Here is a 57,671-nt window from a genome sequence, read left to right as displayed (position 1 = left end):
TCAAAGAACCAAGTAACCTAATAAATTAGGTGTACGATAGTCGAATCGTATAAGTATCTCGAAGAAGGTACTGACATCCTATAACAATGTATTCACGCCGGCTGAAGCCGCCCTTAGTCCGCCCGAAGCATTTCGAGAAGCTAGATCTCAGGCGGACAACCCTGCACCGACTACGCGCGTCGCACCCCGCACCTGGCGATGTCTTAAGTCGGTGAGGGTTCGTGAATACGGTAACGTTATCTGAAAGAACTGCAAACAAATGATATGGAAGAAGAGATTACATGGACGTTAGTAAGTTATTTTCAGAATCACCCATTTTTGAAACGGATAGACTTTATCTAAGAAGATTGAGTTTAGAGGATGCTGGTGATTATTTTAATTTTGCTTCTAACCCACAGGTTACAATTTATACGATATGGGAAACACATCAGTCCATCAATGATTCTACTCATTTCATTAAATACATTTTGAAGAAATATGAATCAAGAGAAGCTTATCATTGGGGAATAGTCGATAAGACATCAAATAGGATAATCGGGAGAACTGGATTTATTAGCTGGGATGTGGCTCATCAGAGAGCTGAAATTGGGTTTGCTCTCTCGTGCGATTTTTGGAATAAAGGAATTATTACTGAAGCGAACAATCAAATTATTCAGTATGGATTTATGAGTCTAAATTTGAATAGGATTGAAGGTAGATGTAATTTTGACAATATTGGATCTGGACGAGCAATGGAGAAGGTGGGAATGATTGAGGAAGGAATATTAAGAGATCAGCTAAAGATCAAGGGGAAGTTTGTAGATCAGAAGATGTATTCAATATTAAAGCGAGATTCTATAAGTTGATTCGAACAAGGCAGCCCCATCAGATATCACCGTATTCACGCTGTGTGGCTGACGACCCGTTCCCTCAACCCGAGCTTGATTCAGCTAACGGGCAGGATAGCGTGGCGTGCTAATTCGTGTTGACCATTTCCTATACCCCTAATATAATATTCCGCAAGTCACCAACACAGATCCAGACAAGAAAGGAGTGAGTAATTTGAAACCTACCCTTTCAGCAGACCTTGAAAGAATACTGAATAGACTTGAGAAATCTGATTTGATAACTCTCCTTACAGAACGGATTTCTAGCAGCGATCTAAATACACTTCTTTTGAAGGTATTTAATGAGAAGGTTAGAAAATCTTCTCCGAATGACCTACTTAAGAGATACACAGAAAATCGGTTTGTTCATCCAGCAAATGTAGAACCGCTTCAACTAAAACAATTGGAGATGGATATTCTGAAAGTAGCTGTTAACCAGGGTGTATCCCCACTCCAGTTGTCACCTGTTGCCCCATTAGGCTCTACCTCAGTAGTAGGTACAGTCGATCAAAATAAGGTCATTTCGGCACTTCGGGGGACGGAAGTTGTTTCAGATGCGACGAATCTTATCGCGTTACATATCGCTGATCTGATTAAATACCATAAATCCTCAAGAGAGGATTACATGCGATTTTGTACTACCCATAGACATGTACGAGCACAGTATTTTGGTGATTCTCCAGGAATGCTCGCTCATTTTCACTTATTCTGTATGGTGACCTCTGGAGTTGACCAAGGATCTTACGATTTCGAGAAAAAATCATTGTGGGAGCACATAGAAATTTACCGAACGATTTTCAAATCACTCTTCAATTCCAAAATCGAGGTTATTTTTAGTGAGCGAGGTGGATATAAAGATAGCGCGGGTTTAGTATCAAGAATCACTGATTATGGTGAAAGTTTTGAATTAAATGATGTGGTCATTAGTACAGGTTCTCCTCAAAAGGAAAATCAATACTATAAGGGTCTGCAATTCACTATAAAGACAGTTATCGAGGATAAAGAGTATTACATTGGTGATGGAGGCTTTGTAGACTGGACACAAAAAATGCTCGGAACTAAGAAGGAGCGATTATTGATCAGCGCAATTGGATTGGATCGACTATTGGTTTGATATTCTACTTATTTTGCTCGATTGGCGTTTCGCTAATGGTCAGTTTTGTTGAACAAGTTTAAATTTAACATTTTAAAGTGAGAGCATTTCTTTGTAATGAGAAATGCTCTTTGTTTTTTGATTTTAAAAATGAGATATTCCATTATCAATAAAAATATAATTAATAGCAATACTAATTTATTGTAAAACAATAAATCGTGTGTTAAAGTCATTTTATAATTAAATTAGTGGGGTGCTCTTTATGAAACGGGGAACAACATTCTTTTTGAAGATGGCTGTTATTCTTATTGGAATCCCAATTCTTGCTTTGTGCGTTTTTTTAGTGCCTAAAATCGGGAGTTTTGCTGGAGAATTATATCCAGATATCGCTTATATGAAATCTCTCGTTTTAATCGATATGTACGCGGCAGCCATACCTTTTTACTTAGCTCTGTATCAAGCATTTAAACTTTTAAGCTATATTGATAAGAACCAAGCATTCTCGGAATTATCCATTATGGCTTTAAAGAATATAAAATACTGTGCCATCACAATCAGTACCTTGTACCTGCTAGGTATGCCACTCTACTATCTCATGGCGCAGAAGATTGACCCTCCAAGTTTCATACCAATGGGATTGGTCATTATTTTCGCCTCTATGGTGATCGCCGTTTTTGCTGCTGTTCTCCAAAGTCTTTTACAAGAAGCTATTAATATTAAATCAGAAAATGCTTTAACGATCTGAGGTGATTATTATGGCGATTATCATTAATGTTGATGTGATGTTGGCAAAAAGGAAAATGAGTGTAACAGAACTGTCGGAGCGGGTTGGAATTACTATGGCGAATCTTTCCATTCTGAAAAACGGGAAAGCAAAAGCGGTTCGTTTTTCAACATTAGAAGCGATATGTAAGGCTTTGAATTGTCAGCCGGGTGATATTCTGGAGTATAAAAGCGACGAAGACACTAAATAATAACAGACAACAAATTTATTAAACTAACGGGGCACTAGAGCTTAATAAAAAAAATACAACGCGGTTGCCGGCATGGATCGGCAGCCGCGTTGTGCTATCGGGTAGGTTAAAGCAATGAGTTACTTGCGATCTTCATGGTATAATAAAGCAAATTTAATCAACTAATTTCTTGGAGGGATCACATTATGACAATCAACAGGAAGGGGCAATTAACTGAGATTCAAATCGAGGGTCGTGATATTCTTTTGAGATATGCTCAGGAGTCCGACCTGAATAATTACCTTACTTTTTTACATGATCCTGAGATGAATCGGCTAACGGGCTCACAAATAGAAATCACCCGTGATGAAATTGCCGCATGGATTAAGAAAATCAGTGTCATAAATAACGATCGTGTTGATTTTATGATCTTATTAAAAAGTACAAACGAGCTGTTAGGCGAGGTCGTGTTAAACGAAATCGATTCAATCAACCGGAGTGCAAATATCCGTATCGGAATTCAAGGCAATAACCATCGCGGTAAAGGCTACGGTACGGAAGCTATGATTCAAATGCTCCGGTATGGATTTAACACACTAAAGCTGCATCGAATTCATTTAGGCGTTTATACTTTTAACCCACGAGCGATCCATGTCTACGAGAAGATCGGATTTAAACGAGAAGGGTTACAACGAGATGCATTATATATAGATGAAAAGTTTCATGATATGATCTCGATGGCTATTCTCCAAGATGAATTCCGATTATTACATGAGCCGTTACGCTAACAGGGAACGTTAGTAGGTGGGCATTGAATTTAACTGTAATAAGTTCAACTGTCGGTTGAGTATTTTCAAACATTCAATTGTTAGGTTATTGTTCCTTTTCTTTATCATTAATACAATTAGTGTTAAAGAAGGAGTGGTTATTAGGATGAAAGAAATCTTGGCTAGAAATATAAGCAGGTATCGCAAGGAAAGTGAGTTAACTCAGGAGGAGTTGGCTGGGAAGTTAGGTGTCTCTTTTCAAGCAATTTCAAAGTGGGAAAACATTCAGACCATGCCTGATATAACTCTTTTGCCAGAGATATCAAGAATTTTAAATGTGAGCATAGATAAGCTTCTTGGTTATAGCTCTCAAGAAAAATATACAACCATTTATGAAAAAGAGTATAAGCGTTCCGATTATTACTGGGGATTTGAGCCTAATTCAGTGTGTTACAAAGTGATTCAATTAATGCCTCCAAACAAGCAAATTAAGTTATTGGATATAGGTTGTGGTGAAGGTAAGGATGCTGTCTTTTTTGCGAGAAACGGGTATGATGTATCCGCCTTTGACGTATCTAGTGCAGGGGTTGAAAAAACACAAAACCTTGCCGAGAAAGTTGGTGTAAAGGTTAATGTTTTCCAAGCGGATGTGTTGGATTTTAGACTAAACTCATATTATGACATCATCTACTCGAGTGGTGTTCTTCACTATATTAAACCTGAATATCGTAGTGAGATATTCGACAATTATAAAGAGTTTACTAATAAGAATGGATTACATATTTTAAATGTGTTCGTTGATAAGCCTTTTATTGCACCTCCACCTGAAAATGAGCCGAATGCATATAGATGGCATTCTGGTGAGTTACTCTCGTATTATAATGATTGGTTTTTCCAAGACAGTTCAGAAGTGGTGTTTGATTGTAATTCGTCAAGCATCCCTCATCAACATGCAATGACTAAGATTATTGCCAAAAAAGTTTAATAACTTAACGGAGGATAATTCAATTTGTGAAATAAAACGTTATGTTAACTGCCTAATGACACAATTGTGACCCCATTACGAAATGTGATTCCATTGTAGGATTTTGACGCAAAATTGGGTACATTGTGGAGGAGACGATAACGAAGCGTACATACACGAGATACCATCCTTCCAAATAATAAGTGATACAATACCGAACGTATTATTTTGGGTAGCCAAAATATTAATCCCTTTACTTAAACGATGATCGAGGCGTATAATCCGTTAAGACATCGGAGTGGGGAAGAGGGAAATTGCTTATGAACAATGGGTTGGTCAATGCTATTATCGCGTATATCATGTGGGGGGTTCTCCCGCTTTATTGGAAGTTGTTTAACGATGTGCCGGCAGGTGAGATTCTGTCACATCGGGTTGTCTGGTCGTTCGTCTTCATGGGTATTCTCGTCGCCGTCCAGCGGCGCTGGGGGGACATGAAGCGGATTGTGTCTAGCCGCTCGCTCCTGCTGTCGCTCACCGCTAGCGGACTGCTGATTGCTGCAAATTGGCTCATCTTCATCTGGGCGGTCAACAACGACCATGTCGTCGAGACAAGTCTCGGCTATTATTTGAACCCGTTGCTGAACGTGCTGCTTGCGGTTGTCTTCCTTCGTGAGAAGCCGAACCGCGGCCAATGGCTCGCGATTGCCATCGCTGGCGCCGCGGTGCTCATCATCGCCATCGACTACGGACGCTTCCCATGGATCTCAATCTCACTGGCCGCGACGTTTGGCTTGTACGGCCTCGCGAAGAAGAAGATCGGACAAGACGCTTCTGTAGGCTTGCTGTCGGAGACGGCTGTAGTCCTGCCAGTTGCGCTCGGCTACTGGATCTATTTGGCCGCCGTGGGAAAGACGACGGCATGGACGCTACCTGCTTCCACGTTCGTCGAACTGCTTCTTTCCGGCGTGGTAACAGCGTTACCGCTGCTTTTCTTTGCGCGAGCGGCCGCCCGGATGTCGCTGTCCACGCTCGGCTTCGTACAATACATCGGGCCGACGATCATGCTGTTACTGAGCGTATTCGTGTTCAAAGAATCGGTCTCACCGGTTCTTCTCATCGGCTTCGCGCTTATCTGGGCAGCGCTTGTCGTATACGCTGCAGCATCGGTTCGCGGCACGAAACTCGCGAAGGCGCGCTGACGGCAAACACGTCCGCCCGGTACCGTCATATCAGCCATTTCCTTCCGATGGGGAGGAGATGGCTGTTTTCTGTTTGGGGTTAAGCTAACGGACAGGATAGTTGAAATGGAAGAGGAACTAGTACCTAATTAGTCGAATGTTATTTAGGTATGTTTTAGAGAGGAGGATTTAATATGCACTTTCACTGTTATAGAAAGCCGATAAGAATCCGCCAACTTCCTCAAAATTAAAATTTGAGGAGGGTAAATATGAAAGTTAATGATAATTATCTAAAAGAACAATTAAAACATGTTTATTGGCTAAATGGTGGTTGTTGCGCGGGCAAAACCACAATGACTAAGAAATTTATTAAGGAGTTAGGATTCCAAACCCTTGAAGATAATGTCTTAAAATATAGACCATTTACTAATCCTGTTCTATACCCTGCCCTTCAATATCCTCATCCTGGTTTGGACTGGGACAAATGGTTTAATAAACCCAATGATGAACATTGTGAATGGCTTTTTCAAATTGTTGAAGAATTGATGGAGTTTTTTGTTATCGATTTGTTGAAAATGCCTACCGATTCACCAATCATCATAGATTTAGGAGTAATGCCCGAACACATATTACCCTTTATTCCTAAAGAAAGAATGATATGTCTCTATACGTCTGAGGAAGAAATAGAAAAGCTATATTTCTTCAGGGAAGACCATAAGATGATTTTGGATGTTATTAACCTTACAGCTAATCCAGCGGAAACAATCAAAAATGGAAACAAAAACATGGTAAAGTTTTCTCGTGATGTTAGAAATGCCTGTGTTAAAAATGGTATTAAGACCATTGAAAGAACAACCAGTTTAAGTGTTGAAGAACAATTTAGACTAGTTCGTCAGCATTTTGGATTATAAGTAAATTCAACCAGTAGAGGTATCATGTGCAGGCTGCCAAATAGGCGGCCTGTTGTACTAACGGGCAGGATAGTTTAAAGCTGACGATTAACCGTATGGCCATACGAAGACAAAAAAAGCGCTGGCTCATGATATTATCATGGAACCGGCGCTTTTTTGATCGTTTCTACATATGCGTTGAAATGGAGCTGCTTTAACAACCGTTCCAAGAGACTACTTGTCCCATTTTGTACCGTGGGATTACGGCTGGTTGGTATTCAGGAAGCGCGTGTCAAATGCGACGAGCCGTTCGCTCTATACCATCAGCGGTTACTTTGTACAGTTGGTGCGGCAGGTCGTGTCCCATGCCATCAATTAACATTAGCTCGGCGCCCGGGATGACAAAAGCAGTGTCCTCGCCACACGCCGGGACGAACAGGGGATCGTCCATCCCATGAATGACAAGTGCGGGTACTTTTATGGTCGCCAGCCGCGGACGACGGTCACCGGAGACAGCGATCGCAGCAATTTGTCGTCCGACACTGCCTGGATCGTAGGCTCGCTGGACTTCTTCCAGAATGAGTGCCCGATAAGCGTCTTCTTCAAACGGATAGCCAGTGCCGGCGATGCGTTTGGCAAAAGAGAGGCTATGCGCCAAAAATCCTGTTTCATCCTCAAAGGGATTCGGCGCCGGTGTAGTCATCATCGCCATGACATCCGGGGAAGCTTGCGGAAGGGTGGGATTACCGGAACTAGACATAATGGAGGTGAGTGATAACACCCGTTCAGGGTACTCACTGGCTGCAATTTGGGCGATCATTCCGCCCATTGATCTGCCAACGAAATGTGCCCGGTCAATTGAAAGGGCGTCGAGCAGTCCGATAGTGTCGCTTGCCATGTCATCGATAGTGTAAGGGATGTCCGGTTGCTGTCCCGACATGAGAGCAGACGCTAATGCATCAAAATCCAGCGTCCGATAATGGCTAAAGTGTGTCGAGCAACCTACATCGCGATTGTCAAAGCGGATCACCCGAAAGCCCCGCGCCGCCAATATTTCACAAAACGGAACCGTCCATCGGATCATCTGGGTTCCAAGCCCGGCGATTAGGATAATAGCCTCGTCTTTTTCGTTACCGAAACTATCATAGGCTAACTCAACACCGTTGACTTTCAGAATGCTCATGATCATGTTCTCCTTGAATTAATTTGGTATCGGAAGTGCTGTTATAGGCAGAAGGCGTGAATCTTCGATCGCTGCAGACCGATGTTCGATAAGAAACTCTCCGCCATCGCCAAGAAACATGATTTCTCCTCCGCTTTCACGGAGATAGGGGAGGGTATGTCATATCCTTTCATTCATACGTTCTCTTCAGAGAATGCATTGACGGCTAATTTTTTGACATGGTTTCTGATATCAGGTGCCCAGTCATCGATGAAATGGTTAAAACGATCCAAATCACCAGCATACAATGCCCGCAGAGCTTCTTCGTATTGATGGAAGTCCCCGGCCATAGCCGTCATGAAGTTATATGTTGCTTCTTGTGACTCTCGGATTGTGCTCTGTTGTTCTCCAGCACGGCGAGCTTCATCAATAAGTTTTCGTAATGTTACCGAAGCCCCTCCAGGTTGACTCTTGAGCCATTCCCAATGCCGTGGCAATAACGTAACCTCTCCGGATACAACCCCCAGCTTGGGTCGTCCGACCCGCCGTGTAGTCTGGTGATTCACTTCTGTGCCGGATGAGTCATCAAACTGTTCTCCTAATCGTTTGAGCACCTCATCTGTCTTCCCACGAAAATCAATATCTATTGGTTTCCCCGTGGAATCGTCAAATATAAGCAGTTGTGTGAGGTCTCTGTCACTCAGAGCATCCTTCACAGTCGTAACAACATGCTGTAACGAACCACTGGCGACGACTTCCACACCCAAAAATGCCGTGCAGTAAAAGCGTGTTAGGGCATTACTCATGCTGACCTCCTTTCCTGCTCGCCCCAATTATACCCGGGTAAAATTAAAAAATCAATATTACCCGGGTAAAATATATTTTCCCGTTCGTTATGGAGGGAATAAATGCAAACGACACGGCCTAAGAGGAACCGCGCTGTTGAAGGCGGAACTACGACAAACAGTATATAACACTTGAAAACAGTAATATACTGTTATACACTGTTATTGCGCAGGAGGGATTTAAAAATTGAATATTATTATAAATAATTCATTAATGGTTCCTATTTACGAGCAAATTGTGGACCAAATTAAAACCTTGATTCGTAATGGCGACCTGAAACAAAATGACATTTTGCCGTCTGTTCGTTCTCTGTCAAAATCACTAAAAATCAGTGCTTTGACTGTCAAGAAAGCCTACGATAACTTGGAAGCCGAAGGATTTACTGTAACAGTTCATGGCAAAGGAACATATGTAGCGGAAACTAATACGGAACTTTTGTTGGAAGAACAAAAAAAAGAAATCGAAGCCGATTTGGAAATGGCTATTCAAAAAGGCAGAAGATTTGGAATAAGTGATGAAGATATTAAGAGCCTATTTGAATTGATTTTGGAGGGTTGATTTATGTTGAAAATTGAACATTTAAGAAAAAATTATGATTCTTTTTCATTAGACTGTTCACTTGAAATTATGCAAGGTTGTGTAACGGGTTTAATCGGTCAAAATGGTGCAGGAAAGAGTACAACTTTCAAGGCAATCTTGGGGTTGATTTCTATCGATGGCGGAACAATCAGTATATTAGGAAAAGATTCACAAGAGTTTGGTGCAAAAGATAAACAAAATTTAGGAGTTGTTTTATCTGATTCAGGTTTTAGCGGATATTTAACAATCAATGACATTATTCCAGTCTTAGATCATCTGTATGGGAATTTTGATAAGCCTTTCTTTGTAGAACAAGTACAAAGATTTCAATTGCCACGACACAAAAAAATCAAAGAGTTTTCAACGGGTATGAAAGCAAAATTGAAAGTCTTGGCAGCGATTTCTCATGATGCTAAATTGCTGATACTAGATGAGCCAACAGCAGGACTTGATGTAATTGCCAGAGATGAGTTGTTAGAAATGTTAAGAGAGTTCATGGAAAAAGATGAAGAACGTTCTATTTTAATCAGTTCTCACATTTCTAGCGATTTAGAAACTCTGTGCGATGACCTTTATATGATTCATAATGGAAAAATAATCATGCACGAAGATACAGATGTTTTATTAAGTGATTACGCTTTGATAAAAGTAGACCATAAACAATATGAAAACATGGACAAACAATATATTTTACGATACAAGAAAGAAAGTTATGGATATAGCTGTTTAACAAATCAGAAACCATACTATATGGAAAACTATCCACAGATAGCGATTGAAAAAGGAAATATTGATGAAGTAATTACAATGATGATCAGAGGTAAAGAATTATGATAGGATTATTGATAAAAGACTTCAAACTAATGCAAGCACAAAAAAATTTCTTTATTTGTATATTTGCAATAGCGATAGTTATGGCTATGTTTATTGAAGATTCATCTTTCATTGTTGGATTTATGACGTTTATCGGCTTGATGTTTACATTAAGTACGATTAGTTATGATGAATTTGATAACGGTAATGCTTTTATGTTCTCATTGCCAATCACTAGAAAAGACTACATTGTAGAGAAATATGGTTTTGGTCTTGTTGTTGGTGGAGGTTCATGGCTATTGGCAACGATGATTTCAGTAGTTGTAGAAGTGATGAAAAATTCAGATTTTTCATTAGATACTATAATGAGTGCCCTTACGATGTTGCCTGTAATGTTGATTATATTGGCTGTTTTACTTCCATTCCAGTTGAAATTTGGTGGAGAAAAAGCCAAAGTAGCTATCATAGGCGCTTTTGGGGTAGTGTTTATTATTGGTATCATCATAGTTAAGATTGCTAACTTACTAAACATTGATTTGATTTCATTTTTTAATAACCTGCCAGTAATAAGTGTGGGAATGTTGATTGTGTTAGCAGTAGGTATTCCAATTATCTTATTACTTCTTTCTGCTAAAATCAGCTTATCTGTTATGAATAAGAAAGAATTTTAACTAAGTCCCATTGAAAGTCGCTATTTTAGCGACTTTATTCTCGGAATTAGGCTACTACCGGGCGACTACAGCGCAGGTGGCGAAAAGGGCGAACATCTCCCAGCCTTATGTATTCCGGTTCTTCGCGACAAAGGAGCAGCTCCTGTTGGCAGCAATTGAGGTGTCCTGGACCCGGGTCATTGAATCGTTCCGTAAAATTGTGGAGACGGCACCTTCTGAAACGCTTGAGGAGGAGTTGATCCAAGAGTACGAAGGCATCCAGATGAAATACCAGAACGAGATGTTCTTGCAGTTACAAGCGCAGAGCATTCGGGAGGAAGCTATTCAAGAGACGATGCGTGACGGGTTTAAGCAAGTACGAGAGATGGTGCTTATGGCTTTTTACAATGCAGGCATTGTAAACCCCGAAGAACGTACCATGCTGTTCCTCGCACGTGGAATGCTGTGCAATGTCGCAGTGGCTATCCAAATGCCGGAATTGATGAAACAGTGAGCGAGAAATTTGTTATAGATATTTAATATTCAATAGTTAGTGATTGATCGATTAGTGTTATACGGATTATTCTGAAGCGCTGAAGTGGAAATGTCTTGGGAAAGTAGAAAGAAATCACTTCAGTTCTAATAAATATGCCTGTCTCAAAGTTACCTTATGAGACAGGCTGTTCTTACAAGTTTCTTACAATGATACAAAAAAATTCTGATTCCCCCTTGAACCTTACGTAACGTAATGATTTATACTGAACGTAACAGCAGGACAAACACAGGACAACGGCCAAAAGTCGAACAAGACCAATTCGAAAACGGAGGAGAAATAAACATGAGAAAACTCGTATTGTTCATGCATGTGTCGCTGGACGGGTATGCGTCGGATTCGAACGGAGGACTAGATTGGATTCCGTATAACGAGGAAATCGAGAAGTACGCCGAGGAGGTCGTAGCCGAAGTCGGCTCTCCCGTATACGGACGCACGACATATCGGATGATGGAGAGCCACTGGCCTACGGTGCTGGACAATCCGGATGCGTCGAAGCACGATATGGAGCATGCCAAATGGGTGCAGGATGTTAAGAAGATCGTCATTTCCAGCACGATGGACAAGGCGGAATGGAACAATACGATGCTGATCAAGGACAATATCGCAGAGGAAATCAAGGCGCTCAAGGAGCAGCCTGGCAAAAATCTCGTTATCTTCGGCAGCCCGGGGGCTGCGAAGACGCTGCTTGAGCTCGGCCTGATCGACGAATTTCTACTGACGATCTGTCCGGTCGTCCTGGGCGGTGGAAAATCGGTATTCGACGGCGGCGTCGAGAAAATCAAGCTCAAGCTGCTGTCCAGCCGAACGTTCAAGTCGGGCATTATCGCGACCCGCTATGAGTTGGAGAAATAGTCGTGCTGTACAAGGTGTTCCGCTCTAACGGGGAACAATTGCTTCAAATACAAGACGGTAGCCGCCAAGAAGCGTGGCTGCCGTCTTTATTTAGATATAGAGCAGGTTAGTTCCAATATGTGGTATAGTATTTATCGTTTGGCTTCCTGATCAGAAGTGCCCGGAGATTTCACTCATGACGCCTTGTCCGAAAATTAATCAGAATAATTACGAATAAAAAAGCACACATCCACGAAGCAGGGATGTGCGCTTTTTGAAGTCAAACATGAGTACTAAACATATCGAACCTGATACGAAGTGATTTCCTTTACAACTTCATCCATTTTTCTTTGAAAAAAAGCGAGAAAACACGAATCGTGATGATCTTGAGCATCATATAGACCGGAATGATAATAATCATAGCGATGATTCCCCCGATATTGCCAGCAGCGAGCACAAGGATTACGGTTGTTAAAGGGTGTATGTCCAGCTTTTTTCCGAATACGTAAGGAGCGATCAGATTATCTTGAACTTGCTGGGCAACGAGAATAATCACAAGCGACCATAAGGCCGTCGCCGGCGATTGTGTCAGCCCGACGATGAGAATCGGCACCGATGAAAGGATGGCTCCAATAAAGGGAATAAAGTTTGCTATAACCGATACGGCTGTCAGCAAGAATGCATAGGGCAGACCAATGATCAGGAAACCGATATACATCAAGACGCCCAATGAAATATTCACGATCACCCGTCCGACAATAAATCCGCTTAACATACGGTCAATGCTTGAGATAATCTCGCGGGAATCTTTCTGATAGCGGATCGGCGTTGCGCGTACAAGTAATTCTCCGAACCTTTCCCCTTCCTTGAGCATGAAGAATAGGAGGATCGGAAAAGTAAACAGGATGACCGCAAAATTAGATATGAAAGAAAATAGTCCTCCTACATAATTCGACAGGAATGAAAATCCTTTATTTAAATAGTCCGTGATCGTAGACGGTCCATGCTTATCAGCGGACGAAAACAAGGAAGAGAGGAACCCGTTCTTCTCCAGCTTATTGAGCTGTTCTCCGACTGCATTCAGAAGATTGGGGACATTATCAAGGAAGCTGGTCAATTGCCCATAAAGCAAAGGCCATTGGCTAAAAATGAACCAAACCAGTGCTGCGGAAAAAATCACATAAATAATCAAAATCGCAGGGGTCCGGTTGACCTTGAATTTTCCCATGAGTTGAACCAGCGGTCTAAGAAGATAGTAAAAAAATACGGAGAGTAGCAGCGGGATCGCTACAACCTGAACGAGCACGAGGACCGGACGAAATACAAAACCTACCTTGTACAATAGAAAGATGATCAAGAGCAGCAAAGCGATGAACATTCCAAAACGCAATGCTTTGTTTGTTGTGAACAAATTTATTTCCCTCCAATTTGAAAACTCCCCCCGGCATAATACGACGACGGAATCCAGCCTACTGTCTATTTCTACAGCAGTTATTTGATGATGCCTTCTGCTTTTTACGTCGCTTATAGGATAGTGTTTCATTTTTATTTACATCGCGAGATGATGTTCTTAAGCTTGTGGCAGAAGAGGCACTTGTTTATTGTTATACAACATATGGATCTGGTTTGAATGACAGACTCATTCTTTAAAATAGGGCGTAATCCCTCTTGAATATAGGTTCTCCACTAACTTAAAAAATTCTTCTGACGATAAATCCTTTTGACGCTGGAGCCAAAGACGAAATAAAGATAGGGAAGTTGTCAGGTAAAACTCAATGAAGTATGGCGTTAAGGAATCGTTTTGCGGAACGTTTAATTCTAATTGATTCAAAGTGATTTCTTTTTTTAAGCGTTTTAGAAAACGGGAACTTCCATAATCACCCAAAAGGGCATGAAGAACCAGGAGATGTTCTCTTTTGTCCAGACAATAAAGCGTATCTTGAACCATATTCATCGATAGCTCTCTATTCGCCATTTCTTTTTTCATGTTATTTAATAAGTCATTTTCAACAGAGTCTAACAATTCGTAAATGTCAGTAAAGTATTGATAAAAGGTACTGCGGTTAAATCCTGACTTGTTTGAAATTTCCTGAACCGAAATTTTCTCAATCGGCTTTTGGCTATATAACTCACAAAAAACTTCTACAAACTTTTGTCTTGTTTTCTCCGTTATTTGGGGTTGCTTTTGCATGTTTCCCTCCTGCTAGCGAATAAGAATATCATCCGACAAATCATGAAAAACTGATGGTTGATCAAGGATTAATAAAAATTTACAATCACATCATACAACATGTTGTCGGATAATCAAAAGGAAATGTTAATAAGTAGGGGTGGTTTATATGTCAGCAAAACAAGATAGAATTTTAATTTTTGGTGCAGGTGTCATCGGAAGCATGTACGCAATGAAGCTTATTGAAGCAGGGTTTGATGTTACCCTGTTTGCACATTCGAATAGATTTAAATCATTAAGAGAAAATGGCCTGCAATATATAGAAAAAGGTACAGTTAGATCGATACAAGTGAATGTCATTGATACGCTCGAAGATGACGATGTATACGATTTTATTTTCGTTACCGTTCGTTATGATCGATCCGAATCAGCGTTGTTAGCGCTGAAAGATAATCAAAGCAAAAATATAGTTACGATGACTAGTAATTCAATTGGATTTTCTTCGTGGCTGGATATCGTAGGGGATAGACTTTTACCAGCTTTTCCCGGCTTCGGCGGACAGATTAAAGATGGAGTATTGCATGCTCGATTTCTACCAAAGTTTATAGCGGCAACTGCATTTGGAGAAATGAATGGTGTAGTAACAGAACGCATAGAAAATCTCGCAATATTATTTAAAACAGCAAAACTTCCTTACGTTATTAAAAAGGATATGCAAGCGTATCTAATCACACATTCCGTATCAGACATTGCCATGTTGAGCATTTTGCATTCTGAGAATAAGATAATTGACAAAAAAATAGCCAGAACCAGAAAGACGGCACGCAAAATAACAGTCACTTTAAAAGCGTATCTAAGGGCAATACAAAAAGCCGGCGTTTCAATTGATCCACCCATGCTTAAAATGGTGCCTAAATTCCCAAACTTATTTTTGGATCTTTTCTTTATGACATGGCTACGAACTAAAATGGTTAGGGATATGATGTTGCCGGATTACGCGAATAATGCTAACAATGAGATTGTGCAGCTGAGTAATGATTTAATGAAATTTTTAAGTCAACATGATATCAAATCGGAAATCCTTGACTAAAAATATCCGATCAATTTAAAAACAACCTGGTATTATCACATTGACCGTGATGATACCAGGTTGTTTTTTCATTTCAAGATGACTCGTTATTTGTAACTTGTCTTCGATAGTTTTGCGGTACTACGCCCATCTGTTTGCGAAAAATGGATGAAAAATAACTGGAACTTTGAAAACCGCAGGCAAGCGCAATTTCACTTATGGATCTTCGTGTTTCTTTTAACATTTCGCAACTTTTTTGGAGGCGGTATTGAGTGACATAGTTGTTTGGCGTCTGGCCTACATACTTGTTAAATAATGTACAACAACGGCTTCGGCAAACAGCTCCTGCAGCTGCAATCTCCTCAAGTGTCATTTTTTGATCATAGTTTTGATGAATGAAACGAGTCATTTCCTGAACATGCGTTAATACTCCAGGTTGCCCAGGAATGGGTTGCAAATGATCCCCTATAGTAGCACACAAAGATAAAGCTTGTGATGCCAGACGAAGTGGATTGGGGGGAGTGTGGTTATTGTACATTTCCTGATAGATTTCTTGAATGGACAGTAATACGCTTTGTTGCCAATCCATCTGATGTGTAAGCACAACAAAATCGGCCATCATCAGACTAAACTTTTCCCCCCAGTATGTTTGTACTATTGAAGTCTTTTCGCCAAGGATCGAGGGATGAATGACGACGACAAGGAAAACACAATCGTTGTGGTCTTCAAGAGAATAACCGTAATGCAGACGTTGGCTATTCACGAAGATCCCATCTCCGTGATGTAATCGAGTGATCCTTCCATTAACAGAGAAGTCCATCGATCCTTTTAATACGTAGATAAACTCCACATCCACATGCCAATGGGCGACTGCTGCAAAATTGTTAAATTGATGAAGGTTTCCCTTTCGGACATACAGCGGTAAATCAGGAAGATTATAATCCAAACGTTCTGATAAATCAGAAAACACCTCTAAATTTTTCGTCAACGAGATCATCCTTAAATATATACGATTTCAACAAAATTATAGCCAATATTAATGGAAATAACAAAGATAGAATCCTATTCTTATATTATGTAAATCAGCAGGAGAGGAGGATATAGTTGAGAAATCGCATACAACTCAAAGAATCCGGGAATCGTGATTTTAATCGAGAGTTAATGACGCTCGTCGTCCCTATTGCATTACAAAATTTAATATCGGCAACCGTGATATCCGTTGATGTATTTATGCTAGGTATGATTAGTCAATCTGCAATGTCAGCAGTATCGCTCGCAGGGCAAATCACTTTTGCATTAACCTTGTTTTACATGGGAATGTCAGCTGGTGCAAGTATTCTGACTGCGCAATACTGGGGTAAGAAGGACTTACATATTATACAGCGTGTTCTCGGTATTGCTTGCATGTTTTCTTTTTGCATCTCCTTTTTGTTTTTCTTGTCTTCTTTTTTTCTTCCCGAGGCACTCATGCATCTATTCACCAATGATCAAGAACTGATTCAATATGGCTCAAGATTTTTACAGATGAATTCCTTTTCTTACCCTGCGATGGGAATATCGCAGATGTATCTCAGTGTGATTAGAAGCATGGAGAATGCCAAACTTAGTGCGTGGATTAGTTCTTTCTGTTTAATTTTAAACATTATGTTCAATGCCGTTTGCATCTTTGTATTATTCCCATCGAAGCCCGATTTGGCCATTTCCGGCGTAGCTCTTGCCACAGTTTTGGCAAGGTTTATTGAACTAGCCTGTTGTATGATTCACTCTGTAACAACTGGGTCCATTCGTTTACGTTTGCCTGTACGTGATGGTATTCAGCGTGATTTATTAAAGGATTTATTAAAATATACTCTACCTATACAGGGGAATTATATTGTATGGGGAGGGGCCCTTACTGCTACAGCTGCAATTATTGGTCATGTGAACTCGGATATGATAGCAGCGAACTCCATAGCATCCGTCGTTAAAAATCTGGCGGTTGTCCTCTGTGGAGGTATAGCGACTGGAGGCTCTGTACTTATTGGAAAGTACTTAGGTCAGGGCGAAATCGAAAAAGCGAAGCATGCGGGCAACAAAATGTGCTTTTATGCCTTACTATTTGGAGTCATTGCAGGCTGCACGATTTTGTTCATGAAACCGCTTGTATACTCCATCGTCCATTTGAATCCTACCGCTCAAAGTTACCTAGATGGCATGCTGTACATTAGTGCGTATTACTGTATAGCCAAATCGGTAAACTCCACAACTATAGCGGGTATATTCACGGCCGGCGGAGATTCCAAATTTGGATTTTGGTGCGATACTGTTGTCATGTGGTTATTTATTTTGCCGCTAAGTTACTTATGTGCTTTTGTTTGGCAAATGCCACCGATCTTATTGTATATCGTCATCAGCCTAGATGAGATCATCAAATTCCCCATTGCTTTTATTCGATACCGTCAGTTTAAGTGGCTTAACAACATAACTAGAAACTTTGCATAAATCCGTTCCTGACCAGGTACTTATGCAATTTAATCTAATAAATACATGTGTCTATAAAGGGGAATGTTCAATGAATATCCAAGAACGAATGGCAAGTAAACAATTATTCACAGATCATGATGCGAATTATCCGAAAGAAGCTGCAGAATTGGAAAAAGCCCGTAAGCGTGGCAAGGCCATATGCTATGAGATTAATAACTTGCATCCGGATGATGTTGAAATGCGCCAAACATTGATGAAACAACTTTTTGGAAGCATTGGAGAAAATGTATGGATGGAGGCGCCAATTCGCATGTCTTATGGTTCGAATACAACGGTAGGAAGTAATGTATATATCAATTTCAATCTAACCGTGGTTGACGATTATAAAGTAACTATAGGTAATGATGTCATGTTTGGCCCAAATGTAACGATTGCTGTAACAAATCATCCTGTACATCCAGAAAAGCGCAAAGAAGGTGGGATGTTTGCTTTACCAGTTGTCATTGAGGATGGGGTGTGGATCGGAAGTGGAGCGATTATTGTACCAGGAGTAACGATTGGCAAAGGGAGTGTAATCGGTGCTGGTAGTGTGGTAACGAAGGATATCCCTGCAAATGTGATAGCTGTGGGCAATCCATGTAGAGTTCTTCGGGAGATAACGGATCATGATAGAGAGTACTACTACAAAGACAAGCGTTTTGATCAAGTTGAATGGTAAGAGAACGTGATCATTCACAAATATGAAAACTTCCGATTACAATATAGCCAGTATTGATATATTCACGAAAAATGTTAAATATTTTTCCAAACACTTTTTAAACGGCTATTAAATATTGGGGCTTATTGTGTCATGGAGTCATAGACACCTTATTGGTGTCTTTTTGTGTTTCTGTAGCTTTTTTCATGCTCAAAAATAGGAGGTAATTAAATGCTGAAGCATTCACTGCTACACTTCGTTATTATCGACGGGGATTAGGGCACAGAAGTCAAACCTAATCATAAAAGCAATCCACGAGGGTGGGCCTGGCGCACCTTTTGCTCGGCAATTGAATACAGAACTTTCCCTGGAAATCTTAGTTTTTTACAATGAATGCTTAGTTTTTAACCTTTTCTCGGAAAGGTGTTAAAGATATAATTTTTACACATTATTGAAAGCGTTAACAAATGAATTCGAAAAAACGAAAATAATGAACCATCACAAACGGAGAGGAGGTGAGGAAGCTAACCCTAACGATTTCATAGGAAAAGATGGCAATATTCAGTAAATCGGTAATCTAATATGACACGTTGGAGGAGATCTTATTGATGAGCTTACGTTGGAAGAAGTCTACTATAGCTGCTCTGCTTACCAGTCTCATGTTGTACCCGTTTCTGCTGCTCATAGGTCCGTCACAAGCCGCAGCCGCTGCAGACGAATACGACACGCTGAGGGACAGATGGAACGTATATTTGACGGGAGGAACGGCAATCGATCCATCGGACCCGGAGATTGCAGCGAAGATCAGCCAAATCGAAATGAATGCGAATAATGACTGGTCATCAATGAACAAAAACGCCGGGCGTACCTACTTATGGAGCGACCTGGCGAGCTGGAGCGCGTCCAGCACGATTTCTTCCAACTATGTCCGGTTAAAGGAAATGGCGCTGGCATATGCCACACCTGGATCTTCTCTGAAAGGGAATACGAACCTGGCTGCCGATATTCTGAACGGACTCGACTGGATGTATGCGAACAAATATAACGAAACGAAGGGCGAGACAGGCAACTGGTGGGATTGGGAAATCGGCGTGCCGATGAACCTGACGGATACGATGATTCTGATTTATGACCAAATGTCCGCGGCGCAAAAAGCAAACTACACGAAGGCATTAGACAAGTTCGTTCCTGATCCTACCTATCGTACGAACTCGCCCTCATTCAAGGAAACCGGAGCGAATAGGCTGGATAAGGCGATGATCGTCTCTTTGCGTGGTGTAATCAATAAGACGGATGCCAAGATTGCCCAAGGGCGGGATGCGATTAGCCAGGTTTTGCTGTACGTGCAAAGCGGGGACGGGTTTTACGAGGACGGATCGTTTATCCAGCACGATTATGTTGCCTATACAGGAAGTTACGGTGCCGTTCTGCTTGGAGACATGGCCAAACTATTGTATCTTCTTGGCGGGTCAAGCTGGGACATAACGGATCCGAATATCAATAACGTTATCCGTTGGGTCACGGAAGCATATCAACCTTTTATGTATCAAGGCGCTATGATGGACACGGTCCGGGGACGTGCGGTTTCGCGCGAAGGTTCGCAGGATCATCAGATGGGACGAAGCATCGTAACTTCGCTCGTTATGCTGGCCGACGGCTTGAATGCGCAGGATGCTTCGACAGTACGTCAAATTGCCAAACGTCAAATCCTGTCGGATACGACGTTTACGAGATATACGGAGGGTCTTTCGATCTTCAGTATCAGGGAAATCAAAGCGCTAATGGCCGATTCGTCCATTACTCCAGCCGGCGATATGATCGATACACATGTATTTGCCGGAATGGATCGTGCGGTGCACTTAAGGCCTAATTTCGGTTTAGCGCTTGGGTTGTTCTCTACGCGCATTTCTGCTTTTGAATACGGTAACGGCGAAAATGCCAAGCCGTGGTGGCAGGGCGCAGGAGCCGTCTACTTGTACAATGCCGATCAGACGCAGTTCTCAGGAGCGTATTGGCCTACGGTCGATCCGGTAAGATTGCCTGGCATAACAACGGATGGCTCAATAGGAAGCTTAAGCTCCTACAAATTCAATACATCGAATTGGACGGGAGGATCGACGATTGACGGACCGTACGGCACGGTTGGGATGCAATTTTCGATGTCTAGCAATACGGGCACGCCATTATCCGGCAAAAAGTCATGGTTCCTGTTCGGCGACAAATATGTAGCGCTTGGGGCCGATATTACAAGTAACGGAGGGCGGTCCGTCGAGACGATCGTTGAAAATCGCAAGCTGGATGCAAGCGGGTCGAACACGTTGACGGTGAACGGAACGCCAAAACCGTCAGCCAGCGGTTGGACGGAAACCATGACAGGCGTGCAGTGGGCACATTTGTCCGGCACTGTACCCGGGTCGGACATCGCGTATGTATTCCCAAGTGGGGCCACGGTGAAGGGTCTGAGGGAAACGCGTTCCGGTTCCTGGAAAGATATCAACACAGACGGCAGCAATCAGGTTTTATCTGCGCAATATGCAAGCCTAGCGTTGAATCACGGTATTAATCCTGCGCAAGCTTCCTATGCATATGCCGTCTATCCGGGTGCGACAACAAATGAAGCAGCAGCTTATTCGGCGAACCCTGATTTTACGGTTCTGACAAACACAGGAAGCGTGCAAGCGGTCATGGACACCGCCGATCAGATGGCAGTCGGGGCAAACTTTTGGACAGATTCGGCTCAGACCATTCAAGTAAATGGAGAGGATTACTTAACCAGCAATAAGAAGTCATCCGTAACCGTTGTCGAAAACGGAAATGAGGTGCAAATTGGGGTAGCCGATCCGACGAAAGCAAATGGAGGCACCATTGAAATTGAACTTCACCGCGCGACAGCAGGCGCATTGTTGCTCGACCCTGGCGTTACGGTAAAACAGTTTTATCCAACCACGAAACTAGAGATAAAGACGGCCGGCGCGAACGGGACAACGTTCCTTGCCAAGCTGAGTACGGAATCTTCGCCATCTCCAGCGGCTCCCCAATTGTTAGAAGCCTTGCAAGGCGCGGGTTCAGCCACTTTGAAATGGACCGCAAGCGCCGGTGCGAACGGCTACCGGATTTATTACGGAACAACCCCAGGCAACTATACGAATACAGTGGATATAGCGGCAGTTAGCGGCGACAACCAATATACAGTCAAGGGACTGGCCGACGGAACAACATATTATTTTACTGTTAAAGCAATTAACGGCTCAGGGGAAGAAAGCGCGGCATCTAATGAATTATCGGTAACACTTGCTTACGCCATTTTGCCAGTAGCTGATGTCTATGTCCGCAATGGATCATACGCAAACAGCAACTTCGGCTCATCGGATCAATTGGTTGTCAAAAACGATCCAAACTCCGGTTATTATCGCTATTCTTATCTGAAATTTGATTTATCCGAGCTGCCGCAGCAGGTTGAAAACGCGCAGATCCGCTTGGTTCCGACAAGTATCGGAATTGCAAATACGAAAGGCGTCGCTTACGAAGTAGGCGATCATGCATGGTCGGAAAACAGCGTCACATGGAACAACAAGCCCCCCGCCGGCAGCCTGATTGGAAGCTGGAACGTCCCAGCGGCAGAAACACCGGTGACCTTGGATGTTACCGCACAGGTGAACTCAGCCTTGGCGGGAGATCGGACCCTTGCGCTTCAACTTGCCCAGACGACCAACTATGGCTCGACCGGCTGGGTTATTTACGGCTCCAAGGAGCATGAGAATGCAGCTTATCGGCCGGTGTTGTTGTTCGAAAAATCAGACACCATTCCGCCCGTCACGACGGCTACAATTTCCTCGGCGCAGCCGGACGGACAGAACAATTGGTATGTTCATCCGGTAACGTTAACCTTGAACGCTACGGATGATATGGGTGTGGCCGAAACGGCATACAGTTTAGACAGAGGTGACAAATGGCAGTCTTACACCGAACCCGTTACATTCAGTGAAGACGGGGAGTATGAGATAAGCTATCAATCCAAGGATGATGCGGGTAATGTTGAGCCAGCGCAGACGATTCAATTTCATCTTGATACCAAAGCGCCGCTAATTACGGTTGTTGATCCGGCATCAGGAAGCTACAATGCTGATCAGGAAATCCTGCCGCAATTTACGATAACGGATGATTTGTCTGGCGTTGATCATGCGAAGACAACTCTATTACTCGACGGACAGCCTGTTCAGCAAGGAGTAACTATTCAGCTCTATACTTTGCCGTTGGGAAGCCATTCGTTAGAAATAACGGGCTACGATCTTGCTGGCAATATAGGGAACGCCATCGTGAATTTCCAGCTCACTACGAGCATCGAGTCGTTAAAATCGCTGGTCACCAAATTTAAGGACAACGGGTGGATCGATAACAATGGTATCGCCAACAGTTTGAGCCAAAAACTGAATCATGGCCAATTGAACAGTTTCATCCAAGAGGTGGAGGCTCAAAGTGGCAAACATGTTGTTAGCGATGCGGCGGGTTATTTGCTAAAGAATGCACAAGCATTAAACGAATAAACCATTCGCGAAACGACGAAAAACTGAAATTTGGCATAGGCCCTCCGGCCTGTGCCTTTTCGTGGTGCGCCCGGCATGGGCGATAACTAGGACCCTTTCGCTTACATCTATCTGATCCATAATCGAGTTCAAGGTGATCATTATATCTGTCAAACCCGCTTCCTTCCATGTTTCAGATGGCAAGAGCACGTCAAATCGCGACTCAAAGGCGACATCAGCGATGGCATTTCTTCATGAAATTTGAGCTTGGACGCTGCTTGGCGCGACTTTATAGATAACAAAAGAGTTATGCCGCTCAAAATCGCGATAACGATCGCCGACACTGTCGGTTGCGATATACGCACACTGTATGAATTAATTCCGCAGTACCGATATCAAAATGACAAGAACCCGCACATGGAGCGGGTTCTTGTCATGAAGCAAATCTTGGCTAGTTATTTTTCCATGCAATTTCATTATGCTAACGAGCAGATTAGCGCAATAACTAAGTTGATCTTCATTACTAACGATGGCTTGTATATAATAATCTTTAATCATCGAAAGCCCACATTTCATAATCGAAAGAAGAGAGTCAGAGAGGAGAAGAAGTTGTGAATCTTGAAAGACTTATGGCCATTACGATCTTGTTATTGAATCGAAAACGGGTGCAAGCGCAGGACTTGGCCGACCGATTGGAAGTGTCTTTGCGCACAATTTACCGCGATCTGGATCGATTGAATATGGCGGGTATCCCGATCGTTTCTTATACAGGCGGAGAAGGTGGTTTCGAAATCATGGAGAGCTTTCGCCTGGACAGGCAGATGTTATCCATGGATGAACTCGCCGCGATCACGACTGCTTTGCGTGGCTTTCAATCATCAAAAGCATGTCACGGCGGGAAACTTGACGTATTATTAGAAAAAGTCGGCGCATTAGTGTCGAAAGCAGAGGGGAAGGGCCTCAGCAAGACGGAATCCGTCATGATCGACCTAAACCCTTGGCGAAAGAGTCACGCCGAGAAGTTAAAATATGAAGCATTGAGTAGAGCCATCGAAGAATCCAAGGTGATTGTCTTCACCTACACAAACATGCAGGGAAATGAAACCGAGCGGCGGATTGAACCGATGGGCCTTGTTTTGAAAGGGTACACCTGGTATTTGTGCGGATTCTGCTTACAACGAAACGACTTTCGTAACTTCAGACTTTCGAGGATCCGCGGAATATCAGCGCTTCAAGACAAATTTGAACGACGGGCGATTTCTTTATCTGAATTAAACGAGCAATTGGGCCCAAAGCGCGAAGATAACATGATCGATTTGATTCTCAAATTCAATGGGGATGCAAGAGTTCAAGCCGAAGATCATTTCGACGAGTCCGAAATCGAACGACAGTCCGATGGGTCGTTTATTGTACGCGTGCATTACCCAGACAACGACTGGTTGATTGGCTTTCTGCTCAGTTTTCGAACAGGGGTGTGCGTGGTAGAACCCAAGAGGGTCGCTTCTGCTGTAAAAAAAGCCGCGATAGAAATCAGCGAAATATATCGGGGTTGTTGACAGCCCGTTGTCAACAAGGATGGGTTACCATAGGCTCAAGTTCATTGCTTCAAGCCATGATCCGAACATTGAGGAGGTAATCTGAATGAGTGAGATTGAACAAGACCTTGAGAGCATCGCCAGCAACGATAACGTCGATATCAAGCCTTTTCGAATCCATATTCTTGAGCAATCGATAGACGACTTACATGAGCGCCTAGCACATACCCGCTGGCCTGATGAATTAGACGGAGTTGACCTGAATTCTGGTGTGTCTGTCGACTATCTTGCCGAACTCGGAGAGTATTGGCAGATTGGGTGCGACTGGCGAAAATATGAAGAAGCGTTGAACCGATTTCTGCAATATACAACTACAATTGACGGACAACAAATACACTTCCTCCATGTGCGATCTCCTGAACAAGGCGCCATGCCGTTGATTCTTACCCATGGTTGGCTGGGGTCAATTATCGAATTTATCAATATCATCGGTCCGCTAACCGATCCAAAGGCGCGCTTTAAAGCATCGGGCTATGCCGTTATTCAGGCGACGCGTCCGAAGAGAAAGGGAGTATAAGGTATGCAATTAAAAGGAAAAGTGGTCATTGTAACAGGTGGAGGCAGAGGGATCGGAAAAGCAGCTTGTCTATTATTGGCTGCGCGAGGCGCAACGGTAGTCGTCAACTATTTAAGCAATCACAGAGCGGCGGAGTCAGTCGTATCGAATATTCGTTCGGCCGATGGGGAGGCCATCTCTCTGCAAGCAGATGTACGAAGTCAAGAGCAATTTTCTCAACTCGTTGCTTCAGTGAAAGAGGCTTACGGCCGGATCGATGGATTGGTTTGCAACGCAAATATGAATTTTGCGGCAAAACCTTTCGCTGAAATGACGTGGGAGGAATTTTCGCAAAAACTGAATGATGAGCTCCAAGCTGCCTTCGTAACGACAAAAGCGGTTATTCCGTCCATGATGGAACAGAAGGCAGGTCGAATCATATATATTTCAAGTAGCTTGGGGAAAAATCCGTCGCCGTACATGATCGCGCACGGAACAGCAAAAGGAGGACTAGACAGCTTTTCTTCCTACATCGCTCAAGAGTTCGGTCCTCAAGGCGTTACGGCCAACGTGGTCGCTCCAGGTTTAGTGCAAACCGATGCTACCGCATTTTTGTCGGATACAGACAGGCAAATGATTATTAACTTTACGCCGCTCAGACGTGTCGCGAATCCAGACGATGTGGCAGGGGCTATAGCCTTTCTAATAGGAGACGACTCGCGGTTTGTAACGGGTACATATCTTCCGGTTACTGGCGGTAAATTTTAAGGAGAAACCGAAGAAGCTGAAAGGGCAAGATAGTTGAATAACAAACCATTAATGAGCAGGCTGCGATAGTCTGCTTTTTTTTATCAAACTAATGGGCGGCTTAAGTCTAACAACAGTGGATCACCGTTTGGTTCAGAGTTAAATAAAGGGTATCAACTTTTCACATGGAATAATTAGGAAGATTCCCTTACTATGAATATATAACAATTGGAAAAGAGGTTTTGAATCAATGAATAGCAATGTTATTTGGGGGATAGTATTATTAGCGCTGAGTTTGTTTCTTAAGCCCTTATTGGTGATTGTGGGACTGAATGAAAGGTTGTTCGGATTGTACTGGCAAGGTGAACCTGTGTTTTCATTGAGTCCATTCTTAGTTCGGATTATTCTGGCAGTAATTGGGATAATCATGCTTATCATCGGCGGTATGCAAGTAGCAAAGCAGAAGAATGAATAGTTGAAAGGATAGAGAGCAAGCACAACAATTGTAGATTGACACAAAAGTACCCTTTTCAGAAAAAGTTCTACAGGAAAGAAATCACAACAACCGTACCATTGGTATAAAATTCATATACAAATAATTACATAAATTAAATCCTTATAAGAAGGGGAATGAGCAATATGGCAAATATCGAGCACTTACAGACTGTGAATGTTCCAGCTTCAACTGTATATGAAGCATTAACCACTACACAAGGACTTTCAGAAGTTTGGACAAATGAACTAGTAGTCAGTGATCAGATCGGTTGTATAAATGAGTTCCGATTCGGCGGCGAAGGCTTAACAAAGATGCGAGTTGATGAGCTTGTTACCGATAAAAAGATTTTGTGGCAGTGTGTTGATTCAGATCCAGAATGGATAGGTACGACAATTTCTTTTGATATGGAGGAAAAAAGAGGGAAGACTTCAATCATTTTTCGTCAGATGAATTGGGAGGAAGTGACCGAATTTTATCGCTTATGTAATTATAACTGGGCTATTTTTTTGTACAGTCTTAAACAGTATTGCGAAGAAGGCGAGGGTCTTCCGTATCACAAACGGAAGTTTTAGGGGCACGGTATATGTTCTTGTCCTCCAACAACAACGAACGAAGTCGAGGGACAATAACATGATCCCATTGAGCTTGTGGATCCAGTGGCTGAACTATGCTGGAATAGATAGTATAATTTTCAAATAGAGTATGTAGGAGCTAAATGAACAAGTCGTTTGAGCTTTTCAGCAAAGTATTCTCGCCGGTTTCCAGTTATTCTAAAGGTAAGCGCAGACTGGCATAACCGAAAGGGTGATATTGAAATGAAAACTAGAGCAATCGCAGGTACAAGTAAGGCGGGGACGTCCAGGCTATGAGATCAAGCAAAATGGTCAAAGCTCCTCATGATCTGGTAAAGTCTCCGGCTAAAAAAGGGAGCTTGAAGCTGGATGGAATGTCCGTTATCGAGTTCTGTTTTTACACGCAAGGCAGAAAAGGAACCTTTTTTTGCAGGATCATCTTCTTCTAATCGTCAAGTCGGGTGTCTATACGGTTCGCTTCGGTGATCAAGAATATACGATGCGGAGCAACGAAATGATGTTTATTCATAAATCAATTGGAGTCGAGTACGAGAAAGCGGGTGAACCCGGTTCCGATTACATCCTCGACTATATGATGTTTTTCCTGAACGAGAAGATAGTAGATGAATTCCTCAAATTCGCTGGTTTAAAACCCATTTATCTCGTGAATGATGTTGTTCCGATAACCGTCTTTCCGATTAATGACCACATTGGAAGCTATATCGAGTCGTTAAAACCCTATTTCGCGAACCCTGACGAAGTCAAAGAAGGACTGGTTCGTGTGAAGCTGATGGAATTGCTGTTTCACATAGCAGATTCGAATGATCGTTTGTTGCATCAAATGATGCAACCCCTAAGCAAGGACAGAGGCAGCATCGCAAAGATCATGGAGGAGAACTTCTTGAATCCCGTTTCCCTTAACGACCTGGCCTATTTGTCCGGCAGAAGCCTGGCGACGTTCAAAAGAGATTTTCAAGCAATATACAACACCCCCCCGCTCAAATGGATTCGCAATCGGAGGCTGGATAAAGCCAAGGAACTGTTAGCGGAAACAATGTTATCTGTTACAGATGTCTGTTTTTCGACCGGATTCGAAAATATCGCCCACTTTTCCAAAGTATTCAAGGAAAGATTCGGACTCCCGCCGTCGGAGTTTAGACAGCAGCTGAGGTTGAAGGAGGAGGCCTAAGGGGGCTAAAACGTTGCTACACAGGCACCTGATTTAAAGATACCGTTTCGCGGAAATTACCGCGGAACGGTATTTTGTTATTTACAGAAACAAAATGAGCTAAATAAACAAATAGTATGAGCTTGTAGGCAAAGAAATTCATTCGTCTCCCTGATATTCTTATCTCATGCGGTAAACGCAGCAGTATTAAAATAAGAATGAAGGAGAGATTCTGAATGAAACTCTGGTTTCTATATTTCACTCCGATTTAAGGGGACGACCGGTATCGTTTTGTAATTGACGCATCTACTTTGTAATTATTAAGTCGTACGTACAAACCAAACTCTAGTTAGTATTTAAAATTTCACTAATATAAAAAGGTGTTGAAACAAATGAAAAAGGTAAAATTGCAAAATGAAATGATTCCTTCGATCGCTCTTGGTACCTGGTCATGGGGGACCGGTCAAGGCGGCGGGGATGCTATTTTCGGGAATAATCTTATCGCGGAAGACTTAAAACCGGTTTTTGATTCGGCGATGAAAGCCGGACTCAGGAAATCAAACTAGCGCAAAGTATTCTGGCTGAAGAAGGGCTGAAAATCTCTGCTGTACAAAATCATTACAGCTTACTGTACCGTTCGTCCGAAGAAGCCGGAATTATTGATTACTGCAACGAAAACAACATTGTGTTTTTCTCTCCTATATGGTGTTGGAACAAGGCGCACTAACCGACAAATACAATGCAAAAAATCCTCTCCCAAGCGGCACCAGAAGAGGAGAGGCGTTTAATGAAGACGTGCTTGCGAAACTGGAAGGCTTGATCCATGTTGTGAAGGAAATCGGCGATAAGCACAATGCGACTTCTGCGCAAGTTGCAATCGCTTGGGCCATTGCGAAAGGAACCGTTCCTATAATCGGCGTTAGAAGAACTTCCCAAATTGATGATGCTGTAAAAGCCGCTGAAATCACGCTGACAGCACAGGAAATCCATGATCTTGAAGCAGCGGCGAAAGAGACAGGAATAGTAATCAAAGGTGACTGGGAAAAGCCGATGCATTAATCACTATAATCCGTCTTTTCGGATTACTGAACCGTTTCGCGGAAATTACCGCGAAACGGTTTTTTAGTATCTGCAGAAAAACTGATGAATCAAATCTTGAGCAAGTGAAAGAGCAGAAGCAGAAGCATTTTCTTCCAGCTTTGGTGAACCTTTTGGGTATATGGTACCAAGACCAATCCCTAGCATCTTAAATTCATCGAGAATGATTGCTGATCCAGCACCCAGAGCGAACACAGACGCCGTTATCCGATTAAGGGCACTGCGTATTCCTCTGCGCCTTGGTACTTCGACCCCAAGAATGGCCAGCAATCCGGTATTGGCTGGTGAATGAATCCCCAATAGCTCTGCTGCGTAATTGGCAACAATCGCTGCAAGCGCCGATTTGATAATACGATGGGCTATGATAGAATTACCTCTTTGCCGTCGTGAGTGCTATCGGATCGTTATGCGATTTCTTTTTAGGCAGCAAGGTAGCAAGGACTACTCCGCAGACAATGAGAATGGAACCGCCGATTTGTGTGGAGGTTACCGGAGTACCGAGCATGAAGTAACCAAGGACCATGGCTACGAATGGCTGGAGATTTAGAAATACGGATGCTTTGGCAGCACCGACCTTCCGAATTTGGTTGTTCCAGATGATTGCACATAGGCCTTGAATGAGCAGAGCAGAGCCGATTAAGAGTACCCACCAACCAAAGGAATGAATACTCTGTTCATGAGGTTCGCGCCATACGGCCACCGGAAATACGAGCATGCAGCCGAGTAAAGTTGAATATGCGGTCGCAGTGAGCGCATCCATTCTTTCTGTCAGCTTTCTCATTAGGACGGTAGCTCCGGAGAAGGCGAGCATGCAAATAAACATGATTCCCATACCCGTTGTTAGTGATATATGCAATCCTCTGCCTTGGCCGACTACGAAGAAGACGCCGGTAAGCGCGACCAGGGATCCTACGGCCATACGCAGAGTGAATGATTCTTTTAGGAAGAGTCGCGCGAGTAAGGCAGTGAATATTGGAGAAAGTGACAATATAAGCGAAGCTGTCGTCGCGTTTATCGTCTGCAATCCTGTAAAGAACGAAACTTGGTGCAGCAACATCCCAATTAGAGCAAGTGGAATTAAGTAGACGACATCGCGTGTAGTCAGTCGAATCATACGCTTGGCTATGATCAGATAGCCAATCAGGAACACCGAGGAGACAGCAAGCCGGTATGCGGATAGGTGCATTGCGGGAAATTCTCGCAGCAAGAGTGAGCCGAATACGAAGTTGCTTCCATAGAGAGTCGCGCAGAGTAAGAGAAGCAGATAAGTTCGCAAGCAAATGCGCCTTCTTTCAAAATTTGGCTAGTACAGCAGCCTTATTGGTTTAACTGTCGTTTGATGGCAACCAGTTCGATCTCGATCTCGGCGCTACGTGGCAGTTTGGCTACCTGCACGGTAGTTCTAGCGGGATGATGGTTACCGAAATAATGGCTGTAGACGTCATTCATTTGCCCAAAGTGATCTAGATTCGTCATAAAGACTGAGGTTTTCACAACGTCTTCTAGAGTATAGCCAGCTTCCGATAATACGTTCTGAAGGTTCGATAAGATCTGTTGAGTTTGCGCAACGATGCCTTCCTTCAACTGGCCCTCCGTATCTATTGGGAGCATTCCTGATGTGTAAATAACAGATCCGGCAGCAATGGCTTGTGAATAAGGCCCGATTGCAGTCGGCGCTTGGGCGGATGTAATAGCTGTATGATTCATGGTGCATATGCCTCCTTTAATGTATACAGGTTTTGTCGTATAGCTTTCGGTTATTAAAGAGCCCGCAGCAACAAGCTGCGGGTCTCAGAATAGCTAGGAGATAGTATTGAATCCGCTAATGTTGCGTCATTATTGGCCCGCTGGCGTATAAGCCTCGTCTAGGAATGATTGAACTGCTTGGAACGCCAGAAGTCTATTTTTCTCAAGCAGTACCATATGAGTGCCTTCTCCGATCTCAACCCAACGGCGATAAACAGCACCAGTTAGGGAGGTAAAGAAGTTTTGTGCCAATTCTAAGGGCACATCTATATCCCACTCTGCGTGGACGAGGAGCACAGGTACGGTGATAGCTTTAGGCTCATAGAAGGCTTTCCCAACCGTCCAATATTCGCGTATATCCAGAATAGGCCCGTTGGTAGCACGAATATGTTCTGGGTGTACTGTCTTGTTATTAGGATCGGATGCCAGAGTTGCTTCAACCCATTTCTCGAACCACCCCTGAGGGATTAGGCCGTCACGTTTCCCTTCGGGAGCTGCACTTAACCAGCGCTCTTTAGTGGTCCCTGCTGGCACAAGGCGGTAAGAACCAAGCGGACCGCCTGTATCGATGGGTATTGGCTTGCTGCTTAGCCATTGAGGAGCGATGAGGGATAGCTTGTTTACTTTGTCGTTGTTAAGGCTTGTGTATGCCCCGGCCACCGTACCGCCCCAAGACATTCCAAGTACATTGACCTTTGTTAGATTGCGGTGCTTGAGGACGAAGTCTACGGCCGAGCCAAAGTCACGAACTCCGGTTTCTGTACGAACAAGCGGAGGATTTTGATCCGCTGGCTGCTCCATCTCTGGAGGTCTAGTGGATCCCCCGTAGCCGCGAACGTCAACCGCATAGACGTCATAGCCGTGGCTGGCTAGGTAATCAAGGAAGGTGAATCCGTCTAGCTCCACGTCATACAGGCTGCCAACTGGATAAGTAGCACCATGGACCATGACGATTGTTTTCTCGTTAGAGAAGACAGTCATAGTTGCAGGGCGTTTATTGCGGATCGATAGCTCGATACCAGGCGTGTCGCTGGCTATATTAAAGTTCTCGGATACGATGTTAATAGATTTATTGAATGTATTGTTAGACATAAATGTTTCGCCTCTTTTCGTTATATTAGATAAAGCGCCAGTTGAAGCCGTCGTCGCTTCTGGTTACATAACCTGCTGAACTCTCTGGAAAGTGCGTACTGAAATAAATAATTGGGCGATCGGCGACGTATTCCAAAGCCCACCTGCGGGAGATTCGAGCTTGATCACCAAATTCACAGTACATAGAGTTCCATTCAGGTTTCATGACTTGGAATGGATGATGCATGATGTCAGCGCCGAAAAAAGCTTCTTCTCCACCTGATGAAAGGCGAATGGACATTTGTCCGATACTGTGACCTGGAGTCGGAATGAATGTAAATATATCTAGAAACTTCCCGCCTTCTGGGCCGATTGTTTCCGTCAAGCCAGCCTCTACAACAGGGAGTACACTCTCTTCATAAACATTGAAGTTAGCTTCGTTTTCTTTGTTATGGCTTGCTTCACTGGAGTAATATTCTTGTTCTTTAATAGGGAACACATACTTAGCATTCGGGAAAGTCGGTACCCATTTGCCGTCGACAAGCTTCGTATTCCAACCGACATGATCGACATGCAAATGCGTTAATAACACATAATCAACTTCCTCTGGAGTAACGCCAGTCTCTTTAAGCCGCTCGAGATAAGGCAATTGTAGATTGGCGAGATCCTGATTGAGTGGCAGGTTTTTATCATTTCCTGTAGCTGTATCAATAAGAATCGTATGCTTGGGCGTTTTCACGACCCAGGTGCCGATGCTAACGATGAGCTGCGAATTGTCATCTATTAAGCCTTCAGGGAAGGATTGTTTGTTCTCTTCCAAAAAAGCGGGATCCCACGTGCCTGGGAAATATATTTCTGGTGGAACGCCACTGATTACCATTTCCGTAACACGGGTAACAGTGGTATCGCCTACGGTGTAAATTTTGGGTAGCTTTGTCATTTGGTTCATCGTCCTCCTTGGAAATTTCGTTGAAACTGAAATATTATATTAAAACCTATTATGTGTAAAATGTCCCGGGATCGTATTTGCACATCAGCCTTGTTAAAATCTTAATTGAAAAATAGCGCCAAATCAACGTTTTTACACCGAAATTGAGACCCCGTGCGAGGGCTTGCTATTGCTCGTTATTTTGATTACGATCATAATATAAATTTCGCTATCAGCGAAAAATATGTATCGATAGGAGAATTGGCAGATGGATTCTATTGAAGAGGCTATAAGAAATACTCGCAAAAAACAGAAATTAACGCTCAAAGAGGTGGCAAAAGCGGCATCCATCTCAGTATCTTTTCTCAGCGAAATCGAACGCAATAAAGCGAATCCATCCATAAGCGTCCTGAAGCGAATCGCCAATGCGTTGAATGTTAACTTCACCGATTTATTCGGAAATAAAGAACAAAACATTGTCGTGAGAAAAAATGAGCGCAAAACGTTGGTGCATTCTGAAGGCTCTCGTATTACTTGGTATTCCCTTAGCGAGGGAAGTAGAAATAAGATGGGGCCAATCTTGGGTGTGCTTGAAGAAGGTGCAACCTCCGGCGATGTAGGTGTAGGGCACAGCGAAGGAGAAGAATTTCTGCTTGTTCAATCGGGGTGTATAGAGTTCATGTTAGGGAATGATAGATACACTCTGGAGGAGGGAGACAGTATTTATTACGACGCTAGAACACCGCACCGCTATAAGAACGTATGGAAAGGTGAGACTTTGGTGCTTGCCGTATCGACGCCTCCATATTTTTAAGTTGAGGAATGATGATCTCGAAATCAATTTAAATGAGATTGAGATTGTTAGTGAATTAAATATCGGAGCGACAGACTGACGCATTTATCTTATTTGATTCAAACAATCAATATATAACCCATATAACTGAATTAACTAATAGAATACCAAGACACCATGAACTAGGACAAAACCTAGAACATGAAATTTCAAATACTCTAGTCACGGAATTTGAATATTTCGCAGAGGCAATACTTAAAGATGTAAAGACCCAAGGAATAAAGATTTTTGATTCATTTGGTAACGTGAGATAGATCGAAAAAATTATGACGGCCGGTGGAGCCATTTCGTGATGACCCTTTATTCAAGTAAAGGCACTCACTGAGACGAATCCGTACGTGTAACCACTGACCTGGATGTCGGGAAGGGGCGTACGGGTGATGACGCTCAAGTCAGGAAACATTAATGTACAATAAAAGAAACCTAGCTGTCGTTGAGCTCAAACGTAAGGTAAAGGGCTACCCCAAAGACATTACGTAATGTCTTTAGGGTAGCCCTTTCTCAGCATGTACAATCATTCATATACGACTTTTGGTTTCGATTTCTTAAGAATAAAAAAAATTGGAGAAAATTTGACTTCGAGAGCTATGCTTTTGGCACCATGTCAAAAAACTAATTAAACAAAGATATTCTCCTTCTAACAATTAGGATGACCATGAAGAAGATCGGCTAACATCTTCCGTGAGAGACGATTCCCTAATAGTCCTTAACACTTTGTTTGAAAATCCGCTTTTCCTTCCATGATTGCATACAAGAATTTTTTCGACTTTCTCAATTGTTGCTGGACATCTTCAATTTCACTAATTTTTTGTTCAACCATTTTTTTCTTTACCTCGTATGTTAAATTAAGTTCTTGATTGACTAGTAAGCTTAACTCCTCTACAGAAAAGTCTACGGATAAAAGTGTCTTCAAATCATTTAGAAATTCAACAACTTCTTCAGAATAAATACGATAATTATTAACATCTCTTTTCACGAGAGTGTCTGGAATTAGGTTTTTACGTTCGTAGAATCTCAATGTTGATATAGGCAAACCCGTTAATTTTGAAACATCATTTATTTTCATCGAAATGACCTTCTTTATTCATTGTTGCTATAAACCTAGGTTCATAGTTCATAATACGGATATGATAACGAACGGCACACATCCTGTCAAATAAATTGAACGTTATCAAAAGGAGAGAGACTATGTTCAACCATATTTTAAATAACGATTTCGCTAGTGTAGTCAAGGGACGGCGTTCTGTGCGTCATTATGATGAGAACATAAAAATATCGAAAGAAGAGATGAATGAAATTATTTCGGAAGCCAGTTTGGCACCATCCTCTGCAAATATGCAGCCTTGGCGTGTACTTGTGGTTGATACTCCAGAAGGAAAAGAAAAACTAAGACCTCTTATGCGTTTCAATACAGCACAAAACGATACTTCATCGGCCATGTTAATCATTTTTGGTGATACCGAAAGCTATTTATACGCTGAGGAAATCTACAATTCAGCCGTGGAACAAGGAAAAATGCCAGCTGAAGTACGAGATCGTCAACTTGGAACCATGCTATCGATGTATCCGACGCTACCAAAAGAAATCAAAGTTGAAGTTGCAAAAATCGATAGCAGCCTCTTTGCCATGCAGTTAATGTTAGTGGCTCACGCACATGGGTATGATACGAATCCAATGGCAGGCTTTGAAGCTGATCAGGTAGCCAAAGCATTTGATTTAGATGAAGAGCGCTATGCTCCCGTGATGATTATTTCAATAGGAAAAGCGATAGAGGAAGGTCATGAGTCCGTTCGACTATGCTCTGACAAGATTACATTTTGGAGATAACCATTTATAAACTTGGTTTGTAATAAATTTTAAAGATTGGAGCGATCAGATATAGTGCTCGACAAAGCAAGACCGATTTGGGTTGTAGGAGGTACGGGAACGCAAGGTGGGAACGTAGCCCGCGAGTTGTTGAAGCATGGCCATCGCGTACGGATCCTGACGCGAAACCCGGAGTCTGCGATTGCCCGACAAATGGCTGCCCAGGGGACAGAATTGATCCTAGGAGACTTGGCCGACGCGGCTTCGCTGGAACCAGCCATGGACAATGTATCAGCGATTTTTTCGTCGCAGTATGCCGACCCTTACGATGAAACGATCGAGCCGCGAAATGCCGCAAATATGGTGGAAGCGGCAAGAAACGCTGGCATCGAACAAGTCGTGCACATCTCGGTCGCCGGCAGCAATCACTTTCCACGGTAGAGTAAATATAAGCTCCTCGAACAGATTTGGGAGCACAAGTACAATGTCGAAGAGAATATAGGCAGTACCTTGTTAAAGCTTAACTCCGGGGAGGATACGGCCAAATTCGACCGCACCGCATTTGAGGCACCACAAAAGTTTCACGGCAAGGATATTAATATCGCAGGCAAAGAGCTTTCCATGACGGAGATTGCAGAAACGATGAGCCGCGTGTTTGATAAAAAAGTTGTTTTCGAAACGGTAAGCAGCGAGGTAGCCTTGGAGCGGGGCATGTTGCAGGGAACGCTTTATGCAATGGAGTGGCTGGAGGATGTCCCCGCTTGCGGCTTCGATATTCAGGAAACAAGAGAGTATGGGGTTGCGCTTAAATCTTTTGCGGAATGGCTTGAGGAAAACAGAGGCAGGTTTGAAATTAATCAAATCGCGCAGTCCGGGTTCGATTTGAATAATCCGGGCTGTGATAAGGATCTGTCCAATAAGTCCCAAAAATAAAAAGTTGGACGGGAAAATGTAAGTTTTCCGTCCAACTTCTTTTGTAGCCTTGCTTTTGCAGGGAAGTAGTGAAGAGCAGAAGGAGCTACGGAAGCAGCACAGCGCCTTCAAGCAGCCGCTGAAGCGCATTCACAATTACGAACGACTACAAGCAAAACTAAACGGCCTCAGTTCCATGGAACTGAGGACAAAGACCGCTTAGTCTATTTTTATTTTTTGTACTGCCTACTTGATGCAAATGCCAGGTAGAATCGGCGGCATAAGGGTACAAGTCTATACTCCAGGTATGCAAACGATAAAAAATAAGTTTAACTTTTAAGATTAAAGACATGCCACAGTCTTCAGAGTAAACTGAATTCGTTAAAGGAAGTACGATCGCGGAAAAAAGAGGTCGAACCAGTAAGTTCTGGTGACCTCAAATCCGATCGGTTAGGTTATGAATTCATGAGAGATATAACCGGGCTAAGAACAAGGAATCTTGCTAGGCCTGACAGACATCCAATACAAAGTGACGATCTATTCATTAGTGCTAAGTGACAACAAGTGTTTTAGATTGTCATCAATAAATTGATTATCGGCACTGTTGATTCCGCGACCGGCAAAATGGCCCCAGATCGATTGGATTGGTTTCAAGACAGCATTAGGTATACGCTTAGCTTCGTATTCATTATCGTCCGCTGTGCAGAAGAGATCCGTGCTTCCCGGCATGATACAGGCAAGAGCTTTTATGCTCTGAAGTGCTTTATCAAAGTCTCCGTTATAGGAGGGGTTTGCACTGATATCTGCATGTTGGCCTGTCCATAACATTGCCAGAACATTATGAGGATCCATATTCATAAAGCTATCTTCCCAGACACCAGCTACAAAATCCTCCAATGTGTCAAATCCCATCTCACGGTAAAGCCCTTCTCTATAAAACGCATGTGACAGTCCCCATCCCGCATACACCCGACCAACGGCACGCATGTCTGTAGAACTTAGTTGGTTTAATTTACTTGGGTCGAAGCCGACTGCAGATAGCAGCGAAGCTTTCACGCCTTCTAGGACCACAAATGTGTGAGGCCAAGGTTTGGCGATGCCTCCGAAAGGTGCAATTCGTTCGACCATCTCCGGGTAACTTGCCCCCCATTGAAATGCCTGAATGCCGCCCATCGACCACCCGACGACGAGAGCAATCTTTTGAATACCGAATTTTTCGGTTAGCAGTTGGTGCTGGAATCGAACGTTATCATAGGTGGTTACCTGTGGAAAGTTAGCCCGATCGAATGGAGGAGGCGTGTTACTGGGAGAGGAAGATAGCCCATTGCCCAGCAAATTGGGAACGATAATAAAATATTTCTCTGGATCGAGTGCCATCCCGCTGCCAATGAGCCATTCATTCTGAACATGCTGATCCCCAAAAGCCGTTGGATAGACAATAACATTATCCTTCTGTTCATTTAATTTTCCATAAGTTTTATAAGCAAGAAAGGCATTTGGTAACGTCACTCCTGATTGTAAGAGTACATCACCCAAATTAAAAATTTCATAGTCCATCGTATAGTCGCTCCCTTCAAAATGAAGACCACTTGTTCACTGTGATCTCTTGTGCTCAGTATAGAGCTGTGATACTCTCAATAAAAGTGAACAGAATTCAAGATAGCATTCAATAAAATTGAATGATGAAGGGGGAGCATCGGATGGAATTGCGCCAACTGAATACGTTTTGTACGGTTGCAACAACATTGAATTTCACGCGGGCAGCAGAAGTGCTGAGCTACGTTCCTTCCAACGTCACGATGCAAATTAAAGCATTGGAAGATGAGCTAGGTGTTCGCCTCTTTGATCGGTTGGGCAAGCAACTCGCGCTCACAACTGCGGGTAAACGCTTTTTAACACACGCCCAAGGCGTTCTTGAAAAAATGGACGAAGCTCGTAGTGCTGTCCATGATAATGAAAAACTAAGTGGTACCTTAACGATAAGTGCGAATGAGGTTATTTGCTCCTACCGACTTCCACCTGTCTTCCAACGGTTTCGTTCGCAGCATCCGGGAGTTCGTCTAATCTTCCGCTCCGTTCCGAATCAAGAGCTCAAGCAAACGCTCTTTGAGGGAACCACGGATATTGTTTATATGTTGGATGAATCCATTCGCTCGAGTGGACTTTCCGTGGAACCTTTGCTGGAAGAACATTTCCGATTGTTAGCTGCTCCAGATCACCCACTCGCCAAACAAACTGTGCTGCAATTGGAAGATTTTCATGAAGAAGTGTTCCTGACGAATGAGAAGGGTTGTCCATATCGAACGATGTTTGATCGGTCATTTGAGAAAGAGGGCATTGATAGCATTACATATTTAGAGTTTCAAAGTGCTGAAGCCATTAAACAATGTGCAATTTCAGGAATCGGTATTGCCTTTCTTCCTGAGATCGTCGCGGAATCTGAAATTGAACGCGGAGAACTTGTTGTCCTCCCATGGCAAATTCCGGACTTGCAGGTATATACACAGATGTTGTGGCATAAAGACAAGTGGCTTTCACCAATCATGTTATCTTTCATAGAAGCAACCAGGGTAGTTTTTGGTTCACAGAATGAGAATAAAACCGTATAGCTTATGTATGAGGCATCAAGCATACACCGTTTCGCACCTATATATATATTGATTTCCCTAAAACAAATGAGTGTCCCGTTACGCTAACGGGACACTAGAGTTGAGGAGCTTGCTTGGAGGCAGCTCCTTTTTTGCGTGTTGAAGTAACTATCGTATGAAACAGGTGGTAGACACATTAAAATGTCTGGATTTTTAAAAAAAGTGTCCGTATAAAATAAATACTAAACGTATGGAATGACCTATTATTACTTCGGATACCCCACAATATGCGGAGATGTTAAGTGAAATACCCATAATTAATTATTAAGAGTGTTTTATGAGAGATCATGATTCAGAGTCCGAAGTGGAATGGCCGAACCTTGTAAAAACAAAAGTGAAGTAAAAGCCTGATAGTAATTATTTCACGACGTATTATGACTAAGAGAGGCGTGATTATAGAAATGAAAAAAATCTATGTGATAAACAAAACTCATTTGGACATTGGTTTTACCGATTTAGCAGAAAATGTCTTGCACAAGTATTGCCATGATTACATTCAAAACGCAATCACTTTAGCTGAAGACTTAAGAAAAGAGGGCAAAGACTTTGTTTGGACAACAGGTAGCTTTATTATTGAATATTACTTCAAAACCATGGATGAAGAAGCATGTAAAAAGCTAGACGACGCCATAAAGAAAGGTTACATTCGCTGGCACGCAATCCCGTGTACGTTTGAATCTGAAACGATGACACCTCAAACTTTACATTACATGACTTCAATCTCAAAGAAGTTAGATGCTCGTTATGGATACAAAACAACAAGCGCAAAGATGACTGACGTCCCAGGACATACGATCGGGATTGTAGATGAGTTATATCGTCAAGGAATTAAATTCCTACACATTGGTGTAAATGGCTCGAGCTCAATTCCAGAAGTTCCAGATACATTTCTATGGAAGAACGGTGAAAGTGAGATCATTGTCTCTTATTCAAACGACTATGGTGGCGTAATCGGAGTTGATTGCATGGATAACAAGCTGGCGTTTATGCATACTCATGATAATAGTGGTCCAGGAACAAAAGAGAAAATTAACGCCTTTTTGTCAAAAATGGCGAATGAGTATCCAGACTATGAGCTTGAAATGACTTCAATGGATCAGTTTGCAAATGAAATTTGGGAAATACGTGACCAACTGCCAGTTATTACAGAGGAGATTGGGGACACATGGATTCACGGAATGATGTCTGATCCGAAAATCATTCGTGATTATCGGATTTTAACGAATTACATGTCTGATAACAAAATAGAAAATGATGATGCTAATTTCTATGCGATGTTAGTTCCAGAGCATACTTGGGGAATGGATATCAAACGCTATTTCAGTGACTATATGAATTATGAAAAGAAAGACTTTGAGCGAGCGCGTAGTTTAGACCAAATTACCGATCATGATTTAACCTACGCTTATGGAATTGTTAAAGATGCAACTGTTGGCGAAATGAAATTCACTTATAATGAGTGGACGGATCGTTCGTACAAATTTTATGAGTCTTCATGGAAAGAACAACGCAAGAACGTTGATCGTGCAATAGCTTGTTTGGAGCCTAAAGATCAAAATAACATTAAAAAACTTATCGAAGTTCCATATCATATCTTTGAAAACCAAGGTATTGAATGTGGTTTGGAAGAATCGATTTCGGTAAACGGGTATCAAGTTATGTTTGCTAGCGATGGTTCAATTAACCACTTAGCAAAGGATGGAACACTTTACTTTGATCAGGACAACAAACTCGGGGTTCTGAGCTATACAATTGCTGGGCAAAATGACTATGATAACCTACGTTATAACTATTTGCGTGAATTACAACATAATTGGTGGGCAATTGACTTCTTAAAGCCAGGAATGGAAATTCAAAAACGCATTCAATTGAATGAAAATTTCACACCACATGTTGTGAAATTAGTTAAGGAAAATGATTCGATTATTGCAACTTTAAAGTATAGCCAAAGAGCTGTGGAGGAGTATGGTGCTCCAAGAGTTGTAAAGGTTAAATATCAATTTGGAGATAAAGTTGAAATTGCACTTTTATTAAAGGATAAAGATGCAATTCGTTATCCAGAAATTTATTCTTTTGACATTACACCACGTTTGAATTCGCCATACTTAACGAAGATTCGTAAAATTGATACCGTTATTTCACCTTTTGAAGTGGTAGGTCACGGAAATAAGTTGCAGCACATGATTGAAGAGTTAATTTACGATGGTAGCGATAAAAAAATCAATATTAAACCTATTGATGCCCCTCTTTTGGGAATCGGAACAAATAACAATCTAAGTTATAACAACAAATACCATCAAGACAACAATAAATTTACGTTTACACTATTGAACACAACATGGGGAACTAATTTCACGATGTGGTATGAAGAAGATATTTTCGCTCGTTATGAGTTAGTGTTGGGGTAACAATTTCCTGCGATGTTGAGAAATGTCGGTTGCGTTCAAGATGGTGTTCGTCGTCAAGTCTTCTACACAACGGGCAATATCTAGATTTCATTTTATTCGGGTTAGCGGGACACGATAGCTCGATAAGCACGAAGAAACGGCAGCTGATGAATTGGCTGTCGTTTTCTCAACTCCCTCAAGAACTTTGATATAATACGTGTATCTGTGGACTATAAGTATAAAAGGGGAGTACAACAATGAATAAAATTTTGCGCAGCAGCTCGGCGGAAGCTGAGATTAATACCCTTGGGGCGGAACTGATCAGTTTCAGAAAGCTGGATCCGGAGTTTGAATACATCTGGAGCGGTGACGCGACATATTGGACAGGCCGTTCTCCGGTGCTGTTTCCCATTATTGGTGCGGCTCGGAACGGAGAGATTAAGGTGGACAACAAAGCCTATAAGATCGGCAATCACGGATTCGCCAGACGCAGTGAATTTACGCTGGTCCAAGAAAGCGACACCCACGCGGTTTACCGCCTCTCTTATGATGAGAAAACCCTGGCTAGTTATCCTTTTAAATTCAACCTATATATTACATATAAACTGAATGCAAGCACACTGGAACTTAGTTACCGGGTGGAAAATAGCGATGAACAGGATATCTTCTTCCAGCTCGGAACCCACCCGGCGTTCAATTGTCCGCTTGATGACAACGGTAGCCTGAGCGATTACTATCTGGAGTTCGCTGAATCGGAAAACCTTGAAAGGTTGTTCTTGAATTCGGACGGCCTGCTGATCAGCGGCAAATCGGAGCCCGTTCTGAAACAAGAGACCATCCTGCCGTTATCCCATGAAATGTTCGCCGAAGGCGCATTGATTTTCCGAAATGTGAACTCTCGGAAGATTTCGCTTAGAAGCAAGCACTCCGCCAAAAGTGTAGTTGTCACCTATAAGGGTTTTCCCGACCTCGGCATCTGGCAGCCTTTGAACGCTCCCTTCATATGCATCGAACCTTGGCAAGGAGTAGCGGATATGGACGTCTTCGAAGGTGAACTTCAAGCTAAAGAGGGAATAATCAACCTGGAACCGGGGGCGAGTTTCACAAGCTCCCTGTCCATTGAAATCAACTGACGATCCGAAAGGATCTGCAGGGTTCTCAACTGCTTAAGCTCGGCTCCATACCATTGCAATAAGCTTCAATCTATAGGAGAGAGCACTGAAGTACTTACCTTTTTCTTAAGGAGTATGTATAAAATTCAAAAAAGAAGACATTCGACCCTATTTTTAGGAAGAATGTCTTCTTTTTTAGCTCTATTTTATTCAATGATGTATAGACAGGCTGGGGTAAGCAATCTTTAGAAAAATATCGCAATAAGTGGTTTGAGCAAGCATCTCCAGATTTTGTTGCGAAGGACCTCTTAGATGCTGCGAAATGGCTTGTTGGCAACATCCGGAGCAATCAAGAATAGTGTGGTGCATTACGCTAACGGGAAACGGCAACCGCGTTTTAGTTATTTGTTAAGCTGTAGTTCCCCGTTAGCTTAATAAAATACTTTGCTGTAATTTTTGGATTAAACCTGATAGTGCAGTCGCAGAGGCCGCCTTTAAGTTAATCAAAACGGAATACGTAAACAATCGAAAGTTTGAGTCACTGACCCAGTTAAAGATGGAACTGGGTAAACATGTAAAGAAACAAGAATTCACTCCACATTAGGCTATCTCAGCCCATTAGCTTACAAAAAGCAGGCACTTAAGAAATCTGTCTAGTTTGGTATTGACAATCCCCAATATACCTGTTTAGTACCTGTACACTCCTTCTACCCTCGCTCATTTTATTCCACGACGGTTATGCCGACAGCTTTTAAATGCCCGTAGGCAACGATTCTGCTAAACTGAGATGAAACTTCGTCCGCAGGATGTGGCCGATCGTTTTTAATCCACCAAATGACAATCCCCATGAAAGCCGATACGAGATATTCGAGCAGAAATTCCTTGGATATCGCTAAAGGGGAATTTCCCAGAGCAGGATTCCACCCCTCATTTAATTTATCTTTAATGATATTCTCCATTTTCGATCGAAACTGATAGATTCTATTTTCTTCAATTAACATGGCATAGTAAAAGGTGATGTTGCGGGAAATATGTTCCAGAACAGTTTGCATGACTGTCTCGAGTATAGAAATGCTGAAAGGATTCATGCTGATGGGACAAAGAACGACTGCATCCTTTAATTCGCTCAACAATTCATTCATACACGTATCTAATAAATCAGGTTTATTTTGGTAGTGAAGATAAAACGTGTTTCGATTGATCATAGCCCGATCGGCAATATCCTGGATCGTTATCGCTTCATATCCTTCTTCCTGAATAAGCTCATAAAATGCCATTCGAATCGATTGTCTAGTGCGCAGTACTCTTAAATCAGTTTTTTTACTCATTATCTTCGCTCCCCTAAATTTAAATTGGAATAGTTAAGCGACAAAGTTCTATGAATTGTATTTTATCCTTCAAAATCAAAAATATTAAATATTGAGCGTTGTATTCGTCTCTATTATAATGAACGACAGATAAATAAACAACGTAATGTTCATTATTTATCTAATGACTATAAACTCTAGGGAGGATATTCCAATGACATTCAATCAACAAAATGAGCTTGTACTTAAGGCAATCGCCGTGCTGGAAAGTTTTGAGAGCGGCAACCCCGAAGCTATTACGGATTACGTTCATCCAGATCAATATATTCAGCACAACCAAGGCTTACGCGATGGTCGTGCGGCCATGCTTGGTGCACTTGACCATTTAAAGGAAATGGGTACGAAGGTAAGCATCAAGCGTACTTTGGTTGACGGAGATTATGTGGCACTTCATTCCGTATATGAGTTTTTTGGCCCCAAAATCATCATTGATATTTTCCGTTTTGAGCATGGACTGATCGTCGAACATTGGGACAATTTGCAAGTAATGGTGGACAAGACACCAAGCAATCATACGATGATAGACGGACCGGTCACGATTAAGGATATCGATAAGACGGATGCCAACAAAGTATTTGTCAAAAGCTATGTTGAGAACATCTTGCTTGGTAAGAACCCCGATCTGCTTGCCTCTTACTTTGATGGTGATAACTACATTCAACACAGTCCACATATTGCAGATGGCCTCTCCGGTCTACATGCTGCTTTGCAGGCGCTGGAGGAGAAAAATATTGAATTTCAATATACTCATGTCCATCAGGTCATCGGACAAGGCGATTTTGTGCTTACGGTGAGTGAAGGTCTCTTCGACGGTCAGCCTACCGCTTTCTACGATTTGTTTCGCGTGGAGAATGGAAAGATCGCCGAACATTGGGACATCATCGAGGCCATACTGCCGGCAGAAAAACGAAAGAATTCGAACAGCAGATTTTGAGTTTGGTGCAGCTGAATCACAAGAAAGACATCGCCGAAATTAATTACGGTGATGTCTTTCGCATCGCGAATGTACTTGAGTGATAAATTTTGTCTTCAAATGGATATAAAAGCGTTGCTGCAGCAACGCTATTTTTGTTCATTGCGATGAAGTGACCGTGTGGTGCAGCCATATTATATGGTGAACCTTTAACAGATGAACATTGCAAAATTGATCATCAACAATATGTTCATTATTTAAAGAGACGAGGAGTAGAGGATCATGAAAATACTGAAACAAAAAATGACGTGGCTGGGAGTGGTGATCGTCCTGGTCGTGTTGATCGTATTCGGAGCAGCGATGATGGGATCGGTGATTGGGTCAAAACCTAAGGAACTCCCGGTAGCCCTTGTTGTCCTTGACCAACCAGTGGAACTGCCGTCCGGAGGAACGTTTTCTGTAGGGGAGATGATCCAGGAGAAGTTGGTTTCGAACGCGGTACTGCCGTTCGACTGGCATGTCGTAGATTCCGAGGAAAAAGCCCGGGAAGGATTGGATAAACGCGAATATTACGGAGCGCTGGTGCTTCCGGCGGATCTGAGCAGCGGATTGCTCTCGTTAGCAAATCCCTCGCCGATTCACCCTAATGTGAAGATCATCGCCAACGATGGTATGAACTCTCAAGCCTCGACTGTCGTAAGACAGGCAATGGGGCAAGCGATGAAAATGATCAGCGGGGAACTGTCGCAACAGCTGCTAGGGCAGATTAGGCAGCAAAAGGAGCAAATTCCGATTGAGACGGCTAAAGCTTTAATGATACCGATAAACGTTCAGGAGGAAGTCATGCATCCGTCGGGGGTGAACAATGCGTCGGGGAATGCGCCGGGTTTGTTGACCCAGATCATGTGGATCGGCAGCCTGGTGACCGGAGTAGTCTTGTTCCTGGCTAGCAAGAAAGCGGTCGCCGCGGGTTCAAGGAGATGGACGGTCAGCGTGCTGCAAGGGATCGCGGGACTTGCGATCGTCGGCATAGCATCGGGCTTCACCATTTGGATGGTTTCGTCGTGGTACGGCATGGAATTGGCGGATGCGGGGGAGACTTGGTTGTTCTTATGGTTGGCCGGATCGGCGTTCTTCTTGCTGCAATCTTCCTTACTGAATTGGATCGGATTCCCGGCTATGCCGCTGCTCGTACTGCTGATGTTCTTCTCCGTGCCGCTGCTGAGCATGGCTCCGGAGTTCTTGTCACAGACAACGCGAGATTGGATCTACTCGTGGACGCCACTGCGGTTCGCGGCAGGAGGGCTGCGGGAAGTGATGTATTTCGGCGGACTGGACGCGGCCTCTTCGAACGCCTCCGTCTTGTGGGGCGTCACCGGGGGATTTCTGGTGCTGCTGCTCGCTTCCGGGTTTAAGGCCGGTCGAGCGACAGATGCCGCGCCTACTTCTGTAACAGACGGTTAAAAATAAAGTAAGGGCAATCCACGTTGCGTTCTCATTGTTGGCTTGGATAGTGTGGTTCGATAAAATCCGAATACCCCAAAAAAGAAGACACAGGATTTGTAAAAATGCAAAATCCCAATATTGATTATGGAGGCAGATTAGAAAGGGTTGCAACAGCCCTTAATGGTGACAAGGATATTTATAATACGGCTTTCTTCCTTAATCCCAAGAAAAAATTGATGGAGTTAAGTGGTAAACAATATACTGACGTTTTAAAGTCGTTTAGAATCATACTTGATCATGTGAGAGCGGCTACTTTTCTAATTAATGATGGTGCGGAGCCAGCTAATAGTGATGCAGGGTATATAACAAGAAGGTTATTAAGAAGGGCGATTCGTGCAGGTAAAAAAATAGGTATACAAGGAAGTTTTGTGGGTGAGTTGTCTGAAGTTTATATAGATGAAGCAACAGCTTATGAAGATTTGATCGGTAATAAAAAGAAAGTTATCGAAATAGTAAATAAGGAAGAAAATCTTTTCTATAGAACTTTACAGCAAGGAGAATTTGAAATACAAAACATCTTAAGAATAAGGGTAAAGTTACAGGTGCAGATGCCTTTTGTTTTTACAAAACATATGGGTTTCCCTTGGAGTTGACGGAAGAGTTTCTAACTAAAAGTGGATATAACATGGAGGACAATTCTGCGGGTAAATTTAAAGGTGGATTAGCGAACTGTCGGGGGACAAGAACATATTCCCATCGAAAGTCGCTAATTTAACGACTTTTTTTGTTTTATCGACTCCAAAATCTATTCTTATGGCAGCTGGATTATCATCTATTATTGGTTTGGGTATAATCTCGTTTTAGAATCTACATCTTTTGTATTAGTTTAAAGAACTACCGAGTGCTTTAGTTCCGAGATAATCAAATCTGCAGGATAGAATCCATTTTGATCAAGATTTTATCAAAATGGATTCTTTTTATTTATTGTGAATTGGGGGTTTGAGCGAATTCCTAAGTTTTTAGTCGAGGAAGATGTTAGCCGTTACGACGGTAGACGAAGGGGCTATCAACCATATTGATTTACAAGATGAAGCTTCCCTATATATGAATTCCTATGGAGAAGATTCCATCTCAATGGCAGCAGGAAATCTTCGCATCAGCAGTATCGACCTCAGTCTGCCGGGTTTGATTCCATTTGACCTTGTACGGACTTATGACAGTTCACGGGCGAACGAACAAATAGGAGCTGTTGAGAACGACGGGACTTACCGAAACGCGGCTTCTACTCGAAAAGAGGAGAATTTATCTGCATTAGCAGGGGGTGGCGTTGGGAACTCCCGTTCATTACTACCACTGCTTCAGGTATGCGTCAGTTGTATATTCCCTCAGTAGGTAACTTTAACTTATCGTTATCAGCATAAACGATGGTTCTGGAAATATTTCGACCGTTGGTATCTTGCTTGGTTTAGCTAGCACGATTACTTGGACATTCGGTACGATTTATATGAAGAAAATATCTACTAAAGTCGATGCGATCTGGTTGACTACCCTTCAGATGATTTTCGGTGGAATTGTATTGTTGATAGCGGGTAATACCGTTGAAAACTGGACGGATATTACTTGGAACCAAACGTTTATCTCAACGTTGTCGGTTATTGCAATCTTCTGTACGGCCTTGACCTGGCTCGTTTTCTTTCTGCTTGTCAGATCGGGCGAAGCCGGCAAAATCAGATCGTTTAATTTTCTGGTCCCGCTCATTGCGATCGTGATCAGCGTTCTCTTTTTGGGAGAAACGATTACGACCAAGATGGTGGGGGGACTTATTCTAATTATCATAGGTATTGGACTTGTAAACTTCAAAATGAAATCACTGCAAAAGGGAGGCAATATGCAAAGAGGGGATATGTAGGCAAGGCACAATCGTTATTACTCTCGATATTGAATTATGATCAGTTGGCTTAATTATTGAATTATCAGGAAATGATACCCCATAAAGAAGCACCGGCTGCCGTTATGACAAGAACTTGATAACATTCCCGACTGATGACAAAAAAACAGGCTATTGAGACGGAGTATCTTCAAGGTCACATCTGGTTAGACAGGTTGAACTAACCGGAATAAATCATAAAGACAGCCGATCAGCACGATCGGCTGTCTTTATTGAACTAAAGGGCAGAATAGCTAAATCATTTCATTCGATTTTCGGTAAATCTATATAGGCCTGCTCTTCGATTTCTCCGTGCAGATATAAGAAAGCAGGGAACCCAGAGTTGCGGCGACTACCATGGTGGAATTTTACATAAATAGTTGCAATAGCATCCTATATGGCTTATTATGAAATTAGTTGCAATAACATCCTATTCAAGGAGAGAGTAAATTGAGCGAGCATTGGATACAACCTGATAAGGGCGCAACAGAATCGCATGGCCAATACATCTCAGCCATCTATCGGCACATGCAGATATTGATCTCAGCCGAGTTGGCGCCATATCGAGTCGGAAGCGGACAGTATATATTTCTGATGGCGATTGCTTTTCAGCAGCCAATTACGCAGAAGGCGTTAAGCGAGAAGTTGCTCATTGACAAGACGACTACCGCCAAGGCGATAACCAAGCTGGAAGCAGAAGGGTACCTGCGGAGGGAAGCCGATCCCGCCGATAACCGTTATCAGCTGCTCTATTTGACAGAATCGGGACGTGAGGTGGTTCCGAAGGTACAGGAAGCGCTGAGCCGCGTTAAGAACAAAACCCGGAAGGGTATTACCAATGAGGAGTATGACTTGTTTGTAGACCTGCTTAAAACCGTTCTTCGCAATCTGAGCAAGCAGGAGGAGAAGAAGTGATGAGTAAGAACGAAGGGGCAGGCCTGACCGAAGAGCTGTTGACTTGGTCTGGCGTTACTATGCGCCCTCATCGGTTTGGAGGGTTAGAATTTTAGTTGAACGGCAATGAAATTGGGCATCTTCACGGCAACCGCTTGTTTGACCTGCTCATCCCGAAAACGGAACGCGATACGATGGATTAAAGAAGGGAAGGCAAGGCCGCATCATATGTATCCCGATTCGGGCTGGGCATCCGTTTATTTATTTACCGAGCAAGATGTTGCACATGCGATTGTAATCGCACGTTCTAAATATGATCAAATAAAATTAGGAGGATGTAAATGATGATAGCAAATCCGTTCATCGTAGTGGAGAATTGCAAAGACGAAATCAGGTATTATCAAAGCGTGTTTGGTGGTGAGATTGCCATTCTCCGCAAGCAAGGGGAAGAGGTGCTTAACGCGGACCTGCATGTAGAGGGGGTAACCCTTAAGTTTGCTGATACTCAAGCGGCAAAGCCGGTAATGAAAGGCGATTACGTGAGAGTTTTCTTGAGAATTGAGACGGAGGAAGCATTCCAAAGAATCTACGGAGAATTTGCGGCTGAAGGGATTATTAATTCGGAAGCATATGAAGCTCCGTTTAACGGACTGTTGGCTATCGTTACCGACCGAAACGGCGTGTGCTGGGTGCTGTCCTATTATCGAACTTAATGCTGTGAAGTCGAGATGTGGAGTCGTCCTATTGGAGACTCTTTAGGAACTTGTCGAGGGACAAGAACATGGTCCCATTGAAGTCGCTATTTTAGCGGCTTTTTTATTTTATCGGTACAAGTCTTGTCCCAAGCCAAGGACAAGAACTTGTACCGATTGCCGGAATGGGCAAGAACATAGTCCGATTGTCGATTAGGTGTATATCTAAGTACATAATACATGGAAATGTTCACATTGTTATAGGACAACGAACACGATAAGAGGTAAACACGGACGGCTAGGTATTAAAAAAGCGAATCATTACAAGTTAATGAAGACACGCAGAAACCCCGCAAGAGTCCACTTTCCTTATTAAATCTTTCATTTGTATCCTCTTAGTTACTTGACAAAAGATAACTAGTTAGATATTTTAATACTTAACCAGTTACCTATTTTGGAGGTGGGAAAATGGAATTTCCATTCGAAAAAAAAATCACACATAAAGCATATGTTTATGGATCAATTTTCACATTGTCTAACCGCTTGCAACTTTTAGGCGATAGAAGATATAAGGATCTTTCATTAAAACAAGCTTTTGTGTTATGGAATATTTCTCTTTATGATGATTACTTTCTTAACCTAAAAGATATTGCTCAAATTGTCGGTACTTCGAGTCAGAATGTGAAAAAAATCATAAATATTCTTGAGAAAAAAGGTTTTGCAAAAGTTGGGAAAGATGAGACTGACAGAAGGAGTTTACGTGTTGCTTTAACATCTAAGGGTAAAGAGTATTACATGGAAAGAGGTAAGGAGGAAGAACAGTATATAGAGGAGTTATTTACTGACTTCGATGATGAGACGCTTATGGGTTTGTATCAAGGTCTATATAAACTTATGGAAAAAACAGCTCAAGAACAAGGAGGAAAATAATATGGCAGTTTATCTGAATGAAGTATCGCGCACCTTTGGTGAGTATTTACTAATACCAGGTTACTCGTCGGTAGAGTGTATACCGGCAAATGTAAGTTTACAAACACCCTTAGTGAAATTTAAAAAAGGAAATCAACCTCCTATTTCTTTGAAAATTCCTATGACATCAGCAATTATGCAGTCTGTTTCTGATGATACAATGGCAATATCTTTAGCAAAAGAAGGTGGACTTTCTTTTATTTACGGATCACAATCTATTGAAAGTCAGGCACAAATGGTTGCTCGTGTTAAAAGTTATAGAGCTGGGTTCGTTGTTAGTGATTCTAATATATCTCCTGAAGGTACTTTAGACGAAATGTTAATGTTAAAGAAGAAGACAAATCATTCGACTGTAGCAGTAACAATTGACGGAACTTCTAGAGGTAAATTATTAGGCATTGTAACTAGCAGAGATTATCGAGTTAGTCGGATGAATTTAGACACTAAAGTTAAAGATTTTATGACACCATTCGAAGAATTAATCTGTGGTAATAAAGATACCACATTAAAAGAAGCGAATAATATTATATGGGAGCACAAACTAAATTGTCTTCCAATCATTGATGATGAACAAAGATTGATTTCTATGGTGTTTCGAAAAGATTACAATACTAATAAGAAAAATGAGAATGAGTTGATTGATGAATCAAAAAGATATATGGTTGGCGCAGGTATTAATACTAGAGATTATGCTGAACGAATTCCAGCATTACTTCAAGCTGGAGTAGATGTTCTCTGTATTGACAGTTCCGAAGGATTTACAGAATGGCAAAAGATTGTTATTGAATACGTCCGGAAGAATTATGGTGATGCTGTAAAAATTGGGGCGGGAAATATAGTTGATAAAGAAGGCTTCCGTTTCCTTGCCGAAGCTGGTGCCGATTTTGTAAAAGTAGGAATTGGCGGCGGTGCAATTTGTATTACACGAAAACAAAAAGGCATAGGCAGAGGTCAAGCTACCGCATTAATCGAGGTAGCGATGGCTCGGGATGAATATTTTAATGAGACAGGAATCTATGTACCAATTTGTTCTGATGGAGGTACTGTACATGATTATCACATTACATTGGCACTAGCTATGGGAGCAGATTTTCTAATGTTAGGAAGATATTTTGCCCGGTTTGATGAAAGCCCCACTAAAAAAGTGAATATAAACGGTAATTATATGAAGGAGTATTGGGGAGAGGGAAGTACGAGGGCAAAAAATTGGCAAAGATATGACTTAGGTGGTGACGAAAAACTTTCTTTTGAAGAAGGAGTTGATTCGTTTGTACCTTATGCAGGAAGTTTAGAAGATAATGTTGGACTTTCTTTAAGCATAGTACGTTCAACAATGTGTAATTGTGGTTACCTGACAATTTCTGAACTACAAAAAAATGCTAAGATAACCTTAGTTTCTTCTACAAGCATTGTTGAGGGTAGTGCACACGATGTTTTACTTAAAGATAGTCGTCAGATATTGTAACACATCATTGTTAGCGAGTCCCTTTACTGGATATATTAGATGAAATGTAGCTTATATATGTTGAAGAACTGTGATTACAGTTCCTTAGAGTGTCAAGAAAGTCTCAGGGACTTTCTTGACACTCTATTTTTTATTTGGGGGGATTCGAGAGGCCGTAGAAGAGTAGCCTCTCCGAAAAGAGTATGCAATCAAACATTATGTTTTAAATTAATGCAATAGATATTGAAAGAAACCTCTTAACTTTACTGAAAAAATAAAGGGGATTGACGTTTACTTTCGTTTAGGAGGTGTAGGTGGAATATTACTGAATATGGCAGGGGTGTCTTCATTCCCGTGGGTAGGATTTGTTTTGTTAATTTTGGCTCTGTTCGTTGCATGGAGAGCTAAAAAGTATGGTTTTAAATCTAAGTGATGTAGGTGAGAAGTTCCGCATACGAGCTATCGATTCTCGCGGCGGATTAAATAGTTATTATGTTAGTATCAGCCCGATTCATTATACTAACACTGTACAAGGTTGCCCTTATTTGGGGGTACCCTTTTTTCATGGCTACTTCTTGTCATTAAGTACATGGGGAGTTATGTTCAACAAGTACTGAAACCTAAATACTATTGTTCTGAAGTCAATAGCGTGCCCGTGAGCGGATCGTATTCACAGTTGTCCTGAAGTCGATCTAGCAAAGGAGTGTATTTAGCGATGACATACATAGCGCGCACGAATGCGCGCAAGGGAGGGTATTACCTAGAGCAGGTACCTGTAACATCGGGGGAAAACGTCCGTCTAATGGGAGAAGACTTGTTTGTATATGAGGAAAATATATTACTTTAAAGAAAAGTGACCGTTGCCCTTCTTCGCCGGTCTAACTTATAGAAAGACGAAGAAGCAGAAAGGAGAGCGCCGCATGGAGATGACCGAATTAATCGAACGGGCAAAGGCGGGAGACGCCGAGGCCTTCGTCGCCCTCATGAAGCATCTAGAAAGATCGATGTATGGGATGGCGAAATCGATGCTGCACCGAGACGAAGACGTGGCGGACGCACTGCAGGAGAGTATTCTGAAATCGTATAAATCGCTGCCTTCGCTGCGGGAGCCGAAATTTTTCAAGACGTGGATGTTTCGAATTGTGATAAATGAATGCAACAACATCCTGAAACAGCGTTCGAGCACGGATATGGTCGCGGAGGTTCCGCCGACCGTCGCTCGGGTCGATGAATACAACAGCGTGGATTTGCGTGAGATCGTGGATCGTCTGGAGGAGCCACAGCGCATGGTGGTTGTGCTACATTACTACGAGGATATACCGCTTCGCCAAGTGGCCAAATTGTTGAACATCTCGGAAAGCGCCGCGAAGATGCGGCTGCATCGAGCACGTGAGGTCCTGCATCATCAATTATCGAATTTTCAGGAGGGGTCGTTGAGCTATGGATAAATTCAAAGAGATCGAGAAGGAAATGAGATCAGGTGGCGAGGCAAACGCGGAGATTCCTTCGCTCGTCCGGGCCCGTCTGGATGAGACGTACACGGCTCTTGCCCAGCAGCCGCGGAATGTTGTCAGGATAAACGCTTCGAGGCGCCTTCGTAAGTTGACGCTAGCGACGGCGGCCGCCGCCGTCATCGGGCTCGGGGTGTTCGGTTCCGCGTTTGTTTCTCCCGCAATGGCGGAGGCGCTGAAGAACATGCCTTTGGTGGGGAGCTTATTCAGCGCGATCGAGACAGACATCGGACTTCGTACAGCAGGCTCGCTCGGATTGACGAACCAAGTTAACAACGCAGCGGCCTATGAGGATGTAAAGCTGGAGGTGAGTGAGTCGGTTTACGACGGGACCCGGGCCGCATTCCTGATCCATGTAACAGCACCGAACGTGGAGAACGGCATCTACAACAACGGGAGGAAGGAGATGAAGCTTTCCAGCGCAATCGAGAATGTGTTCTTTACAGTGGATGGCGAGGCGCAGGACGAAGGTTTGAATTTCGGGAGTGCCGGCGAGGCATCCCCGAATACGCTCGTCTTTGAGCATGTGATGAAACCGGGCGAGGCTCCGGATTCTTTCAATGGAGCGGTTACGATCAAAATGGACGGCATCGACCACGAATTCATCGTGGAGATCCCATTCCGGAAGGCCGCCGTCCAAGCAATCGAGGCGAAGCCCGATACCAGAGCGAGTGCGGGAGACCTTACCTTCGAGGTTTCTGACGTATCGGTCACGCCGATCACGGCCCGATTGAAGACCGCGGTCACCCTGGCGGGTGCGGAGACGCTAACGTGGGATGAGGAGAAGCGGTTAACCCGAATCGGGATTGCTGTGTACGACGATCAAGGACGCAGACTGCCTGCACTCAACGGGAAAGGCAAGATTGACGGGAACCGCCTCGTCTTCGATCGCCGATACGCCACGACTTCAGGGACGAGTACATTTTTGACGGTGAAGCCCTTCCTGATTCGGGATGACTTTGCGGAGGAAGTGGAGGAAGGGCAATTCCTGAAAGGACTGGAAACGAGGATCGAGCTTTCACCCGCTTCATAATACGTTGGACCGCGAACTTGTATAAATAGATAATCTTGCGGCAAGCATTAAGGCCATCCTCTTGATATGCTCCCCAAATAGTAGACAGGTGAAATAATAAAACCTGCTACTGTGAGGGGAGCATTTTTCATGTCAGGCATTCCATATACAGGTCTCTACGTGGATTCAGAGAGCTTTGCAGTTGGGTGGAGAGAATAACCCTGTCAAAAGGCTGAAAGATAAAAATGAGCCTAAGTCTACTGCAGGGGCGGCAGGAGAAGAACTGCAGATCAAGATCGATCCGAAAGTCACCATGAACCGCGAGTCTTTTATGTACTTGCTAGTTCATACGCTACAAACAAGCGGCCAACTGCCGCTGCTCAATTTGGTTCCGGCGGAGATCAAGGATAACGCACTGCAGATTTATAGCCCTTACGAATAAAGGTTTCACACTGCTGTGGAGCCAACAACTACTGCATTCAATTGAAGTGAAGAAAGCGCGCATCTTTATCGTCAACATAAAGAGCGCGCCTTCATCTAAGTTTATACCGGGGCTTCCTAGTTATTAATTGGAAGATAATTTGAAAATAATTGAAACAACTTCTAATGAACAATCAGGACTGGGCAACTGGACAATTGAGAAACTTTATGACTGACACTTCCAAGCATCATTTCCTTCATTCCGCTCAGTCCACGACTACCAATAATGATGAGTTGTTGCCCATTGCTTTTTGCATAATTCAAAATTTCATGAGCAGGATCTCCCTTGAGGTGAATGATTTCCGTAGAAATCCCCTCAGATATTAATTTGTATTTAGCGTTTTCCAATTGCTCTATACTGTGCTTATCCATTTCATCTAACATTTCTTCCAAATAGTTTTCCGGTATATATGGGAGACCCATGGTTACATTCAAATTGCTGACATGAATCAAAGTAACATGTGTTTGTTTATTGTGAGCAATCTCCACAGTTACATCTAGGATTTTGTTTTGTAATTCCGATTTATCAATAGCAACCAAAATTCGATTGAACATTTCAGTTCATCCTTTCCTTCATCGATCAATTAGTGTTTAACCGCGTCTACAAACCGGTCTCTAGCAGCTCCCCATCCAACAACTAATAGCAAAACAGAAGCGGCGACTAAGATAAGCAGTGGGAGTGTCCAGCTGTTTGTTGCATCATGCAGATATCCGATCAATGCCGGCCCCATTGCAGCAAGCAGGTAACCGATGGACTGCGCCATACCTGACAACTCCGCAGCTTGATGAGCATCTTTGGTACGTAATCCGAAAAACATCATCGACAAGCCGAATGCGAATCCTCCCCCGATACCAAGGATGATGATCCACACGAGGATGACACTTGGGCTTCCATAAAGCAGTCCAAGTGTTCCAACCAAAAGTAAAATCGATGTGATAACAACTAGCGAACGTTGACTAGACATACGGCCAGCAAGGACCGGAACGATAAATGTAAACGGAAGCAATGCTAGCTGCATAATCGATAAATACCAACCGGATTGACTAGAGTCGATGCCTTGTTGTTTTAGGATTTCCGGCAACCATGCAATGAGCACATAAAAGATCGCTGATTGAATCCCCATGAACAAGGTCACTTGCCAAGCAAGGGAGGAGCGCCAAATATTGACTTGCTTATCTGCAATGGGTTGAGCGCCAGATACAGTAACTTGTTTCGTACGATTTCTCATCTGGGGCAACCAAAGAAGAAAAGATACAAAGCTGAGAACCGCCCAAATTCCTAATGCTCCTTGCCATTGTAAGCCTGATCCGACAGCAAGCGGGACACTAATACCCGAAGCAATCGCACCACATAAATTCATTGATATCGAATACACCCCGGTCATAGAACCGATTCGATTGGGAAATTCACGTTTAATTAAACTCGGCAATAATACATTACATACTGCAATGGCAAACCCAAGAATGGCCGTTCCGAGATACAAATTAATTGCTCCAGATAATGAGCGTAGTACAATACCAATTGTTAAAATAATTAGGGAAATCAAAATAATAAGTTCCATTCCAAATCTTCGCCCTAATTTAGGTACAAGCGGTGATAACAAGGCAAAAGCAAGGAGCGGTACCGTTGTGATAAGGCCGGCTAATGTATTTGAAATGTGTACGTTATCTCGTATTAGACTTACTAAAGGTCCAACAGAGGTTAAAGGAGCACGGAGATTGGCCGCAATAACGATAATCCCTAGAACAACTAACCAAGTTGCAGATTGCTTACGTGTATTTTCTTCGTGTTGACTTTTACTCAATGACTGTGGCTTGTCCATAAGATCCTCTCCTGCATGTTTTAGTAATAACATCTGTCTTTGACACTCATCATATTCGCGCGAACAGATAAAGTATAGTATGTTATACTAAATTTAACAAGATGTATTTTATGTTATATATTTAGCTTGTGGTTTTAAGTGTGTTAGCCGACTGAAAAAACACACAAATAAATCCCTGTGATGAATCACGGGGATTTTTGTGCAAGCTACTAATATAGTCAAGAAGAATTAATTAAACCTCATACTTCAAAGTAATATGGAGAACCGTTTCATTGCCTGTAGGGTTCAAATATGAATGCGGGCTATCCGCGCGAAAGCTGATGGTGTCATATTGGTTCAATGAGTAGATGTCATCATTTACTTGGATGGATACTGATCCAGCCATGACCGTCGCAATCTCGGTGGTATTGGAATGATGAGCTTCTGGATGGTAAGAGCTATTCGGCCGAAGGTATGCACGGTACATTTCAATATCATGATTTGTGTTT

63 protein-coding genes (2 of these 63 only partly in view) are annotated in these 57,671 nt (G+C 42.7%); 47 read left to right on the top strand and 16 right to left on the bottom strand.

What is annotated here, in order from left to right:
* The 9 genes from GRF59_RS02775 to GRF59_RS02735 form a co-directional block, all read left to right on the top strand.
* Positions 1-16, top strand: the 3' portion of a protein-coding gene (locus GRF59_RS02775) for a DinB family protein (RefSeq protein ID WP_160496133.1). It extends 461 nt beyond the left edge of the window; the window shows 16 of its 477 coding nt (coding positions 462-477); its start codon lies off the left edge, out of view; it ends in the stop codon at positions 14-16.
* 265 nt (positions 17-281) lie between these two features.
* Positions 282-845 (top strand): GNAT family N-acetyltransferase, encoded by a 564-nt coding sequence (locus GRF59_RS02770; RefSeq protein ID WP_160496132.1) that lies wholly within the window; start codon positions 282-284, stop codon positions 843-845.
* A 196-nt stretch (positions 846-1,041) separates the two neighbouring features.
* Positions 1,042-1,980, top strand: coding sequence for a hypothetical protein (locus tag GRF59_RS02765; protein WP_160496131.1), 939 nt, complete (start codon positions 1,042-1,044; stop codon positions 1,978-1,980).
* A gap of 241 nt (positions 1,981-2,221) precedes the next feature.
* Positions 2,222-2,704, top strand: a complete 483-nt coding sequence (locus GRF59_RS02760) for a DUF2975 domain-containing protein (RefSeq protein ID WP_160496130.1) — start codon at positions 2,222-2,224, stop codon at positions 2,702-2,704.
* 10 nt (positions 2,705-2,714) lie between these two features.
* Positions 2,715-2,933: a helix-turn-helix domain-containing protein gene (locus GRF59_RS02755; protein ID WP_160496129.1), complete on the top strand. Its 219-nt coding sequence runs from the start codon at positions 2,715-2,717 to the stop codon at positions 2,931-2,933.
* Positions 2,934-3,118: 185 nt separating this feature from the next.
* The gene (locus GRF59_RS02750; RefSeq protein WP_160496128.1) at positions 3,119-3,700 is read left to right on the top strand and encodes a GNAT family N-acetyltransferase; all 582 of its coding nucleotides are present in this window, start codon (positions 3,119-3,121) and stop codon (positions 3,698-3,700) included.
* A gap of 145 nt (positions 3,701-3,845) precedes the next feature.
* Complete coding sequence (locus GRF59_RS02745; protein WP_160496127.1) at positions 3,846-4,664, top strand: methyltransferase domain-containing protein; 819 nt, start codon at positions 3,846-3,848, stop codon at positions 4,662-4,664.
* Between the two features lie 299 nt (positions 4,665-4,963).
* The gene (gene rarD, locus GRF59_RS02740) at positions 4,964-5,842 is read left to right on the top strand and encodes an EamA family transporter RarD (RefSeq protein ID WP_160496126.1); all 879 of its coding nucleotides are present in this window, start codon (positions 4,964-4,966) and stop codon (positions 5,840-5,842) included.
* A gap of 248 nt (positions 5,843-6,090) precedes the next feature.
* On the top strand, positions 6,091-6,732 hold the full coding sequence (locus GRF59_RS02735) for a hypothetical protein (protein WP_160496125.1): 642 nt from the start codon (positions 6,091-6,093) through the stop codon (positions 6,730-6,732).
* 271 nt (positions 6,733-7,003) lie between these two features.
* Here GRF59_RS02735 and GRF59_RS02730 read toward each other — a convergent pair whose 3' ends face one another.
* Entirely contained in the window at positions 7,004-7,894 is an 891-nt protein-coding gene (locus tag GRF59_RS02730; RefSeq protein ID WP_160496124.1) for an alpha/beta fold hydrolase, read from the bottom strand.
* Between the two features lie 173 nt (positions 7,895-8,067).
* On the bottom strand, positions 8,068-8,679 hold the full coding sequence (locus GRF59_RS02725) for a DUF2239 family protein (protein ID WP_160496123.1): 612 nt from the start codon (positions 8,677-8,679) through the stop codon (positions 8,068-8,070).
* A gap of 226 nt (positions 8,680-8,905) precedes the next feature.
* Here GRF59_RS02725 and GRF59_RS02720 point away from each other — a divergent pair, with 226 nt between their 5' ends.
* The 5 genes from GRF59_RS02720 to GRF59_RS02700 all read left to right on the top strand — a co-directional run bounded on the left by GRF59_RS02720 (position 8,906) and on the right by GRF59_RS02700 (position 12,169).
* Positions 8,906-9,277 (top strand): GntR family transcriptional regulator, encoded by a 372-nt coding sequence (locus GRF59_RS02720; RefSeq protein WP_160496122.1) that lies wholly within the window; start codon positions 8,906-8,908, stop codon positions 9,275-9,277.
* A gap of 3 nt (positions 9,278-9,280) precedes the next feature.
* Positions 9,281-10,132, top strand: coding sequence for an ABC transporter ATP-binding protein (locus tag GRF59_RS02715; RefSeq protein ID WP_160496121.1), 852 nt, complete (start codon positions 9,281-9,283; stop codon positions 10,130-10,132).
* Positions 10,129-10,782: an ABC-2 transporter permease gene (locus GRF59_RS02710; protein WP_160496120.1), complete on the top strand. Its 654-nt coding sequence runs from the start codon at positions 10,129-10,131 to the stop codon at positions 10,780-10,782. Before GRF59_RS02715 ends, GRF59_RS02710 begins: the two co-directional genes overlap by 4 nt.
* Before the next feature lie 10 nt (positions 10,783-10,792).
* Positions 10,793-11,275, top strand: a complete 483-nt coding sequence (locus GRF59_RS02705; RefSeq protein WP_160496119.1) for a TetR/AcrR family transcriptional regulator — start codon at positions 10,793-10,795, stop codon at positions 11,273-11,275.
* Between the two features lie 324 nt (positions 11,276-11,599).
* Positions 11,600-12,169 (top strand): dihydrofolate reductase family protein, encoded by a 570-nt coding sequence (locus GRF59_RS02700; RefSeq protein ID WP_160496118.1) that lies wholly within the window; start codon positions 11,600-11,602, stop codon positions 12,167-12,169.
* Positions 12,170-12,476: 307 nt separating this feature from the next.
* Here the strand turns inward: GRF59_RS02700 and GRF59_RS02695 are convergent, their stop codons facing one another.
* Positions 12,477-13,559 (bottom strand): AI-2E family transporter, encoded by a 1,083-nt coding sequence (locus GRF59_RS02695; protein ID WP_237391602.1) that lies wholly within the window; start codon positions 13,557-13,559, stop codon positions 12,477-12,479.
* 228 nt (positions 13,560-13,787) lie between these two features.
* Positions 13,788-14,339 (bottom strand): TetR/AcrR family transcriptional regulator, encoded by a 552-nt coding sequence (locus tag GRF59_RS02690; RefSeq protein ID WP_160496117.1) that lies wholly within the window; start codon positions 14,337-14,339, stop codon positions 13,788-13,790.
* 148 nt (positions 14,340-14,487) lie between these two features.
* Between GRF59_RS02690 and GRF59_RS02685 the strand changes: the two genes are divergently transcribed.
* Positions 14,488-15,408: a ketopantoate reductase family protein gene (locus GRF59_RS02685; protein WP_160496116.1), complete on the top strand. Its 921-nt coding sequence runs from the start codon at positions 14,488-14,490 to the stop codon at positions 15,406-15,408.
* A gap of 73 nt (positions 15,409-15,481) precedes the next feature.
* On the opposite strand, the gene GRF59_RS02680 is transcribed toward GRF59_RS02685, so the two are convergent.
* Positions 15,482-16,375 carry an AraC family transcriptional regulator gene (locus GRF59_RS02680; RefSeq protein ID WP_237391601.1) on the bottom strand — a complete coding sequence of 298 codons (894 nt, stop codon included), beginning with the start codon at positions 16,373-16,375 and terminating at the stop codon, positions 15,482-15,484.
* Positions 16,376-16,491: 116 nt separating this feature from the next.
* Here GRF59_RS02680 and GRF59_RS02675 point away from each other — a divergent pair, with 116 nt between their 5' ends.
* From GRF59_RS02675 to GRF59_RS29295, 12 genes are all read left to right on the top strand, one after another.
* Positions 16,492-17,868 (top strand): MATE family efflux transporter, encoded by a 1,377-nt coding sequence (locus tag GRF59_RS02675; RefSeq protein ID WP_237391600.1) that lies wholly within the window; start codon positions 16,492-16,494, stop codon positions 17,866-17,868.
* Between the two features lie 70 nt (positions 17,869-17,938).
* On the top strand, positions 17,939-18,568 hold the full coding sequence (locus tag GRF59_RS02670; protein ID WP_160496114.1) for a sugar O-acetyltransferase: 630 nt from the start codon (positions 17,939-17,941) through the stop codon (positions 18,566-18,568).
* Between the two features lie 587 nt (positions 18,569-19,155).
* Positions 19,156-23,091: a polysaccharide lyase family 8 super-sandwich domain-containing protein gene (locus GRF59_RS02665; protein ID WP_160496113.1), complete on the top strand. Its 3,936-nt coding sequence runs from the start codon at positions 19,156-19,158 to the stop codon at positions 23,089-23,091.
* A gap of 608 nt (positions 23,092-23,699) precedes the next feature.
* Positions 23,700-24,626 carry a helix-turn-helix transcriptional regulator gene (locus GRF59_RS02660; RefSeq protein ID WP_202128582.1) on the top strand — a complete coding sequence of 309 codons (927 nt, stop codon included), beginning with the start codon at positions 23,700-23,702 and terminating at the stop codon, positions 24,624-24,626.
* A gap of 85 nt (positions 24,627-24,711) precedes the next feature.
* Positions 24,712-25,182, top strand: a complete 471-nt coding sequence (locus tag GRF59_RS02655) for an epoxide hydrolase N-terminal domain-containing protein (RefSeq protein WP_160496111.1) — start codon at positions 24,712-24,714, stop codon at positions 25,180-25,182.
* A 3-nt stretch (positions 25,183-25,185) separates the two neighbouring features.
* Positions 25,186-25,929, top strand: coding sequence for an SDR family NAD(P)-dependent oxidoreductase (locus GRF59_RS02650; protein ID WP_160496110.1), 744 nt, complete (start codon positions 25,186-25,188; stop codon positions 25,927-25,929).
* 229 nt (positions 25,930-26,158) lie between these two features.
* The gene (locus GRF59_RS02645; protein WP_160496109.1) at positions 26,159-26,383 is read left to right on the top strand and encodes a hypothetical protein; all 225 of its coding nucleotides are present in this window, start codon (positions 26,159-26,161) and stop codon (positions 26,381-26,383) included.
* 164 nt (positions 26,384-26,547) lie between these two features.
* Entirely contained in the window at positions 26,548-26,976 is a 429-nt protein-coding gene (locus GRF59_RS02640) for an SRPBCC family protein (RefSeq protein ID WP_160496108.1), read from the top strand.
* Positions 26,977-27,403: 427 nt separating this feature from the next.
* Positions 27,404-28,165 (top strand): helix-turn-helix domain-containing protein, encoded by a 762-nt coding sequence (locus GRF59_RS02635; protein WP_237391599.1) that lies wholly within the window; start codon positions 27,404-27,406, stop codon positions 28,163-28,165.
* A 371-nt stretch (positions 28,166-28,536) separates the two neighbouring features.
* Entirely contained in the window at positions 28,537-28,710 is a 174-nt protein-coding gene (locus GRF59_RS29305; protein WP_202128475.1) for a hypothetical protein, read from the top strand.
* Positions 28,701-28,871 (top strand): aldo/keto reductase, encoded by a 171-nt coding sequence (locus GRF59_RS30225; RefSeq protein ID WP_423802947.1) that lies wholly within the window; start codon positions 28,701-28,703, stop codon positions 28,869-28,871. Before GRF59_RS29305 ends, GRF59_RS30225 begins: the two co-directional genes overlap by 10 nt.
* A complete protein-coding gene (locus tag GRF59_RS29295) occupies positions 28,847-29,203 on the top strand; it encodes an aldo/keto reductase (RefSeq protein WP_202128474.1) in 357 nt (118 codons plus the stop codon). Before GRF59_RS30225 ends, GRF59_RS29295 begins: the two co-directional genes overlap by 25 nt.
* A gap of 63 nt (positions 29,204-29,266) precedes the next feature.
* Here the strand turns inward: GRF59_RS29295 and GRF59_RS30220 are convergent, their stop codons facing one another.
* The 5 genes from GRF59_RS30220 to GRF59_RS02605 form a co-directional block, all read right to left on the bottom strand.
* Positions 29,267-29,593 (bottom strand): aromatic acid exporter family protein, encoded by a 327-nt coding sequence (locus GRF59_RS30220; protein WP_423802946.1) that lies wholly within the window; start codon positions 29,591-29,593, stop codon positions 29,267-29,269.
* 19 nt (positions 29,594-29,612) lie between these two features.
* The gene (locus tag GRF59_RS02620; RefSeq protein ID WP_160496107.1) at positions 29,613-30,518 is read right to left on the bottom strand and encodes a DMT family transporter; all 906 of its coding nucleotides are present in this window, start codon (positions 30,516-30,518) and stop codon (positions 29,613-29,615) included.
* A gap of 41 nt (positions 30,519-30,559) precedes the next feature.
* Positions 30,560-30,949 (bottom strand): Rid family detoxifying hydrolase, encoded by a 390-nt coding sequence (locus GRF59_RS02615; RefSeq protein ID WP_160496106.1) that lies wholly within the window; start codon positions 30,947-30,949, stop codon positions 30,560-30,562.
* A 129-nt stretch (positions 30,950-31,078) separates the two neighbouring features.
* On the bottom strand, positions 31,079-32,080 hold the full coding sequence (locus tag GRF59_RS02610; RefSeq protein ID WP_160496105.1) for an alpha/beta hydrolase: 1,002 nt from the start codon (positions 32,078-32,080) through the stop codon (positions 31,079-31,081).
* 25 nt (positions 32,081-32,105) lie between these two features.
* Complete coding sequence (locus GRF59_RS02605; protein WP_160496104.1) at positions 32,106-32,999, bottom strand: MBL fold metallo-hydrolase; 894 nt, start codon at positions 32,997-32,999, stop codon at positions 32,106-32,108.
* 256 nt (positions 33,000-33,255) lie between these two features.
* On the opposite strand from GRF59_RS02605, the gene GRF59_RS02600 reads away from it, so the two are divergent.
* Positions 33,256-33,801: a helix-turn-helix domain-containing protein gene (locus GRF59_RS02600; RefSeq protein ID WP_160496103.1), complete on the top strand. Its 546-nt coding sequence runs from the start codon at positions 33,256-33,258 to the stop codon at positions 33,799-33,801.
* Between the two features lie 745 nt (positions 33,802-34,546).
* Here GRF59_RS02600 and GRF59_RS02595 read toward each other — a convergent pair.
* Positions 34,547-34,906: a helix-turn-helix domain-containing protein gene (locus tag GRF59_RS02595; protein ID WP_160496102.1), complete on the bottom strand. Its 360-nt coding sequence runs from the start codon at positions 34,904-34,906 to the stop codon at positions 34,547-34,549.
* Between the two features lie 122 nt (positions 34,907-35,028).
* On the opposite strand from GRF59_RS02595, the gene GRF59_RS02590 reads away from it, so the two are divergent.
* From GRF59_RS02590 to GRF59_RS02580, 3 genes are all read left to right on the top strand, one after another.
* Positions 35,029-35,667, top strand: a complete 639-nt coding sequence (locus tag GRF59_RS02590) for a nitroreductase family protein (protein ID WP_160496101.1) — start codon at positions 35,029-35,031, stop codon at positions 35,665-35,667.
* Between the two features lie 54 nt (positions 35,668-35,721).
* A complete protein-coding gene (locus GRF59_RS02585) occupies positions 35,722-36,087 on the top strand; it encodes an NmrA family NAD(P)-binding protein (protein WP_160496100.1) in 366 nt (121 codons plus the stop codon).
* A 69-nt stretch (positions 36,088-36,156) separates the two neighbouring features.
* Positions 36,157-36,579 carry an NmrA family NAD(P)-binding protein gene (locus tag GRF59_RS02580; RefSeq protein ID WP_160496099.1) on the top strand — a complete coding sequence of 141 codons (423 nt, stop codon included), beginning with the start codon at positions 36,157-36,159 and terminating at the stop codon, positions 36,577-36,579.
* Positions 36,580-37,095: 516 nt separating this feature from the next.
* Here the strand turns inward: GRF59_RS02580 and GRF59_RS02575 are convergent.
* On the bottom strand, positions 37,096-38,115 hold the full coding sequence (locus GRF59_RS02575; protein ID WP_160496098.1) for an alpha/beta fold hydrolase: 1,020 nt from the start codon (positions 38,113-38,115) through the stop codon (positions 37,096-37,098).
* A 143-nt stretch (positions 38,116-38,258) separates the two neighbouring features.
* On the opposite strand from GRF59_RS02575, the gene GRF59_RS02570 reads away from it, so the two are divergent.
* The 3 genes from GRF59_RS02570 to GRF59_RS02560 all read left to right on the top strand — a co-directional run bounded on the left by GRF59_RS02570 (position 38,259) and on the right by GRF59_RS02560 (position 42,726).
* The gene (locus tag GRF59_RS02570; RefSeq protein WP_160496097.1) at positions 38,259-39,167 is read left to right on the top strand and encodes a LysR family transcriptional regulator; all 909 of its coding nucleotides are present in this window, start codon (positions 38,259-38,261) and stop codon (positions 39,165-39,167) included.
* Between the two features lie 413 nt (positions 39,168-39,580).
* The gene (locus GRF59_RS02565; RefSeq protein WP_237391598.1) at positions 39,581-41,614 is read left to right on the top strand and encodes a DUF5054 domain-containing protein; all 2,034 of its coding nucleotides are present in this window, start codon (positions 39,581-39,583) and stop codon (positions 41,612-41,614) included.
* Positions 41,615-41,850: 236 nt separating this feature from the next.
* Entirely contained in the window at positions 41,851-42,726 is an 876-nt protein-coding gene (locus GRF59_RS02560) for an aldose 1-epimerase family protein (RefSeq protein WP_160496095.1), read from the top strand.
* A gap of 701 nt (positions 42,727-43,427) precedes the next feature.
* Here the strand turns inward: GRF59_RS02560 and GRF59_RS02555 are convergent.
* Positions 43,428-44,033, bottom strand: a complete 606-nt coding sequence (locus GRF59_RS02555) for a TetR/AcrR family transcriptional regulator (RefSeq protein ID WP_160496094.1) — start codon at positions 44,031-44,033, stop codon at positions 43,428-43,430.
* 193 nt (positions 44,034-44,226) lie between these two features.
* Here GRF59_RS02555 and GRF59_RS02550 point away from each other — a divergent pair, with 193 nt between their 5' ends.
* From GRF59_RS02550 to GRF59_RS02490, 13 genes are all read left to right on the top strand, one after another.
* Positions 44,227-45,006 (top strand): nuclear transport factor 2 family protein, encoded by a 780-nt coding sequence (locus GRF59_RS02550; RefSeq protein ID WP_160496093.1) that lies wholly within the window; start codon positions 44,227-44,229, stop codon positions 45,004-45,006.
* A 261-nt stretch (positions 45,007-45,267) separates the two neighbouring features.
* Positions 45,268-46,449, top strand: a complete 1,182-nt coding sequence (locus GRF59_RS02545; RefSeq protein ID WP_160496092.1) for a YhgE/Pip domain-containing protein — start codon at positions 45,268-45,270, stop codon at positions 46,447-46,449.
* A gap of 59 nt (positions 46,450-46,508) precedes the next feature.
* On the top strand, positions 46,509-47,084 hold the full coding sequence (locus GRF59_RS02540; protein ID WP_341480053.1) for an alanine--tRNA ligase-related protein: 576 nt from the start codon (positions 46,509-46,511) through the stop codon (positions 47,082-47,084).
* A gap of 379 nt (positions 47,085-47,463) precedes the next feature.
* Complete coding sequence (locus GRF59_RS02535) at positions 47,464-47,823, top strand: DUF6531 domain-containing protein (protein WP_237391597.1); 360 nt, start codon at positions 47,464-47,466, stop codon at positions 47,821-47,823.
* Positions 47,824-47,887: 64 nt separating this feature from the next.
* Positions 47,888-48,340, top strand: coding sequence for a DMT family transporter (locus GRF59_RS02530; RefSeq protein WP_272914961.1), 453 nt, complete (start codon positions 47,888-47,890; stop codon positions 48,338-48,340).
* A gap of 468 nt (positions 48,341-48,808) precedes the next feature.
* Complete coding sequence (locus GRF59_RS02525) at positions 48,809-49,273, top strand: MarR family winged helix-turn-helix transcriptional regulator (RefSeq protein ID WP_160496090.1); 465 nt, start codon at positions 48,809-48,811, stop codon at positions 49,271-49,273.
* 105 nt (positions 49,274-49,378) lie between these two features.
* Complete coding sequence (locus tag GRF59_RS30350; protein ID WP_341479998.1) at positions 49,379-49,597, top strand: luciferase domain-containing protein; 219 nt, start codon at positions 49,379-49,381, stop codon at positions 49,595-49,597.
* On the top strand, positions 49,597-49,965 hold the full coding sequence (locus tag GRF59_RS02515; protein ID WP_160496089.1) for a VOC family protein: 369 nt from the start codon (positions 49,597-49,599) through the stop codon (positions 49,963-49,965). Before GRF59_RS30350 ends, GRF59_RS02515 begins: the two co-directional genes overlap by 1 nt.
* 447 nt (positions 49,966-50,412) lie before the next feature.
* Complete coding sequence (locus GRF59_RS02510; RefSeq protein WP_160496088.1) at positions 50,413-50,874, top strand: MarR family winged helix-turn-helix transcriptional regulator; 462 nt, start codon at positions 50,413-50,415, stop codon at positions 50,872-50,874.
* A 1-nt stretch (position 50,875) separates the two neighbouring features.
* Positions 50,876-52,378 carry an IMP dehydrogenase gene (locus GRF59_RS02505; RefSeq protein ID WP_160496087.1) on the top strand — a complete coding sequence of 501 codons (1,503 nt, stop codon included), beginning with the start codon at positions 50,876-50,878 and terminating at the stop codon, positions 52,376-52,378.
* Between the two features lie 899 nt (positions 52,379-53,277).
* Positions 53,278-53,805, top strand: a complete 528-nt coding sequence (locus GRF59_RS02500; protein WP_160496086.1) for an RNA polymerase sigma factor — start codon at positions 53,278-53,280, stop codon at positions 53,803-53,805.
* Positions 53,798-54,901, top strand: a complete 1,104-nt coding sequence (locus GRF59_RS02495) for a DUF4179 domain-containing protein (protein ID WP_160496085.1) — start codon at positions 53,798-53,800, stop codon at positions 54,899-54,901. The genes GRF59_RS02500 and GRF59_RS02495 overlap by 8 nt, the downstream gene beginning before the upstream one ends.
* A gap of 181 nt (positions 54,902-55,082) precedes the next feature.
* Positions 55,083-55,322 (top strand): hypothetical protein, encoded by a 240-nt coding sequence (locus GRF59_RS02490; RefSeq protein ID WP_160496084.1) that lies wholly within the window; start codon positions 55,083-55,085, stop codon positions 55,320-55,322.
* A gap of 161 nt (positions 55,323-55,483) precedes the next feature.
* Here the strand turns inward: GRF59_RS02490 and GRF59_RS02485 are convergent, their stop codons facing one another.
* From GRF59_RS02485 to GRF59_RS02475, 3 genes are all read right to left on the bottom strand, one after another.
* Positions 55,484-55,915, bottom strand: coding sequence for a universal stress protein (locus GRF59_RS02485; RefSeq protein ID WP_160496083.1), 432 nt, complete (start codon positions 55,913-55,915; stop codon positions 55,484-55,486).
* A gap of 29 nt (positions 55,916-55,944) precedes the next feature.
* Positions 55,945-57,183: a CynX/NimT family MFS transporter gene (locus GRF59_RS02480; protein ID WP_160496082.1), complete on the bottom strand. Its 1,239-nt coding sequence runs from the start codon at positions 57,181-57,183 to the stop codon at positions 55,945-55,947.
* Positions 57,184-57,415: 232 nt separating this feature from the next.
* A protein-coding gene (locus GRF59_RS02475) for a helix-turn-helix domain-containing protein (protein ID WP_160498085.1) crosses the window boundary here: on the bottom strand, positions 57,416-57,671 show its 3' portion. The gene runs 278 nt beyond the window's last position; only the last 256 of its 534 coding nucleotides appear in the window; its start codon lies off the right edge, out of view; it ends in the stop codon at positions 57,416-57,418.

Source organism: Paenibacillus dendrobii (assembly GCF_009807035.1).
GTDB lineage: Bacteria > Bacillota > Bacilli > Paenibacillales > Paenibacillaceae > Paenibacillus_AQ > Paenibacillus_AQ dendrobii.
The sequence above is the reverse complement of the archived record's forward strand: the minus strand, read 5'-3'. Positions and strand labels throughout refer to the sequence as shown.

Coding starts and splice junctions, on each gene's coding strand:
- GRF59_RS02560 (WP_160496095.1), top strand. CDS start 41,851: ATGAATAAAATTTTGCGCAGCAGCTCGGCGGAAGCTGAGATTAATACC.
- GRF59_RS02485 (WP_160496083.1), bottom strand. CDS start 55,915: ATGTTCAATCGAATTTTGGTTGCTATTGATAAATCGGAATTACAAAAC.
- GRF59_RS02700 (WP_160496118.1), top strand. CDS start 11,600: ATGAGAAAACTCGTATTGTTCATGCATGTGTCGCTGGACGGGTATGCG.
- GRF59_RS02650 (WP_160496110.1), top strand. CDS start 25,186: ATGCAATTAAAAGGAAAAGTGGTCATTGTAACAGGTGGAGGCAGAGGG.
- GRF59_RS02480 (WP_160496082.1), bottom strand. CDS start 57,183: ATGGACAAGCCACAGTCATTGAGTAAAAGTCAACACGAAGAAAATACA.
- GRF59_RS02555 (WP_160496094.1), bottom strand. CDS start 44,033: ATGAGTAAAAAAACTGATTTAAGAGTACTGCGCACTAGACAATCGATT.
- GRF59_RS02725 (WP_160496123.1), bottom strand. CDS start 8,679: ATGAGTAATGCCCTAACACGCTTTTACTGCACGGCATTTTTGGGTGTG.
- GRF59_RS29305 (WP_202128475.1), top strand. CDS start 28,537: ATGAAAAAGGTAAAATTGCAAAATGAAATGATTCCTTCGATCGCTCTT.
- GRF59_RS02655 (WP_160496111.1), top strand. CDS start 24,712: ATGAGTGAGATTGAACAAGACCTTGAGAGCATCGCCAGCAACGATAAC.
- GRF59_RS02685 (WP_160496116.1), top strand. CDS start 14,488: ATGTCAGCAAAACAAGATAGAATTTTAATTTTTGGTGCAGGTGTCATC.
- GRF59_RS02515 (WP_160496089.1), top strand. CDS start 49,597: ATGATAGCAAATCCGTTCATCGTAGTGGAGAATTGCAAAGACGAAATC.
- GRF59_RS02495 (WP_160496085.1), top strand. CDS start 53,798: ATGGATAAATTCAAAGAGATCGAGAAGGAAATGAGATCAGGTGGCGAG.
- GRF59_RS02640 (WP_160496108.1), top strand. CDS start 26,548: ATGGCAAATATCGAGCACTTACAGACTGTGAATGTTCCAGCTTCAACT.
- GRF59_RS02755 (WP_160496129.1), top strand. CDS start 2,715: ATGGCGATTATCATTAATGTTGATGTGATGTTGGCAAAAAGGAAAATG.
- GRF59_RS02735 (WP_160496125.1), top strand. CDS start 6,091: ATGAAAGTTAATGATAATTATCTAAAAGAACAATTAAAACATGTTTAT.
- GRF59_RS02545 (WP_160496092.1), top strand. CDS start 45,268: ATGAAAATACTGAAACAAAAAATGACGTGGCTGGGAGTGGTGATCGTC.
- GRF59_RS02600 (WP_160496103.1), top strand. CDS start 33,256: ATGGATTCTATTGAAGAGGCTATAAGAAATACTCGCAAAAAACAGAAA.
- GRF59_RS02510 (WP_160496088.1), top strand. CDS start 50,413: ATGGAATTTCCATTCGAAAAAAAAATCACACATAAAGCATATGTTTAT.
- GRF59_RS02665 (WP_160496113.1), top strand. CDS start 19,156: ATGAGCTTACGTTGGAAGAAGTCTACTATAGCTGCTCTGCTTACCAGT.
- GRF59_RS02500 (WP_160496086.1), top strand. CDS start 53,278: ATGGAGATGACCGAATTAATCGAACGGGCAAAGGCGGGAGACGCCGAG.
- GRF59_RS02745 (WP_160496127.1), top strand. CDS start 3,846: ATGAAAGAAATCTTGGCTAGAAATATAAGCAGGTATCGCAAGGAAAGT.
- GRF59_RS30350 (WP_341479998.1), top strand. CDS start 49,379: ATGAAATTGGGCATCTTCACGGCAACCGCTTGTTTGACCTGCTCATCC.
- GRF59_RS02750 (WP_160496128.1), top strand. CDS start 3,119: ATGACAATCAACAGGAAGGGGCAATTAACTGAGATTCAAATCGAGGGT.
- GRF59_RS02590 (WP_160496101.1), top strand. CDS start 35,029: ATGTTCAACCATATTTTAAATAACGATTTCGCTAGTGTAGTCAAGGGA.
- GRF59_RS02575 (WP_160496098.1), bottom strand. CDS start 38,115: ATGGACTATGAAATTTTTAATTTGGGTGATGTACTCTTACAATCAGGA.
- GRF59_RS02730 (WP_160496124.1), bottom strand. CDS start 7,894: ATGAGCATTCTGAAAGTCAACGGTGTTGAGTTAGCCTATGATAGTTTC.
- GRF59_RS02670 (WP_160496114.1), top strand. CDS start 17,939: ATGAATATCCAAGAACGAATGGCAAGTAAACAATTATTCACAGATCAT.
- GRF59_RS02715 (WP_160496121.1), top strand. CDS start 9,281: ATGTTGAAAATTGAACATTTAAGAAAAAATTATGATTCTTTTTCATTA.
- GRF59_RS02690 (WP_160496117.1), bottom strand. CDS start 14,339: ATGCAAAAGCAACCCCAAATAACGGAGAAAACAAGACAAAAGTTTGTA.
- GRF59_RS02645 (WP_160496109.1), top strand. CDS start 26,159: ATGAATAGCAATGTTATTTGGGGGATAGTATTATTAGCGCTGAGTTTG.
- GRF59_RS02550 (WP_160496093.1), top strand. CDS start 44,227: ATGACATTCAATCAACAAAATGAGCTTGTACTTAAGGCAATCGCCGTG.
- GRF59_RS02770 (WP_160496132.1), top strand. CDS start 282: ATGGACGTTAGTAAGTTATTTTCAGAATCACCCATTTTTGAAACGGAT.
- GRF59_RS02760 (WP_160496130.1), top strand. CDS start 2,222: ATGAAACGGGGAACAACATTCTTTTTGAAGATGGCTGTTATTCTTATT.
- GRF59_RS29295 (WP_202128474.1), top strand. CDS start 28,847: ATGGTGTTGGAACAAGGCGCACTAACCGACAAATACAATGCAAAAAAT.
- GRF59_RS02660 (WP_202128582.1), top strand. CDS start 23,700: ATGGCCATTACGATCTTGTTATTGAATCGAAAACGGGTGCAAGCGCAG.
- GRF59_RS02570 (WP_160496097.1), top strand. CDS start 38,259: ATGGAATTGCGCCAACTGAATACGTTTTGTACGGTTGCAACAACATTG.
- GRF59_RS02610 (WP_160496105.1), bottom strand. CDS start 32,080: ATGTCTAACAATACATTCAATAAATCTATTAACATCGTATCCGAGAAC.
- GRF59_RS02710 (WP_160496120.1), top strand. CDS start 10,129: ATGATAGGATTATTGATAAAAGACTTCAAACTAATGCAAGCACAAAAA.
- GRF59_RS02605 (WP_160496104.1), bottom strand. CDS start 32,999: ATGACAAAGCTACCCAAAATTTACACCGTAGGCGATACCACTGTTACC.
- GRF59_RS02535 (WP_237391597.1), top strand. CDS start 47,464: ATGTTAGCCGTTACGACGGTAGACGAAGGGGCTATCAACCATATTGAT.
- GRF59_RS02615 (WP_160496106.1), bottom strand. CDS start 30,949: ATGAATCATACAGCTATTACATCCGCCCAAGCGCCGACTGCAATCGGG.
- rarD (WP_160496126.1), top strand. CDS start 4,964: ATGAACAATGGGTTGGTCAATGCTATTATCGCGTATATCATGTGGGGG.
- GRF59_RS02595 (WP_160496102.1), bottom strand. CDS start 34,906: ATGAAAATAAATGATGTTTCAAAATTAACGGGTTTGCCTATATCAACA.
- GRF59_RS02565 (WP_237391598.1), top strand. CDS start 39,581: ATGACTAAGAGAGGCGTGATTATAGAAATGAAAAAAATCTATGTGATA.
- GRF59_RS02505 (WP_160496087.1), top strand. CDS start 50,876: ATGGCAGTTTATCTGAATGAAGTATCGCGCACCTTTGGTGAGTATTTA.